This is a genomic window from Geodermatophilus sp. SYSU D00766 (assembly GCF_054049915.1).
In genome coordinates this window covers 111,233-166,676 of sequence record NZ_JBJGYI010000003.1, presented here as the reverse complement: position 1 = coordinate 166,676, position 55,444 = coordinate 111,233, and the positions used below count along the sequence as shown (strand labels likewise).

The window sequence follows — 55,444 nt, the reverse complement described above, 5'->3', positions numbered from 1 at the left end:
GTCCGGTCCGGTACACGTGCACGCTCCCGCAGGAGGGGCACTCCACGCCCAGGGCGATGTGCGTCGGGTGGTTGGTGACCGACCGGATGCGCCGGTCGGCGACCAGCTCGTCGGTCCGGGTCACGGGGCAGGTGATCAGCAACATGCGACGAGCCTGCGCCGTGGACCGTCAACCGACGAGTGGCAGGAACGACACAGTGCGCGTCTTTTCTGCCATGCTGTGCGTGTGACCGGATCCGACCGCCCGCTCGTCGTCAGCCTGCTCGCCGGGGACGGTGTCCTCGGCGCCTTCGGCCTCGGGGTCGCCGCCGAGGTGTTCGGCTACGACCAGCGCCGCTTCGGCATGCCGCTCTTCGACTTCGCGGTGGTCACCGACCGCCCCGGCGTCGTGCGCACCGACACCGGCCTCGCGCTCTACGTCGAGCACGGCCTCGAGCGGCTCGCCGTCTCCGACATCGTCCTGGTCACCGCGTGGGAGAAGCTGTCCCAGCCCGTCCCGGCGTCGGTCCTGGACGCGCTGCGCGCCGTGCACGCCCGCGGCGGCCAGATCGTCAGCCACTGCACCGGCGCCTTCGTCGTCGCGGCCGCCGGCCTGCTCGACGGGCGGCGGGCCACCACGCACTGGCGCTACGCCGGTGAGCTGGCCGCCCGGTACCCGGCCGTCGACGTCGACCCCCGGGTCCTCTACGTCGACGAGGGCACGATCATCACCGGCGCCGGGACGGCGAGCGGCGTCGACGCGCTGCTGCACCTCGTCCGCCGTGAGTGGGGCGCCGCGGCGGCCAACTCCCTGGCCCGCGAGATGGTCGTGCCGCCGCACCGCGACGGCGGGCAGGCGCAGTACATCGACGAGCCGGTCGCCCGGTGCGAGGACGACCTGCTCGGCGTCGTCCTGGACTGGGCGCGGGCGCACCTGGCCGAGGAGATCAGCGTCGAGGCGCTGGCCCGGCGTGCGCTGATGAGCCCGCGCAGCTTCGCCCGCCGGTTCAAGGCCACGACCGGGACCACGCCGCACGCCTGGCTGCTGGCCCAGCGGCTGGCCGCGGCCGAGGCGCTGCTCGAGGAGAGCGACGCCCCCGTGGAGGAGATCGCCCGGCTGGTCGGCTTCGGCACGGCGGCAGGGTTCCGCGAGCAGTTCGCCCGCCGCCGGGGCGTGTCCCCGCGGGCCTACCGGCAGACGTTCCGGGCCGCGGCCGCCGTGCCGGCGGGGGAGGGCTCTGCGGCGTAGGACCGGCCGGTCAGCCGACCGGGATCGGACGGGCGACGCCGACCAGCGAGTCCAGCCGCCCGGCGTTGCTCGGCGCGAGCGGGCTGCGCACCACCCGGGTGAGCGCGAAACCGGCGCGGGCCAGCAGCATCGCGTGGGTGCGCGGGGTGAAGTGCCAGATGTGCTCGGCCGGCTTGAGCGTCCACCAGCGGGTGCCCAGCAGCCGGGCGGGCAGCGAGGACACGTAGGGCGTGGAGAACAGCACGACGCCGTCGTCGGCCACCAGTGAGCGCGCCGTCCGCCAGAAGGCGAGCGGGTCGGGCACGTGCTCGACGGTGTCCCACGCGCACACGACGTCGAAGCCCGGGGTCAGCGGCGCGTCGGCGAGCTGGCCGCAGAAGACGTCGAGGCCGAGGGTCTCGACGGCGTGCCGGGCGCCGGTGCGGGACAGCTCGACGCCGCTGGCGTCCCAGCCGGCCGCCCGCGCGGCGTCGAGGAACAGCCCGTAGCCGGCGCCGACCTCCAGCAGCCGGCCACCGGCGGCGCGGCCGCGGACCCGGTCGAGCAGCGCCAGCCGGCCGGCGGTCCAGGTGCGCTGCAGCAGCATGGCGGGGTCGAGCCGGCGGGGCTGCTGGGCGGCGTCCCCGTACACCCCGCCCTCGAAGTAGCCGACGTCGTCGTAGAGCCGCTGCAGCGCCTCCGGGCGCAGCCGGGGGCTGACGAACACCAGCCCGCACGAGGGGCAGCGGACGACGCCGAAGGGCGCGAGGTCGTGCACCGGCCGGCCGCGCACGCCGCACAGGCAGCAGTCGACCTCCTCGGTGTCCTCGGCGGTCCACGTCACCGGCTCGGAGGTCACCGGGGCAGTCACGCCGGTCAGCCTACGGAGCGACCGGTGCTCCCCCCGGGAGCGGTGCGGCCCGCGCCGACCGGCGGGTCGCCGCCGTCACCGGGTCCCTCGGTGCCCGTCCCGCTCTCCCCGGGCGGGGTCTCGGGGTAGCGCTGGGCGATCAGCGTGGCGAGCCGGCGCCTGACCACCGGCGACACCAGCCCGTCGCCGTCGGCCGGGGTGTCGGTGTCGAGCAGCTCCCCGGGGACGACGACGTAGCGGTCGGGCGCGGCGTCGGCCCGGGCGAGGAACCCCGCGCGCACCGCGTCGGCGTCGACGCCGGCGGGGCCGGCGGTGACGGGGGAGTCGACCACGACGGTGAGGTCGGGCAGCAGGCCGCGGGTGGCCCACAGCGACGTGCGGGTGATCCGGTCGGCGTCGAGGCCCTGCCCGGCGCCGTGGAAGGCGATCGAGGTGTCGACGTAGTGGGTGCACACCACGACCTGGCGCCGCTGCAGGGCCGGGCGGATCACCGTGGCCACGTGCTCGGCGCGGTCGGCGGCGGCCAGCAGCGCGGCGGTGTAGGCGGCCACCGGGCGGCCCTCGTCGTCGGTGACCCCCTGCCCGGGGGCGGCTTCCGGTGCCGGCGGGAAGAGCAGCTGGCGCACCTGGCGCCCGAGCGCGGTGTCGCTGGGCTCGTGGGTGGTGACGACGGGGTGGCCGTGCCCGCGCAGCACGCGGGCGAGGTCGGCGGTGTAGCGGCGGGTGAGGTCGCGGTCGGCGCCCTCCACCACGACGAACAGCCCGACGCCGCTGGAGGAGGCCGAGAGGATGTCCGAGCTGCCCCACAGCAGCCGCAGCATGTCCCGCGGCCGGGTGTGCGACCGGCCGCGCGGTGCCACCTGCCGGACGGCGTAGGCGCTGACCAGCAGCGCGAGCACACCACCGATGAGCAGGGTCAGGCCGGGGCCGGTGAGGGTGAGCACCAGCTCGCCCACCCGCAGCTCGTGCGTGCCGAGCAGGCCGGCCAGGCCGGGGCCGACGGCCACGGACAGCAGCAGCACGATCCGCACCGAGGAGACGACGAAGGCGAACACCCGCCCCCGCAGCCGGTCCTCGACCTCGAAGCCGATGAGCGTGTAGCCGATGATCCAGGAGACCCCGGCGAACAGGCCGACGAGGAAGGCCGCCGCGGTGGCCAGCACGAAGTCCTGCAGGAGCGACATCGCCAGCAGCGCGACGCCGGCCAGCCCGATCGAGCGGGCGAACAGCGCCCGCCGCGGCACCGTGGGCAGGATCCGCGGGCCGGTGAGCATGCCGAGCGCCAGGCCGGTGAAGACGATGCCGAACACCACGCCGTACCCGGCCGCGCCGGCGTCGAGCGTGGCGATGTAGAGCTGGGCGACACCGATGATGAGGCCGCCGGCGCCGAACGCGCCGATGACGCCGACGTAGAGCGCGCGCATGAGCGGCTGGCCGCGCAGGAACGAGACGCCCTCGACGACGAGGGAGAACACGTTGGTCGACGCCGCGCGGTCGGTGGCCGTGGGCGGGATGAGCCGGCGGGACAGGAACACCGTGCACGCCGAGATCGCGAAACTCACGGAGTTGAACACCAGGGCGATGACGATCGCGGTGCGCGCGTCGCTGCCCTCCCCGCTGCCGGGGAACACCCGGGCCACGGTCGACAGCAGCGCGAACAGCAGCGAGGCCACCGGGACCGCGCCGTAGACGCTGAACAGCGAGATCTGGTTGGCCACCGCGAGCCGCTCCCGCGGCACGATCGCCACCCAGATCGCCTGCTTGGCGGGGTTGGTGAACAGCCCGACGGCCTCGACGAGGAACTGGGCGACGTAGAGCCAGGTCAGCTCGTAGCTGACCGCGATCGACAGGTACAGGCCACAGGCCAGCAGCTCACCGACGACGACGGTGGTGCGCCGGTCGAGCCGGTCGGCCAGCGCGCCGGCCAGCGGGCCGAGCAGCAGGTCGGGCAGCAGCCGGGTGAGGATGACGCCGGAGATCGCCACGCCCTGCACCGCGGTGGACTGGTCGCGGGTGAGCTGCTGCGCCATCGCGGTGGTGGCCAGCAGGCCCAGCCAGTCGCCGAGGCTGGAGACGGCGATCGACGCCCACAGCCGGCGGAACACCGGGATCCGCACCAGCGCGAGCAGCGCGTTGTCGGCGCGGTGCCCGCTCGGTGACGACCCCGACCGGGTCGTGCCCGGCTGCGCCGCCTGTCCGTCCCTCACTGTCCTCGCCGTCCGGTCGTCGCGGTCGTCCTGGGAAGGGTAGTGGCGCCGGGTGACGTCCGGGGGCCGCCGCACCCGGACGGAGGAGGACGGTCAGGAGCCGGGCGGGCGCCGCTGCAGCGTCAGCGGCACCGGTGCCGGGCTGGCCGGGTGCGGCGCGACGAGCCCCAGGTCGAGGCGCGCCTCGGTCAGCCGGCGCAGCTCGGCGTAGGCGGCCGGCCCGACCAGCGCGGTCAGCTCCGCGGCGTAGGTCACCACCAGCGGCTCGGGGGAGACGTGGGCGGCGGGGGACCCGGTGCACCACCAGTGCAGGTCCGCGCCGCCGGGTCCCCAGCTGCGGCGGTCGAACTCGCCGATCGTGCTCACCAGCACGGTGCTGCCGTCGGGCCGCTCGACCTCCTCCTGCTCACGGCGCACCGGCAGCTGCCAGCACACGTCGGGCTTGGTGTAGAGCGGGTGCAGCTCCTCGCGCACGGCCATCCGGTGCAGCGCGCAGCCGGTCCCGCCCGGGAACCCGGGCCGGTTGAGGAACACGCACGCGCCGTCGACCAGCCGGGTGCGCAGCGAGCGGACGCCGCCCTCGTCGTCGGCGGTGTCCTCCTCGGTCCAGGCGCCGCGCCCGAGCGGCGCGAGCTGCCAGTCCTCGTCGGTGAGGTCGGCGACGGCGGCGGTGACCCGGGCGAGGTCGTCCTCGTCGCTGAAGAACGCGCCGTGGCTGCAGCAGCCGTCGTCGGCACGGCCCGGGACGACGCCCGCGCAGCCGCGGCCGAACACGCAGGTCCAGGCCGAGGACAGCCAGGTCAGGTCGGCACGCACCCGGTGCCGCGGGTCGGCCGGGTCGGGGAACTCCACCCACTCGCGGGCGAAGTCCGGGTCGACCTCCGGCGGCACGTCCTCCACGGCGCCAGGCTAGAGAAAGGACCCCCTCCCTCTCACGCCTCGCTCCGCTCGGCGCGGGCCTCCGGAGGGGGCCGTGCACGGGTCGTGGTGCCGGCGGCCGGCGGACAGCGACGGGTGCACGCACCGCACCGGCCGGCGACCGCGTCGGCCGGCCGCCGGGCGGCCCGGCAGACTGGGCGCATGCGGCTCGGGGTGCTGGACGTCGGCTCGAACACGGTCCACCTGCTCGTGGTCGACGCCCACCGCGGTGCCGAGCCCACCGCCCAGCACGACGACCGCTGGCTGCTGCGCCTGGCCGAGCACGTCGGCGCGGACGACGTGCTGTCCAAGGAGGGCGAGAAGGCCCTGGTCAAGGCGGTGCAGAAGGCGTGCGTCCAGGCGGAGGAGGAGGGCTGCGACGAGGTTCTCGCCCTGGTCACCTCGGCCATCCGCGAGGCACGCAACGGCATGGAGGTGCTCGCCCGGGTCCGCCAGCGGACCGGCGTCGACCTGCAGGTCACCAGCGGCGAGGAGGAGGCCCGGCTGACCTTCCTCGCCGTGCGCCGCTGGTACGGCTGGAGCGCCGGCCGGCTGCTGGTCCTCGACATCGGTGGCGGCTCGCTGGAACTGGCCGCCGGCGCCGACGAGGACCCCGACGTGGCCCTGTCGCTCCCGCTGGGCGCCGGCCGGATGACCCGCCGGTTCCTGCCCGAGGCCGTGACCGGGGGCCGCCCCGACCTCGCCGCGCTCACCGCGCTGCGCGAGCACGCCGTCGACGTGCTCAGGCCGGCGGTGAAGAAGCTCCACGGTGCCGGGCCGCCGGACCTCGTCGCGGCCACCAGCAAGACCTTCCGCACGCTGGCCCGGCTCACCGGCGCCGCGCCCTACTCCGCGGGCCTGCGGGTGCCGCGCGAGCTCAGCGCCGACGGGCTCGACCAGCTCATCGGCTTCGTGTCCCGCATCGAGTCCGGCGCGCTGGCCGAACTGCGCGGCGTGTCGCCCGACCGCGCCCACCAGGTGCCCGCCGGTGCCGTGGTGGCGCAGGCCGCCGTGCAGGCTCTGGATCTACCCTCCGTCCGGATCTGCCCGTGGGCCCTGCGGGAGGGCGTCATCCTCCGCCGGCTCGACACCTTGGGAGGCGCGTGATGGCAGTGCCCCGCCGGGAGCCCGGTGCCGGGCCCGGGCCGGAGACCGGCGGGCGGCCGCTGGCCGACATCCTCCGCGAGGCCGGCATCGAGGCACCGCGCAGCGCCCGACGGCGGCGGGGTGACACCGGCGACCTCCCCATCAAGCAGCGCCAGCGCGACCCGGACACCGACGCCGACCGGCCCAACCCGGGACGGCGCGCCAGCGACACCGGGCGGGTCTCGGACACCGGGCGGGTCTCCGACACCGGCCGCGTCGCGCGCGAGACCTCCCGCCCCGCCCGCGAGACCGCACGGGACACGGGCCGTGACACGGGCCGGGACACCGGACGTGACACCGGGCGCGTGCCGCCGTCCCCGGCCGGCCGCGGCCCGCAGGGGCCCTCGACGGCGGCCATCCCGGGGATCCGCCCGTCGCGAAAGCCCGGCGTCCCCGGCGCCGACGAGCCCGCCCCCGCCACCGGGCCCATCCCGGTCACCCGTGCCCGCGAGACCCAGGTCCTCGACGAGCCCCTGGGTGCGCGCGAGGGCGCGCTGGCGTGGCTGCGCTTCGCCGGGGAGCTGGTGCTCGCCCTCGCCGCCGGCGTCGGCACCTACTTCCTGTCCACCGTGGTCTGGGAGCAGCTGCCCCAGCTGGCGGTGGTCCTCGCCCCGCTGGCCGTCGCCGGCCTGGTCGCCGGCGTCGCGGCGTGGCGACGGCGCACCGGCCACGAGTCGCCGGGCCCGCGGCTGATCGCGGTGCTGGTCTTCGCCGGGACGCTGCTCACCATCGCCCCGGCCGCCGGGCTGCTCGCCGCGACCTGAGGCGCCCGGCCTCACTCGTCGTCGGCGTCGTCCTCGGTGGCCCGGGCGAAGCGCTCGACGAGCGCGGCGCAGAACGCGTCGAGGTCGTCGGGGTTGCGGCTGGTCACCAGGGTGCCGTCGACGACGACCTCCTCGTCCACCCACGTCGCGCCGGCGTTGCGCAGGTCGGTCTGCAGCGAGGGCCACGAGGTCATCCGCCGTCCCCGGACCACGTCGGCCTCCACGAGCACCCACGGCGCGTGGCAGATCGCCGCCACCGGCTTGCCCGCCTCGAAGAACGCCGCCACGAACGCGACGGCGTCGGCGTCGGCCCGGACGAAGTCGCCGTTGATGACACCACCGGGCAGGACGAGTGCGGCGTAGCCGTCGGGGTCGGCGGCGCCGACCGTCGTGTCGACCTTCTTGCGGTCGCCCGCGTCGATGTGCTGGTAGGCGGTGATCGTGCCGCCCTCCAGCGACACGAGCTCCGGCTCGGCACCGGCCTCCTCCAGCGCCTGCCACGGCCGCTCGAGCTCCACCTGCTCGACGCCGTCGGTCGCGAGCACGGCCACCTTCATCCCGTCCAGGTCTCCAGCCATGCGGGCGCGGCTACCCGTGCCCCCGGGGCAGCACACGCCCGAGCACTACGGTCCGGACCGGGTACCTCGACAGGCGGGAGCGGGCGATGGACGGGCGACGGGGTCTGGCGGTCCTCGGCGGCGGCAAGATGGGCGAGGCGCTGTTGGCCGGGCTGGTGCGGCGGTCGGGTCCCGACGGCGTCGTCGTCTCCGAACGGCACTCGGAGCGCGGCGCCGAGCTCGCCGCGCGCTACGGCGTCGACGTCGTCGACGTCGCCGAGGCCGCCGCGCGGGCGCGGGTGCTGCTGCTCGCGGTCAAGCCGCAGGACCTGCCGGGGCTGCTGCAGCAGCTCGCGCCGTCGGTCGACCCCGGCCACCTGGTGGTGAGCATCGCCGCCGGCTTCCCGACCGCGGCGATCGAGGCGGCACTGCCGCCGGGGGTGCCGGTCGTGCGGGTCATGCCCAACACCCCGGCGCTGGTCGACCAGGGGATGAGCGTGCTGTCGGCCGGGGCGTCGGCCGGGGACGCCGAGCTCGACGAGGCCGAGGCGCTGCTGTCGACGGTGGGCCGGGTGGCGCGGGTGCCGGAGTACCAGCAGGACGCGGTGACGGCGCTGTCGGGCAGCGGCCCGGCCTACTTCTTCTACCTGGTGGAGGCGATGGTCGACGCCGGCGTGCTCCTCGGCCTGCCCCGGGCGCTGACCAGCGAGCTGGTCGTGCAGACGGCGCTGGGGGCGGCGGTGATGCTGCGCGAGTCCGGTGAGCACCCGGCCCAGCTGCGCGACGCCGTCAGCAGTCCCGGCGGGACGACGATCGCCGGCATCCGCGAGCTGGAGCGCCACTCGGTCCGCTCCGCGCTGATCGCGGCCATCGAGGCGGCGGCGCAGCGGTCGGTCGAACTCGGCCGGGCCGACGGGAGCCGGTGAACCTACCCCCGCTCAGCCCACCGAGGTTGGACGCTGCGTAGTCGTGTCGACACATCTCTCCGTCGACGCGCCGACACGGCTGTGAAGCGAGTTGCACAGGTGTAGTTCTGACGAGGACGGACCGTTCCGCATGTTCGTTTCTTCCATCGCTTCTGTCACGCGGGTCCCCCTACTCTCTGTATCAGCACGTGTGAGTCCCGTAGTCGGTGGGGAAGCCGACGCTCGACTCGTGCTAGGTCCGGAGACTTGAGATGACCATGCCCCAGCGCAGCACCGCCGCCTACGTCCGCCCGGCCGTCCCCGGCCCGCGCCCGATGGCCCGCCCGATCCCGGCCGCCGCCGTGGCCCGCCCCGTGGGCCCCCAGCACCCCGCCGCCGTGCCGGTCGGCCGCCCGGTCGTCCCCCAGCCGCGCGCCGCGGTCACCTTCCTGACCGTCGCCGAGGTCGCCAGCATGATGCGCGTCTCCAAGATGACCGTGTACCGCCTCGTCCACGCCGGCGAGCTCTCCGCCGTCCGCGTCGGCCGCTCCTTCCGCGTGCCCGAGCGCGCCGTCCAGGACTACCTGCGCGACGCCTACACCGACATCGCCTGATTGAAGGACCCGACCGCCCCCCACTGCTCGCGAGCTCGCAGCGGGACCCTGCGGTCGGGCCGTTCCATCTCGTCACCAGGCTCGCGGCGGGATCCTGCAGCGAGGCCGTTCCATCCGTCGCCATGCCGGTGCGGACCCCTCCGGGCCCGCTCGGCGCGACAACGCCCCCATCCCGCTCCGCGGGTGGGATCCGTCCGGCCCGGTTCCCGCGGCAACGCCGCCGCGGGGGCGCCGGGTAGGCTCGGGCGCCGAGCGACAACCCCGGCCCCGGCCGGAGCCGTCGCACACGAGCTGATCCACACTCGCGTGGCGTCCGGTTCCGACCCCTGCGGTCACCGGCCGACGCCCCGCGGCCACGACGTCGGGAGCAGGACATGGGTTCGGTCATCAAGAAGCGCCGCAAGCGGATGGCGAAGAAGAAGCACCGCAAGCTGCTGAAGAAGACCCGCGTGCAGCGTCGCAACAAGAAGTGAGCTGAGGCTCGTGCCGCCCGCGGTCGTCCTGGTCACCGGTGTCAGCCGGTGGCTCGGTGGTGCGCTGGCGGCCGAGCTCGCTCGCGACCCGGCCATCGACCGGGTCATCGGGGTCGACACCGTCCCCCCGTCGGCGGAGTCGCTGCGCCGCCTCGGCCGCACCGAGTTCGTGCGGGCCGACATCCGCAACCCGCTGATCGGCAAGGTCATCAGCACCGCGGCCGTCGACACGGTCGTGCACATGAACATCAGCTCCACCCCCGCCGGGTCCGGCGGGCGGGGGCCGATGAAGGAGCTCAACGTCATCGGGACGATGCAGCTCCTCGCCGCCTGCCAGCGGGCGCCGTCGGTGCGCCGGCTCGTGCTCAAGTCGACCAGCGCCGTCTACGGCGCCTCGCCGCGCGACCCGGCCGTCTTCACCGAGGCCATGCAGGCCCGCCGGGTGCCCTCGGGCGGCTTCGCCAAGGACAGCCTCGACATCGAGGGCTACGTGCGGTCCTTCTCGCGCCGCCGTCCCGACGTCGGGGTCGCCGTCCTGCGGTTCACCAACTTCATCGGCCCGGGCATCGACTCGGTGATGACCGGGTTCCTGCGCATGCCGGTGGTCCCCACGGCGCTCGGCTACGACGCGCGCGTCCAGCTGCTGCACGAGGACGACGCCCTGGGCGTGCTGACCCGCGCCACCACCGGCGGGTTCACCGGAACGGTCAACGTCGGGGGAGAGGGCACGTTGCTGCTGTCGCAGGTCATCCGCCGGCTGGGGCGGCTGCAGCTGCCGGTGCCCTCGCCGGCGCTGGGGTCGCTGGGCCGGCTCACCCGGCGCTTCGGCGGCGTCGACTACTCACCCGAGCAGATGCGCTTCCTCAACTTCGGCCGCGTCGTCGACACCACGGTGCTGCGCACCGAGTTCGGCTACACACCCCGCTACACCACCGCCGAGGCCCTGGCCGACTTCGCGCGCACCGTCCCCCCGGTGGTGCCGCCCGGTCTGGTCGCCGACGCCACCACGCGGGCCCAGCAGGTCGTCTCCCGCGCCGGCTCGGTCGCCTCCTCGGTGGGCACGACCGTGCACGGCCGGCTGCGCCCGGCGCCGGCCTCGCCGGGACTGCGGGCGGTGCGCGATGCCTGAGGCGCGCGTCATCCCGCTGCGTCCCGACGACGAGCAGCCGCACGTCCCGCCGCCGGGCGACCCGAGCTGGGACGAACAGGTCGCCGGTGGCCTGGAGTTCCTCCGCCGCCGGCTGACCGGCGAGTACGAGACCGACGAGTTCGGCTTCGACCCCGACCTCACCGACCACGTGCTGCTGCCGCTGCTGCGCCCGCTGTTCTACCGCTGGTTCCGGGTGGAGACCCACGGCGTGGAGAACGTGCCCACCACCGGCGGCGCGCTGGTCGTGGCCAACCACTCCGGCACCGTCCCGGTCGACGCGCTGATGACCACCGTGGCGCTGCACGACGACCACCCGGCGCAGCGGCGCTTCCGGCTGCTCGGTGCCGACCTCGTCTTCGAGCTGCCCGCCGTCGGCTCCCTGGCCCGCAAGTTCGGCGCCACGCTGGCCTGCACCGAGGACGCCGAGCGGCTGCTGTGCGGTGACGAGCTGGTCGGCGTCTTCCCCGAGGGGTTCAAGGGGATCGGCAAGCCGTTCCGCGAGCGGTACACCCTGCAGCGGTTCGGCCGCGGGGGTTTCGTCACGGCGGCACTGCGCACCGGCAAGCCGATCGTCCCGTGCGCCATCGTCGGCGCCGAGGAGATCTACCCGATGATCGGCAACGCGCGGACGCTGGCCCGACTGCTGGGACTGCCCTACTTCCCGGTGACGCCGACCTTCCCCGCGCTGGGCCCGCTCGGGCTGGTGCCGCTGCCGTCGAAGTGGCTCATCGCCTTCGGCACCCCCATCGAGACGGCGTCCTACGGGCCCGCGGCGGCCGAGGACCCGATGCTGGTGTTCAACCTGACCGACCAGGTCCGCGAGACCATCCAGCAGTCGATCTACCAGCTGCTGCTGCAGCGCTCCTCCGTCTTCAGCTGAGGAAGGACCCTCGTCCCCCCACGCCTCGCTCGCTCGGCGCGGGCCCCTGACGAGGGCCGTTCCAGCAGCTCACCACGGCCAGGAGTTGCGACGGCGGAGGGCGACCGCGCCGCCGACCACCCCACCGGTCAGGGCGGCCGCGGCGACCGTCGGGACGCCGATGCGCGCCGCCTTGCGGCCGGTGCGGAAGTCGCGGACGGTCCACCCGCGCGAGCGGGCGACGGCGCGCAGCTCGGTGTCGGGGTTGACGGCGATCGACGTGCCGGTGAGGGAGAGCATCGGCAGGTCGTTGGCCGAGTCGCTGTAGGCGGTGCAGCGCGACAGGTCCAGCCCCTCGCGCTCGGCCAGCGCCCGGACCGCCTCGGCCTTCGCCTCCCCGTGCATGAGCTCCCCGACCAGCCGCCCGGTGTAGCGGCCGTCGACGACCTCGGCCACGGTGCCCAGCGCCCCGGTCAGCCCCAGTCGGTGGGCGATGATCCGCGCCAGCTCCACCGGGGTCGCGGTGACCAGCCACACCCGCTGCCCGGCGTCGAGGTGCTGCTGGGCGAGGTTGCGGGTGCCCGACCAGATCCGGTCGGCCATGAGCTCGTCGTAGATCTCCTCGCCGGCCTGCGTGATCTCCTCGACCTCGCGGCCGGCGACGAAGGCCAGCGCGTTCTCGCGGATGTTGTGCATGTCGCCGGCGCTCTCGTTGCCGGCGACGCGGAACTTGGCCTGCTGCCAGGCGAACCGCGCGATGTCGCGGGAGCTCAGGTACTTGCGGGAGGCCAGGCCGCGGGCGAACCAGAACAGCGAGGCGCCCATCATCATCGTGTTGTCGACGTCGAAGAACGCGGCGGCGGTGCGGTCGGCGACGACGACCGGCACCGGCTCGACCTCGGCGGCCGCGGCCGACGCCAGACCCGCGACGTGCGCGCGGATCTCCTCCTCCGACGGCGCCCCGGCGTCCTCGCCCCGACGACGCCGGAACGGCAGTCCCGGCACGGGCACCCCCCTGGTCGCAGTGGCCCGCCGCGCGGGCGGCCCGCCCGACCCTATCCGCACCCGTGCGGGGGAGACCGCCGGTCGCGGGTGCTGCGGGCCGGCAGCCGCGGTGACAGCATCGCGGGGACCCGCCCACCTGCCAGGAGGTGCCCGTGACAGGGCCCGATCCGGACTCCGGAGCCGGGGCCGCGGCCCCGACGGGGCTCGCTGCGCTGGTGCGCGCCGCGGCCGTCGGCCGCCCCGACGCCCCGGCCGTCGTCGACGGCGGCACCCGGCTCACCTGGGCCGAGCTCGACGCCCTCGTCGACCGGACCGCGGCCGGCCTGGCCGCGCGCGGCCTCACCCGCGGGGACCGGGTGGCCGTGCAGCTGCCCAACGGCGTCGACTGGCTGCGCGCGGCGCTCGGCGCGCTGCGCGCCGGCCTGGTCGTGGTCCCCGTCAACACCGCCTACACCGACCCCGAGCTCGAGCACGTGCTGCGCGACTCCGGCGCGGCGCTGCTCGTGGCGGCCGCCGCCCGGGAGCCGCTGGCCGGGGTGCCCGTCGTGGCCGGCCCACCCGAGGCCGACGGCCCGCCACCCCCGGACGACGACGACCCCGCCGCGCCGGCCCTCCTCGCCTACACCAGCGGCACCACCGGCCGGCCCCGCGGCGCGATCCTCACCGCCGGCGCCCTGCGGGCCAACCAGCGGCAGTGCCTGGCGCTGGACCCGCCGCCGGTGCGCCCCGACGACCGCGTGCTGGTGGTCCTGCCGCTGTTCCACGTCTACGGCCTCAACGCCGGCTTCGGCCTGGTCGCGGCCACCGGGGCCTGCGCGGTGCTCGTGCCGGCCTTCGACCCGCGCGCCACGCTCGCCGTCGTGGAGCGCGAGCGGGTCACTGCCGTCCCCGGCGCGCCGCCGCTGTACCAGGCCTGGCTCGCCGTCGCCGACGCCGAGGGCGGTGACGCCGGCCTGCGCCGCGCCCTCGCCTCGGTGCGCACCGCCTCCTCCGGGGCCGCGCCGCTGCCGGAGGCGACCTGGCGGGCGGTGCGCGACCGTGCCGGCCTGCAGGTCTGGGAGGGCTACGGCCTCACCGAGGCCGGTCCCGTCGTGGCCAGCACGCTGGCCACCGGCCGGGCCAAGCCGGCGTGCATCGGCGGCCCGCTGCCCGGCGTCGAGGTGGCGCTGCGGGAGACCGGCGACGGTGGCGGCGGGGACGCCGGCGAGGGGCCGGGGGAGCTGTGGGTGCGCGGCCCCAACCTCTTCTCCGGCTTCTGGCCCGACGGCGCGGACGGGCCGGACGCCGACGGCTGGCTGGCCACCGGCGACCTCGCGTACCGCGACGCCGACGGCGACCTGCACCTGCTCGACCGCCGCAGCGACCTCGTGCTGGTCAACGGCTTCAACGTCTACCCGGCGGAGGTGGAGCGGGTCCTCGACGCCCACCCCGCCGTCGCCGAGAGCGCGGTCATCGGCGTGCCCGACCCGCGCACCGGCGCCGCCGTCGTCGCGGTCGTGGTGCCCGCCCCGGGCGCGGAGGTGGACACCGCGGAGCTGCGCACGCACGCCGCCGCGTCGCTGGCCCGCTACAAGGTGCCCTCGTCGGTGGTCGTCCGGCCGGCGCTGCCGCACTCGCTGACCGGGAAGGTGAGCCGGGCGCGGCTGCGCGAGCTCGGCCTGACCCTCGACGGGGCCGGACCGGCGGAGGTGTCCGGTGGCTGAGCCGGCGCCGCGGCTGGAGCTGCTCACCCGCGCCGGCTGCCACCTGTGCGTCGCGGCCTCCGAGACGCTGGCGCGGATCGCCGCGGAGGCCGGCGTCGCCAGCCGTGAGGTCGACGTCGACGCCGACCCGGAGCTGCAGGCCGAGTACGGCGACCGGGTGCCGGTGGTGCTGCTCGACGGCCGCGAGCACTCCTACTTCACCGTCGACGTGCCCCGCCTGCGCCGCGACCTCGGCACCGGCTGATCCACCCGGCGACCGGCTGGAACGGCCCCGCGTCAGGGGCCCGCGCCGAGCCGGCGAGGCGTGGGGGACGCGGGGTCCTCGTATGGTGTCGGACACAGCGGCGCGCATCCGCGCAGGCCCGGGCCCCGTCGGGCTGCCTGCGACTTTGTTCGCGCGTTCACAAGCGGTTACCGTGGGGGTCGCCGGGCGGCCGACCGCCCGGATCCCCGATGTCGCCCGCCCTCCTCGGCTCCCGCCGTCGCCCGGGCGCGACCGCTGTGGAGTAGGCCCGTGATGCAGTCGCGGCCCCGGATCCCGGAGGCCACCGTCGCCCGGCTGGCCGTGTACCTGCGGGTGCTCGGCGGCCTCGCCGACACCGGTCGCGGCACCGTCTCCTCCGGCGAGCTGGCCTCGGCGGCCGGCGTCAACCCGGCCGGCCTGCGCAAGGACCTCTCCCACCTCGGCCCCTGCGGCACCCGCGGCGTCGGCTACGAGGTCGCCACCCTGCGCGACCGCATCGCGACCGTGCTCGGCATGGAGACCGCCCACGCGTGCGTCCTGGTCGGTATCGGCAACCTCGGCGCGGCACTGGCCGGCTACGGCGGGTTCGGCACCCGCGGCTTCGAGTTCGTCGGCCTCTTCGACGCCTCCCCGGCCCGGGTGGGCCAGCGGATCGGCGGCCTGCCGGTGCGGCCGGAGACCGAGCTCGAGGAGGTCGTGACCGCCACCGGGGCGACGATCGGGGTCATCGCGACCCCCGCCGAGGTGGCCCAGGGCGTCGCCGACCGGCTCACCGCGGCCGGGGTGAGGAGCATCTTGAACTTCGCGCCGGTCACGCTCACCGCGCCGGCGGGGGTCGACGTCCGCCAGGTCGACCTCTCCGTCGAGCTGCAGGTCCTGGCCTTCCTCGACAAGCAGCGCGGCGCCGTCCCCGGCGCCCCGCTGGAGGCCCTCGCCCCCGCCGGGGGGATGGCATGAGCCTGCTCGCCGTCGGCATCAGCCACCGCACCGCGCCCGTCGCGCTGCTCGAGCAGTTCGCCATGACCCGCGACGACCAGGTCAAGGCGCTGCACGAGCTCGTCGGGAACGACCACGTCAGCGAGGCGCTGGTCCTGGCCACCTGCAACCGGGTCGAGGTCTTCGCCGAGGTCGACCGCTTCCACGGCGGCGTCGCCGAGGTCAGCCGCGTGCTGGCCCGCCAGTCCGGGGCCGGCGTCGAGGAGCTCACCCCCTACGTGACCGTGCACTACGAGGACCAGGCCGTCGCCCACCTGTTCACCGTGGCCGCGGGCCTGGACTCGATGGTCGTCGGCGAGACCCAGGTGCTCGGCCAGCTGCGCGCGGCCTACGCCCTCGCGCAGGAGGAGGGCACCGTCGGCCGGTCGCTGCACCCGGTCGCCCAGCACGCCCTGCGGGTGGGCAAGCGCATCCACTCCGAGACCGGCATCGACCGCGCCGGCGCCTCGCTGGTCACCGTCTCGCTCGACCACGCCGAGGACCGCGTCGGCCCGCTCGCCGGCCGCCCGGCCCTCGTCGTCGGCGCCGGCTCCATGGGCGCGCTCGCCGCCAGCACGCTGTCGCGCCGCGGCGCGCTGGTCACCGTCGCCAGCCGCTCCCCGGAGTCCGCGGCCCGCCTGGCCGCCGCCGTCGACGGCGGCACCGCCGAGATGGCCGAGCTGCGCTCGGCGATCGCCGACGCCGACGTCGTGGTCACCTGCACCGGCGCCGCCGGCCTGGTCGTGGGCACCGACGTCGTCGCCGCGGCGATGACCGGCCGCGCCGGGCGCCCGCTGGCCGTCGTCGACCTCGCGCTGCCCCGCGACGTCGACCCCGGCGTGGCGGCGCTGCCCGGCGTGCACGTCGTCGACCTCGCGCTGCTGCAGGGGGAGCGGTCGGCCACCGGGGGCACCGGGCCGGTCGCCGCCGACGACGTCGACGCCGCGCACGCGCTCATCGAGGCCGAGACCGCGCTGCTGCGCGCCGAGCGGCAGGCCGCCGCCGTCGCGCCCACCGTCTCCGCGCTGCGCAGCCAGGCCGCCGAGGTCGTCGACGCCGAGCTGCTGCGCCTGGCCGCCCGGCTGCCCGACCTCGACGCCCGCGCCCGCAACGAGATCGCCCGCACCGTGCGCCGCGTCGTCGACAAGCTGCTGCACGAGCCGACCGTGCGGGTCAAGGAGCTGGCCAGCACCCCCGGCGGCGTCGACTACGCCGACGCCCTGCGCGCGCTGTTCGGCCTGGGCCTGGACGCCGAGGTGCCCGCCGACGGCCCGCGGCTGGCCGAGGCCGTCGCCGTCGACCCCGACGAGCTGCGCCCCGGGGGTGCCCCGTGACCCCCCGGACCAGCGCGCAGACCACCGCGACGCTGCGGCTGGGCACCCGGGCCAGCCGCCTGGCCCGCACCCAGTCGCAGACCGTCGCCGACGCGCTCACCGCCGCCAGCGGCGTGCCGGTCGAGCTGGTGCACATCAGCACCGAGGGCGACCGCTCCGCCGCGGCGATCGCGCAGCTCGGCGGCACCGGCGTGTTCGTCACCGCGATCCGCCAGGCGCTGCTCGAGGGCACCGTCGACGTCGCGGTGCACAGCTACAAGGACCTGCCCACCGCGCCCGAGCCCGGCCTGGTGATCGCCGCCGTCCCGCCGCGGGAGGACCCGCGCGACGCGCTGGTCGCCCGCGACCGGCTCACCCTCGGCGAGCTGCCGCCCGGCGCCCGCGTGGGCACCGGCGCGCCGCGCCGCGTCGCGCAGCTGCGCGCCCTCGGCCTGGGCCTGGAGGTCGTGCCGATCCGCGGCAACGTCGACACCCGCATGGCGCGCGTGGTCCCCGGCGACCTCGACGCCGTCGTCCTCGCCCGCGCGGGCCTGGCCCGGCTGGGCCGGCTCGACGTGGTCACCGAGGTGCTCGACCCGCTGCAGGTGCTGCCCGCGCCCGCCCAGGGCGCGCTGGCCGTCGAGTGCCGCGCCGACGACGAGCGCACCCTGCAGCTGCTGGCCGCGCTCGACGACCCCGGCACCCGCGCCGCCGTGCTCGCCGAGCGGACCACGCTGGCCGCGCTGGAGGCCGGGTGCAGCGCCCCGGTCGCCGCGCACGCCGAGCTCGCCGAGGGCGAGGACGGCCCCGAGCTGTACCTGCGCGCCTCGGTCACCGCGCTCGACGGCAGCGACGGCGTCCGCGGCGTGGTGACCGGCCCGGTCGGCGACGCCGAACGACTCGGCCGCGAGCTCGCCGCCGACCTGCTCGACCGCGGCGCCGCCGCGCTCGTGGCGGCCGCCCGGTGACCCGCCGGGCCCCCACCCAGACCCCGCACACGCCCTCCCGAGGGCCTCGACACCCGCAAAGGACCAGGAGCTCGCGATGACGCGCTTCCGCAAGACCCCCGGCCGCGTCGTCTTCGTCGGCGCCGGCCCCGGCGACCCCGGCATGCTCACCGCCCGGGCCACGGCCGCACTGGCCGAGGCCACGGTCGTGCTCGTCGACCCGGACGTCCCCGCCGCCCTCGTCGACGCCGTCCGCGACGGCCGCCCGGAGGTCGACCCGACCCCGGTCAGCGGCGAGCCGGCCGACGTCGCCAAGGGCGCCGTCGCCGCCGCCAAGAACGGCGACGTCGTCGTCCGGCTGGTCGCCGGTGACCCCTACACCGCCGAGCACGCCGTCAAGGAGGTGCTCGCCGTCGGCCGCACCTCGGTGCCCTTCGACGTGGTCCCCGGCGTCGCGCCGTCGACCGCCGTCCCGGCGTTCGCCGGCGTCGCCCTCGGCGGCACCTCGCTGACCGCCGACCTGCGTGACGGCGACGTCGACCTGCCGGCCCTCGCCGGCGCGGCCGCGACGCTCGGTGCCCCCGTGGTGCTGCAGGCCGGCGCCGAGCAGCTCCCCGACGCCGCCGCGCGGCTGGTCGAGGGCGGGCTGTCCGGCAGCACCCCGGTCGTGGTGACCGCGGGCGGCTCGGGCACCGGGCAGAAGAGCGTCGTCGCCAAGCTGGGCGCCGTCGCCGAGAAGACCGCCGACCTCGGCGGCCTCACCGGTGCGGTCGTGGCCACCGTGGGCTCGGCCGTCGACAAGCGCGGCAAGCTCTCCTGGTGGGAGAGCCGGCCGCTGTTCGGCTGGCGGGTGCTGGTGCCCCGCACCAAGGACCAGGCCGGCGAGATGAGCGAGCGGCTGCGGGCCTACGGCGCGGTACCGGTCGAGGTGCCGACCATCGCCGTCGAGCCGCCGCGCAGCGCCGCCCAGATGGACCGCGCGATCAAGGGCCTGGTCACCGGCCGCTACGGCTGGATCGTGTTCACGTCGGCCAACGCCGTGCGCGCCGTCCGGGAGAAGTTCGCCGAGCTGGGCCTGGACGCGCGGGCCTTCGCGGGCGTCAAGGTCGCCTGCGTCGGCGAGCAGACCGCCGACGCGGTGCGCGCCTTCGGCATCGTGCCCGAGCTGGTGCCCACCGGGGCGCAGTCCAGCGAGGGCCTGCTGGCCGACTTCCCCGAGTACGACGACGTCCTCGACCCGATCAACCGGGTGCTGCTGCCGCGCGCCGACATCGCCACCGAGACCCTCGCCGCGGGCCTGGTCGAGCGCGGCTGGGAGATCGACGACGTCACCGCCTACCGCACCGTGCGGGCCGCGCCGCCGCCGGCGCCGGTGCGCGAGGCGATCAAGGGCGGCGGGTTCGACGCGGTGTGCTTCACCTCGTCGAGCACCGTCCGCAACCTGGTCGGCATCGCCGGCAAGCCGCACGCCAAGACCGTCGTCGCGGTGATCGGCCCGGCCACCGCCGCCACCGCCCAGGAGTTCGGGCTGCGGGTCGACGTGCAGCCCGAGACGGCCGCCGTCGCCCCGCTGGTCGACGCGCTGGCCGCGTTCGCCGAGGCCCGGCGCGCCGAGGCCGGGCAGTGAGCCCGGCGCAGGGCGGGTCGAGCCCGGGCTTCGCGCGCGGGCGCCGGCTGCGGTCGACGCCCGCCCTGCGCCGGCTCACCGCGCAGACGCGGGTGGCCCCGGCCGACCTCGTGCTGCCGGTGTTCGTCAAGGAGGGCATCGACGAGCCGGTGCCCATCGGCTCGATGCCCGGCGTCGTGCAGCACACGCTGGACTCGCTGCGCAAGGCCGCGCACGAGGCGGCCGAGGCCGGCATCGGCGGGCTGATCCTGTTCGGCGTCCCGGCCGAGAAGGACGAGATCGGCTCGCAGGCCGACGCCGCCGACGGGGTCGTCAACGTCGCGCTGCGCCGGCTGCGCGAGGACCTCGGCGACGAGCTGGTGCTCCTCGCCGACCTGTGCCTGTGCGAGTACACCTCGCACGGGCACTGCGGGCTGGTGACGCCGGCCGGCGTCGTCGACAACGACCCGACGCTGGACCGCTACGCCGCGGTGGCGATCGCGCAGGCCCAGGCCGGCGCCCACGTCATCGCCCCCAGCGGGATGATGGACGGGCAGGTCGCGGCGATCCGCCGGGCCCTGGACTCCAGCGCGTTCACCGAGACGCCGATCCTCGCCTACGCCGCCAAGTACGCCTCGGGCTTCTACGGCCCGTTCCGCGAGGCGGCCGAGGGCGCGCCCCAGTTCGGGGACCGCTCGACCTACCAGATGGACCCGCCCAACGCCGACGAGGCGCTGCGCGAGGTGGCCCAGGACCTCGCCGAGGGCGCCGACGCCGTCATGGTCAAGCCGGCGCTGCCCTACCTCGACGTCGTGGCGCGGGTCGCCGACGCCGTCGACGTCCCGGTCAGCGCCTACCAGGTCAGCGGCGAGTACGCGATGGTCGAGGCGGCCGCCCGCAACGGCTGGATCGACCGCGAGCGCGCCATCCTGGAGACCCTCACCGCCATCCGCCGCGCCGGCGCCGGCCAGGTGCTCACCTACTGGGCGGTCGAGGCCGCGCGCCTGCTGCGCCGGTGAGCTACGTCGAGCCCGGCGGCAGCCGGCGGCCGGTCTGGCTTGCCGCCGCCGCGCTCGCCGTCCTCGGCCTGCTCGACGGCCTGCTGCCCGGCCCGGGCCTGCCGGTGCCGGTCTGGGCGCTCACGGTGGTGGTCGTCCTCGGCGTCGCCGCCGCGCTGTGCTCGGTCGCCCGCCGCGCGTGGACGGTGCGCGTCGGGGGCCGGGGACCGGACGGCGCGCTGACCGTGGGCCGCGAGCGGGTGCCGCTGGCCGACGTCGACGCCGCCCACCTGCGCGCCGTGCGCGAGGGGACGGCGGGCGTGGACGCCGGCGCCCCGGTGCTCGGCGGCGGCTGGTCGCTGCCGCGCGGGCGCACCGGGCTGCCGCTGCGGCTGACCGACGGGCGCACCGTCCTGGTGCCGACCCGCGACCCCGCCGCGCTGACCGGGGCGCTGCTCGCCGCCGTGCCCGCCGCCGTGCCGGCGAGTGGCACGTCACAGGCCGCCGACCCCCACGCGCCCGACGGGCGGTCCCGGGACAGGGGGACACTGGGGCCGTGACCTCGCTGGACACCACCCGGTACGACTACGCGGCACCGGTCTCCGCCGGCCTGTTCGACCGCGCGAAGCGCGTCACCCCGGGCGGGGTCAACTCGCCGGTGCGCGCCTTCCGCGCCGTCGGCGGCACCCCGCGGTTCATGGCGCAGGGCTCTGGCCCGTGGCTCACCGACGCCGACGGCCGCCGCTACGTGGACCTGGTGGCCTCGTGGGGGCCGATGATCCTCGGCCACGCCCACCCGGCCGTGGTCGAGGCGGTCACCGCCGCCGCCCGCCGCGGGTTCTCCTTCGGCACCCCCACCGAGGGCGAGCTGGACCTGGCCGAGGAGATCGCCGCCCGCGTCGCCCCCGTCGAGCGGGTGCGGCTGGTGAACTCCGGCACCGAGGCGGTGCTCTCGGCGGTGCGGCTGGCCCGCGGCGCCACCGGCCGCCGGATCGTCGTCAAGTTCGCCGGGTGCTACCACGGCCACGTCGACGCGCTGCTGGCCTCCGCCGGCTCGGGCGTGGCCACCCTCGGCCTGCCCGACACCCCCGGCGTCACCACCGGCGCCGCCGCCGACACGATCGTGCTGCCGTACAACGACGTCGCCGCCGTCGAGGCCGTCTTCGCCGAGCACGGTCCGGACATCGCGGTCGTGGTCAGCGAGGCCGCCCCGGGCAACATGGGCGTCGTCCCGCCGCTGGACGGCTTCAACGCGCAGCTGCGCCGGATCACCGCCGAGCACGGCGCGCTGCTGCTGCTCGACGAGGTCATGACCGGCTTCCGGGTGTCCCGCTCGGGCTGGTACGGCCTGGACCCCGTCGACGCCGACCTGTTCACCTTCGGCAAGGTCATGGGCGGCGGGCTGCCGGCCGCGGCCTTCGGCGGGCGCGCCGACCTCATGGAGCAGCTCGCGCCCAACGGCCCCGTCTACCAGGCCGGCACGCTGGCGGGGAACCCCGTCGCCGTCGCCGCCGGGCTCACCACGCTGCGGCACTGCAGCGACGACGTCTACGCCCGCTGCGACCGGGTGGCGGTCACCCTGCGCGGCGCCACCAGCGCGGCGCTGTTCGCCGCCGGCGTGCCGCACCGGGTGCAGCAGGCCGGGTCGATGTTCTCGGTCTTCTTCGTGCCCGACGAGCGCCGGGTGCGCGACTACGACGACGCCCGCACCCAGGACACCGCTGCCCACCGCGCGTTCTTCCACGAGATGCTCGCCCGCGGCGTCTACCTGCCGCCGTCGGCGTTCGAGTCGTGGTTCGTCAACGCCGCGCTCGACGACGAGGCGCTCGAGCGGGTGCTCGACGCGCTGCCCGCCGCCGCCCGCGCGGCCGCGGCCGCCGACCGCGCCGACGCCCCGTCCGACGCCGACGCCAAGGACGCCCAGGAGCTGCAGCCCTGATGGAGACCACCGTCGTCCACCTGCTGCGCCACGGCGAGGTGCACAACCCCGACGGGGTGCTCTACGGCCGGCTGCCCGGCTACCGGCTCTCGACCGCCGGGGAGACCATGGCGCAGCGGGCCGCCGAGTGGCTCACCGGCCGCGGCGTCACCCTCCTGGTGTCCAGCCCGCTCGAGCGGGCCCGGCAGACCGCCGCGCCCGTCGCCGAGGCGCTGGACCTGCCCGTCGACGTCGACGAGCGGCTGATCGAGGCGGGCAACGCCTTCGAGGGCCTGCGGGTCGCCGGCGGGCGCGGGGTGTTCCGGTCGCCGGCGAACTGGTGGCGGCTGCGCAACCCGGTGCGGCCCTCGTGGGGCGAGCCGTACGTCGAGATCGCCGCCCGGATGCTCGCCGCCGTCGAGGCCGCCCGCGACGCCGCCCGCGGGTCGGCCGCCGTCTGCGTCAGCCACCAGCTGCCGATCTGGACCCTGCGGCTGCACCTGGAGGGCCGCCGCTACACCCACGACCCGCGCCGCCGGCAGTGCGGGCTGGCCAGCGTCACGTCGGTGACCTACGAGGGCGACAAGGTCGCGCGCATCGACTACGCCGAGCCCGCCGGCGCCACCGACCCCGACGCGGTCCCCGGGGCATGAGGCGCCTGCTGCCCGCCGCAGCTGCGGCGCTCGCCCTCCTCACCGGCTGCACGACCGGCGAGGGCCGGGCCGACGTCACCAACGGCGGCGAGTACCGCTTCGTCGCCGCGACCCCGGCCGGTGAGGTCATCCCGGCCGCCGAGCGGGCGGCGGCCCCCGACTTCGGCGGCACGCTGCTCGGCGGCGGGGACTGGACCTCCGAGGAGCTCGCCGGGCAGGTCGCCGTCCTGAACTTCTGGGGCTCGTGGTGCCCGCCCTGCCGGGTGGAGACCCCGGAGTTCCAGGAGGTCTACACCGAGGTCCGCGACGAGGGCGTGGCCTTCCTCGGGCTCAACGTCAAGGAGGCCGACGAGCAGTTCGCGCAGGCCTTCGTCGACAGCCAGGGCATCGAGTTCCCCTCGCTCTACGACCCCGCCGGCGAGGTCGCGCTCGCCTTCCGGGACTACCCCGCGACCGCGATCCCGTCCACGATCGTCCTGGACCGCGACGGCCGGGTGGCCGCCGTCTACACCGGGGCGGTCGCGCAGGACGACCTGCGCGCCGTGCTCGACGCGCTGCTCGGGGAGGGCTGAGGTGGGGCAGGAGTTCGCCGCGCTGGTCACCGACGGCCCGCTGCTGGTGGCCGCCGCCGTGGCCGCGCTGGTCGGGCTGGTCAGCTTCGCCTCGCCGTGCGTGCTCCCGCTGGTGCCCGGCTACCTGTCCTACGTCACCGGGCTGGTGGGCAGCGGCACCCGCGCCCCGTCCCCGGCCCCCGCGGGCACGGGAGCCACGGCCACCGCCGTGCGCACCGACGAGCGCTCGCCCCGCGGGCGGATGGTGCTCGGCGCGCTGCTGTTCGTCCTCGGCTTCACCGCCGTCTTCGTCGCCGTGGGCACCGCGTTCGGCGGGCTGGGCCGGCTGCTCGTGCAGTACGACGACGTCATCACCCGCGTCATGGGCGTCGTCGTCATCGTCGTCGGCCTGGCGTTCCTCGGGAAGCTGCCGTTCCTGCAGCGCACCGCGCGGCTGTCGGTGCGCCCCGCCGCGGGCCTGGCCGGCGCGCCGCTGCTCGGCGTGGTCTTCGGGCTGGGCTGGACGCCGTGCCTCGGCCCCACGCTGTCGGCGGTCTACTCGCTGGCCTACACCGAGGCGACCGCCGGCCGCGGCGCGCTGCTGTCGGTCGCCTACTGCATGGGCCTGGGCGTGCCGTTCGTGCTGGTCGCCCTCGGCGCCCGCTGGGCGGTCGGGGCGACGGCGTTCCTGCGCCGGCACGCCCGCGCCGTCACCCGCTTCGGCGGCGCGGTGCTCGTGGTCGTCGGGCTGCTGCTGGTCACCGGCGCGTGGACGGAGATGATGGGCTGGCTGCGCTCCTGGCTGGCCGTCACCGGGCTGGGGGAGTCCGCACTGTGACCGAGCTCGCGAGGTCACACGGGTGCAGAGCACGGCTGGGTGCAGCTCCGGCGAGCGCCAGCGAGGAGGGGCTGTGACCACGACCGCCCCGCCGCGGCCCGAGGCCGCGCCGACCCCGCCGACGCCTCCCGCGCGTCCCTCCGCCGCCCGCCGCCTGGGCGCCTTCGCGCTGCGCCAGTGGCGCCGGCTGACCGCCATGCGCACGGCGATCGTGCTGCTGTTCCTGCTCGCGCTCGCCGCCATCCCCGGCTCGCTGCTGCCGCAGCGGTCGCTGTCGCAGAGCGCGGTGGGGCAGTACTTCGCCGACCACCCCACGCTCGCGCCGGTGCTCGACCGGCTCTACCTCTTCGACGTCTTCAGCTCGCCGTGGTTCGCCGCGGTCTACCTGCTGCTGTTCGTCTCGCTCATCGGCTGCGTGCTGCCCCGCGCGCTCGAGCACGCCCGGGCGCTGCGCACCCCGCCGCCGCCGGCCCCGCGCCGGCTGACCCGGCTGCCCGACGCCGCGCAGCTGCCCACGCCGCTGCCGCCCGCCGCCGCGCTCGACGCCGTCGAGGAAGAGCTGCGGGTGCGCCGCTACCGCGTCGTGCGCCGCGAGCGCGAGGGGGTCGCCGAGCTGTCGGCCGAGAAGGGGCTGCTCAAGGAGACCGGCAACCTGGTGTTCCACCTGGCGCTGGTCGCCCTGCTGCTCGGGCTGGCCGGCGGCAAGCTGTGGGGCTACGAGGGCAGCATCCTGGTCACCGAGGGCCAGCGGTTCTGCAACGCGTTCCAGCAGTACGACACCTACTCCGCCGGTGCGATGGTCGACAGCGGGGACCTCTCCCCGCTGTGCGTCGGCCTCGAGGACTTCCGCGCCGAGTACGAGCAGGACCTCACCGCCGCGTCGTTCACCGCCGACGTCACCTACGGCGCCCCCGGCGAGGAGGGCCGGCCGACGACGATCGGCGTCAACGACCCGCTGCGCGTCGACGGCGACCGCGTGTACGTGACCGGCCACGGCTTCAGCCCGCGGTTCACCGTGACGCTGCCCGACGGCACCACCTTCGACGACGTCTCCGCGCCGTTCCTGCCCACCGAGCAGTCGACGATGGCCAGCGAGGGCGCGCTCAAGCTCCCCGACCTCGGCGCCGGCGCCGACGACCAGCTCGCGCTGCAGGGCTTCTTCGCGCCCACCGGCCTGGTGCAGGCCGGCGTCCTCACCTCGATCGACCCCCGCCCCCTGGCGCCGCAGGTCGCCGTCGTGGCCTTCCGCGGCTACCTCGGGCTGGACTCCGGGCTGCCGCAGTCGGTGTACTCCCTCGACGCCTCGCAGATCGAGCGCGGCCGGCTGGCCGAGGTCGGCCGGGCCAACCTGTCGGTCGGGGAGTCGATGACGCTGCCCGACGGCACGACGGTGGCCTTCACCGGCTACTCGGAGTTCGCCGCGGTGCAGGTCTCCCACGACCCCGGCCAGCTGTGGGTGCTCGGCGCCGCGGTCGCGGTGCTGGCCGGCCTGCTCGGCATGCTGCTGCTGCGCCGCGAGCGCGTCTTCGCCCGCGCCGCCGCCGGTCCCGGCGGCGGTACCGTGCTGGACGTCGGTGCGCTCACCCGCGGCAGCGGCGACGGCGCGCCGCGGTTCGCGGCCCTCACCGACGACCTGCGGGCGGTCCTCGCCGCCCGTGCCCCGACCCGCACCCCGCCGTCCGACGGGGCCGCACCGCAGACCGGAGGCGCACCCGCGTGAGTGCCGACCAGCTGTCCGCCCTGTCGGACACCCTGTTCTCGACCAGCGTCGGTCTCTACTCGCTGGCCGTCGTCGCGTTCTGCGCGCAGCTGGCCTTCGGCCGCCGTCCGGCCCGGGAGCGCGAGCTCGTCGGCGCGGCCGCGTCCGGCACGACCACGACCGGCGCCCCCGCCGGCCCGTCCCGCCCCGACGCGCCGCCCGCCGACCCGCCGGCGGTGCGCCGCTGGGGCCGGGTGGCGGTGCTGCTCACCGCCGTCGGCGCGCTCACCCACGCCGGCGTCCTCGTCGCCCGCGGGCTGGCCACCGACCGGCTGCCCTGGGGCAACATGTACGAGTTCGCCACCGCGGTGGTGCTGGTCGCCGTCGTGGCCTACCTCGTGTTCGCGGTGCGCTCGCCGGGCCTGCGGCACCTGGGCCTGTTCGTGCTGGGCCCGGTGGTGCTCAGCATGGTGGCGATCGGGCTGTTCCTCTACGTCCAGAGCGGCCCGCTGGTGGCCGCCCTGCGCTCGAGCTGGCTGGCCGTGCACGTGTCCACGGCGATCCTCGGCTTCGGCATCTTCTTCGTCAGCGGCATCGCCAGCGTCCTGTACCTGGTCCGCTCGCGGTACGAGGCCCGGGGCGGCGCCGCCGACGGCGGGGTGCTCGGCCGGCTGCCGTCGGCGGCCACGCTGGACCGGGTCGCGCACCGCACGGCGGTCTTCGGCTTCCCGATCTGGACCTTCGCCGTCATCGCCGGCGCGATCTGGGCCGAGAGCGCCTGGGGCCGCTTCTGGGGCTGGGACCCCAAGGAGACGTGGGCCTTCATCGCCTGGGTCGTCTACGCCGCCTACCTGCACGCCCGCACCACGGCCGGCTGGCGCGGCCGCCCGGCGGCGTGGGTCAACGTGGTCGGCCTCGGCGTCATGGTGTTCAACCTGCTGTACGTGAACATGGTCTCCACCGGGCTGCACAGCTACGGCGGGGTCAACTGAATCGCGTCCCACCCGCCCCTGCACGCCACTCCCGTCCCTCGCGAGGGGGAGACGTCCGCCGCACGCGGCGCCCGCGTGCTCCACTTGTCGCCATGACCGCTCGCACGGGGGGATCGCGCTCGGAGGTCCGCTGTGGGTAGGCACGCTGCGGCCGACGACGCCGGCACCGACCCCATCGTCGCCGCGGCGCTCGCCCGCCACGGGACGGCACCCGGCACCCGGCACGCCTCCGCCAGCGACGTCGCCACCGACGGCGGCGGCGACGAGGGCACCGAGAGCGGCCTGGGCTGGCCGGGGGACACCACCACCGGCGGTGGGCTGGGCTGGCCCGGCTCGCTCGACGAGGCCCGCGAGACCGCCCGCATGGACGCCGTGCCGTCGGTGCCCGGAGCGCCCCACGGCACGGCCGCCGTCGGCGACGCCGTCGAGGACGCCGCGCCCGGTGAGGACCCCGGGCAGCGCACCCGGCGCGGCTGGCGGCGGATGTTCGGCGGCACCGCCGCCTGACACCTGCACCACGCCAGACCCGGGCACTTCCGCGGAAGTGCACGGGAGGCGGGCGAGCCGGAGCCGTGCACTTCCGCGGAAGTGCACGGGAGGCGCGGGCGGGGACTAGGCGGGGGAACCGTCGTCGCGGCGGACGCGGCGGCCGAGCTCGCGGAGGAACTCCGGGTCGTCGTCGGGGGCGACCGGGCGGGGATCGCGCGAGGCGCGGGGACGACGCTCGGGCGGCGGCCGGCGCAGGTCACCACCGGCGGCGGCGGTCGCCCGCACGACGAGCAGGACCACGACCACGGCGATCCCCAGCAGCACGACGAACGCCACGGCGCCCACCCCCCTCGACTCGGGCCTCTCCGCCACTGTACGACCGCTGGGATACTGGAGGGGTGGCGCGCGATGCGCCGCGCGGGGACCCCCGCCGAGTCTGGATGGAGCCCGTCATCGACGCCGTCGACCGCCAGCTGATCGACCTGCTGCGCGCCAACGGCCGGGCCAGCTACGCCGAGCTCGCCCGCCAGGTCGGCCTCTCGGCGCCGGCCGTGCACGAGCGGGTCGGCAAGCTCGAGGCGGCCGGCACCATCACCGGGTACCGCGCCGTCGTCGACCCGGTCGCCCTCGGGCTCGACGTCACCGCGCTCGTCGGCGTCATCGAGAGCGACTCGGTCGACGACACCGGCGTCGAGGCGGCGCTGCGGGCGATGCCCGAGGTCGAGGACTGCTGGCGCGTGGCCGGCAGCGAGGCCTTCGTGCTCAAGGTGCGGGTGACCGACATCCCGGCACTGGAGTCGGCCATCAACGCGTTGAACCGGATCGAGGGCGTCGCCCGGACCCGCACCACCGTGGTGCTGTCGACGAAGTGGGAGGGCCGTCATGGCTGAGCAGGAGCGCACCCCGGTCACCCCGGTGGGCCCGGACGGGCGGCCGGCGGTGCGGCCGAAGGTGCTGCCCTGGCTGCTCGTGCACACCATCGGCCGGCTGGCCGTCTTCGCGCTGCTGACCGTCGTCCTGTGGATGGTCGGCCTCGACTTCTGGTCGGGGGCGCTCTTCGGCCTGGTCCTGTCGATGCCGGTGTCCTACGTCCTGCTGCGCCGCTCCCGCGAGCAGCTCAGCACCGCGCTGGTGGTGCGGTCGGAGGAGAAGCGCCGGGCCAAGGAGCAGTTCCGCGCCCGGCTCTCCGGCGACGCCGCCGCCTGAGCCCGCCCCGCGGTCAGGCCGCGTGCACCAGCAGGGCCACGATGCGGCGGCCGGCCGGGCCGTCGACGACCACGTAGGTGGTCTCCACCCGGCCGATCACGCTCCCGTCGGCCCGCACCCGGGCGAAGGCGGCGCGGTGCAACGCGCACGTCCGGTTCACCACGGTCGTGACGGCGGAGAGCTCCTCACTGCGGTCGTAGCCGGCCGCCCGCAGCCCCTCGACCTGCCGGGCGACGGCGGCCAGCACGCGCTCCTCGTCGGGCAGGACCACGCTCCCCGCGTCGCTGCTGAGCACCAGCGGCACGCCGTAGTGGGCGAGCAGCCGGGACACGTCGTCGGTGTCCCCGCGCCCCAGCGCGGCGAAGTCGGCCAGGTAGACCGCGAACCAGCTCCCGAACCCGGGCTCGCCCATGCCGCGAGTGTGGCGGCGGGGACGGTCAGCCCGACAGGGCGAGCCCGGCGGCCAGCAGCACACCGGTGACCAGAGTGAGCAGCCCGGTGGCCTGCAGCGCGGCGATCAGCGCCGGCCCGCGGCCGCCGGAGAGCACCATCCGCGACGGCGGCACCGCCAGCGGCGCGGCGGCCAGCGCGAGCAGCGCCCAGGGCCGCTCCACCCCGATGGCGACGACGACGGCGAACGCGCCGGCCAGCAGCCCGACGTAGAGCAGCCGGGTCCGCGTGTCCCCGAGCAGCACCGCCAGCGTCCGCTTGCCGACGACGGCGTCCCCGGCGACGTCGCGCAGGTTGTTGACCACCAGCAGCGCCACCGACAGCAGCCCGACCGGCACCGCGGCGGCGACGGCGAGCCCCTCGACCCGGCCGGTCTGCGCGAACGTCGTCCCGGCGACGGCGACCAGGCCGAAGAACACGAAGACGAACACCTCGCCCAGCGCCCGGTACCCGTAGGGCAGCGGCCCGCCGGTGTAGGTCCACGCCGCGGCGATGCACACCGCGCCGACGGCGACCAGCCACCAGCTCGACAGCGCCGCGAGCGCCAGCCCCGCCACGCCCGCGACGGCGAAGGCGAGCAGCGCGGCGACGAGCACCTGCCGGGCCGGCGCCGCGCCCGAGCCGACCAGCCGCATCGGCCCCACCCGGTCGGCGTCGGTGCCGCGCTTCCCGTCGGAGTAGTCGTTGGCGTAGTTGACGGCCACCTGCAGGGCGAGCGCGACCAGCAGGGCCAGCAGAGCGGGGACCGGCCGGAACCCGTCGAGAGCGGCGGCCGCGCCGGTGCCCACGAGCACCGGTGCGAGCGCGGCGGGCAGCGTGCGGGGCCGGGCACCGGCCACCCACTGCGCGGCGGTGGCCACTAGCGGTCCCCGCCGCCGAGCCGGGCCGCGACCCGGCGGCGGTCGGGCTTGCCGGTGTGCAGGGTGGGCACGGCGTCGACCAGGTGCAGCTCGCGCGGGGCGGCGGGGCCGCCCAGCCGCTCGGTGACCCAGGGCCGGAGCGCGGCGAGGTCGGGCGCGGCGCCGGGCGCGGGCACGACGGCGGCCACCACCCGCTGCCCCCACTCCGCGTCGGGCCGGCCGAAGACGACGGCGTCGGCGACCTCGGGGTGCGCGCGCAGCACGCCCTCGACCGCCTGCGGCGCGACGTTCACCCCACCGGTCACCACGACGTCGTCGAGCCGGCCGGTGACGGTCAGCCGCCCGTCGGGCCCGGTCGTCCCGGCGTCGCGGGTGCGGAACTCCCCGCCGGCGAAGGCCGCCGCCGTCGCCTGCGGGTCGCGGCGGTAGCCGAGCGCCAGCACGGGGCCGGCGATCGCGATCCCGTCGTCGTCGACGCGGACCCGGACGCCGTCGAGGGGGAGGCCGTCGTAGACGCAGCCGCCGGAGGTCTCGGTCATCCCGTAGGTGGTGACCACGGCGACCCCGGCGGCCCGGGCGCGCGCCAGCAGGTCCGGGTCGGTGGCCGCGCCGCCGACGAGGACGGCGTCGAAGGCGCGCAGCGCGCCGGGTTCGGCGTCCAGGTACCGGCGCAGCTGGGTGGGGACCAGCGCGGTGCAGCGGCGGCCGGCGGGCAGCCGCGCGACCGCGCCGGCCAGGGGCTCGCCGGGGCCGAGGACGACCGGGACGGTGCCGCCGACCACCGAGCGGACCAGCACCTGCAGCCCGGCGACCGCGGAGACCGGCAGCGCCAGCAGCCAGGTGCCGGGCCCGCCGAGGCGGTCGAGGGTCGCGGTCGCCGAGGCCGTGAGCGCCGCGGCCGGCAGCAGCACGCCGCGCCCGCCGCCGGTGGACCCCGACGTGACGACGACGACGTCGGCGCCGTCCTCCAGGGGCTCCTCCGGCGCGAGGACCGCGCGGGCGGCAGCGGCGGCGGGGCCGGCCGGCAGGACGGCGAGCGGTGCGCTGCCGGCCAGGGCCGCGCGGACGGCGGGCAGCACGGTGCGCAGCACGTCGTCGGGCCCGTCGGGCGCGGGGAGGACGGTCAGCTGCCGGGGCACGTCGAACCAGGGTACGAGGCGCGCGATCTACGCTGGCGGGCGTGATCACCCCCGCCGGTCTCCCCGAGGGGATCGACCGGCCGGCGGTGTGGTCGGTGCCCATGCGCACCCGCTTCCGCGGCATCGACGTCCGCGACGGCGTCCTGGTGCACGGCCCGGCCGGCTGGGGGGAGTTCTCCCCGTTCTGGGACTACGGCGTCCTGGAGAGCCGTCGGTGGTGGGCCGCCGCGGCCGAGGCCGCGCTGACCGGCTGGCCGGCGCCGGTGCGCGACGCCGTGCCGGTCAACGTCACCGTGCCCGCGGTCGACGCCGGGCGCGCGCACGCGATCGTCACCGCCTCGGGCTGCCGGACGGCGAAGGTGAAGGTGGCCGAGCCCGGGCAGACCGCGGCCGACGACCTCGCGCGGGTCGAGGCCGTCCGCGACGCGCTCGGCCCCGGCGGCGCGGTCCGCGTCGACGCCAACGCCGCCTGGGACGTGGACACCGCGGTGGCGCGCATCCGCCACCTGGACCGGGTGGGCCTGGAGTACGTCGAGCAGCCGTGCGCGACCGTCGAGGAGCTGGCCGCGCTCCGCCGGCGCACCGACGTCCGGATCGCCGGCGACGAGGTCCTCCGCCGCGCCGACGACCCGCTCGCGGTCGACCTGCGCGAGGCCTGCGACGTCGTCGTCCTCAAGGTGCAGCCGCTCGGCGGGGTGCGGGCGGCGCTGCGCGTCGCCGAGGCGCACGGCCTGCCGTGCGTCGTCTCCTCGGCGCTGGAGTCCTCGGTGGGCCTCGCCGCCGGCGTCGCGCTGGCCGCGGCACTGCCGGAGCTGCCCTTCGCCTGCGGCCTGGCCACCGGGGCCCTCCTCGGCGGCGACGTGACGAGCGAGCCGCTGCGGCCGGTCGACGGCGTCCTGCCGGTGCGCCCGGTGACCCCCGACCGGCTGGCCGACGTGGCGGCGTCCCCGGAGGTGACCGGGCGCTGGGCCGACCGGCTGGCCGCGGTGCTGGCCGCGTGAACCCCTCCACCGCGCTGGCCCGCGTGCTGGTCGACGAGCTCCTCCGCGGCGGGGTCCGCGACGCCGTCGTCGCGCCCGGCTCGCGCTCGGCGCCGGTCGCCCTGGCGTTCGCCGCGGCCGAGCGCGCCGGCGCCCTGCGGCTGCACGTGCGCATCGACGAGCGGACGGCGTCCTTCCTCGCCCTGGGCCTCGCCCGCGCCTCCGGCCGGCCGGTGCCGGTGCTCACCACCTCCGGGACGGCGACCGCGCACCTGCACGCCGCGGTGCTCGAGGCCGACGTCAGCGGCGTCCCGCTGCTCGCGCTCACCGCCGACCGCCCGCCGGAGCTGCGGTCCACCGGCGCCAACCAGACGATCGAGCAGCCCGGCCTCTACGGCGGCGCGGTGCGCTGGGCCGCCGACGTCGGCGTGCCCGAGGCCGGCCGCGAGGCCGCGCAGAACCGGTACTGGCGCTCGGTGGTGTCCCGGGCGCTGCTCGCGGCCACCGGCACCCTGTCCGGGGACCCCGGACCGGTCCAGCTGAACCTGCCCTTCCGCGACCCGCTGCTGCCCGAGGAGGAGCCCGGTCCGCTGACCGGCCCGTGGGCCGGTCGCGCCGACGGCGCCCCGTGGACCGCCGGTGTCCCCGCGCCCGCCGCGCCCGGTCCGATCGGCGACGGCCCGCGCACCCTCGTGGTCGCCGGCGACGGGCCCGGTGCCGCGGGCCGCGCGTGGGCGGCCGGCGCCGCTGCCGCCGGCTGGCCGGTGGTCGCCGAGCCCAGCGGCGGGGCGTGGACCGGCGACGCCGTCCGCGGCGGGGCGCTGCTGCTCGGCGTGCCCTCCTGGCTCGACGCGCACCGTCCCGACCGGGTCGTGGTGGTCGGCCGGCCCACGCTGTCGCGGCCGGTGTCGGCGCTGCTGGCCGACCCGCGGGTACGGGTGGAGACGGTGACGGCGACCCCGCGGTGGCCCGACGCCGGCCGGTCGAGCGCGCTGGTCGGCCGCGCCGCCCCGCCCGCGGGCCCACCGTCGGACCCCGGCTGGGCCGCGGCCTGGACCGGGGCCGCCGCCCGGGTCGGCGCCGCCGTCGACGCGCTGCTCGACGCCGCGCCGGCCCCCACCGCTGCCCGGCTGGCCCGCGACGTCGTCGCCGCGCTGCCGGCCGGGGCGCTGCTGGTGCTGGGCTCCTCGACGCCGGTGCGCGACGTCGACCGGCTCGCCGTCCCGCGCGGCGACGTCACGGTGCTGGCCAACCGGGGCGTGGCCGGCATCGACGGCACGGTCTCCACCGCGGTCGGGGCGGCGCTGGCCTCCGGCGGCCCCGCGGTGGCCCTGCTGGGCGACCTGACCTTCCTGCACGACCTGCAGGGGCTGCTGACCGGCGAGGGCGAGCCGCGCCCGGACCTGACCCTCGTCGTGCCGGACAACGACGGCGGCGGGATCTTCGCCCAGCTCGAGCCCGGCCGGCCGGCGTACGCGCGCGACTACCGGCGGGTGTTCGGGACGCCGCACGGGCGCGACCTGGCAGCGGTCGCGCAGGCGCTGGGCTGGGCCACCACGCGGGTCACCGCGCCCGGCGAGCTGCCCGACGCCCTGGCGCCGGGCGGGCCGGGAGTGGTCGTCGTCGGCACCGACCAGCGCGCCGAGGCCGACCTCGCCGTCGCCCTCCGCGAGGCCGCGGCCCGCGCTCTCGGCTGAGCCCTCCGGCGCCCGCCCGGGCCGCCCGTCGTCGGCCGGCGCCGGTGTGGTCCTGCTCGCACTGCCCGCCCGGCGGCGTCCGGCGGCGCACCGCGGCGCCTCGCCGCTGACCTGGGCATCCGGGGTGCACCCGGGGGTGGGCAGGGCGCCTCAGATACCCCGCGCGTCCCACCGCTAACGGAATGTGACCGGCGACACAACGACAGTTGCCATGACGATATGTAACGTTTTGGCTGCGCTCGGCCAATCGGAGCGCGGCGCCGGTCCGCCAAACCCTGCCCACCGGTCGCCCACACCAACACCCAGGGCAGGGGTGGGGGAACCACTTCCGGCGCGCGACGGCCTACGGGGGCCTGTCCTGACGCGCGCCTCGGGGTGAAGCCGCGACACCGCGGCCGGGCACCGATCGCCCGAACCCGACAGCTCACCTCGCCGGCGGTGATCGGGAGATCATCACCATGCCCAAGCACCGCGCACCCCGCTACGTCCGCACCAAGAAGGTCATCGCCCGGGCCCCTGTCGTCGCCGGCGCCACCGCCGTCGGCCTCGGCGTCCTGAGCGCCCCCGCCTCCGCCTCCGCCTCCGAGACGCACGACTGGTCCGGTGTGGCCGAGTGCGAGTCCAGCGGCAACTGGAGCATCAACACCGGCAACGGCTACTACGGCGGCCTGCAGTTCAGCCAGTCCACCTGGGCCGGCTTCGGCGGCACCGAGCTCGCCGCGCGCGCCGACCTCGCCACCCCCGCCGAGCAGGTCCAGATCGCCGAGCGCGTCCTGGCCGGCCAGGGCATCGGCGCCTGGCCGCACTGCGGCGCGTTCCTGGCCGACGGCACCACCGCGGCCGCCGCCGAGGCGCCCGCCCCGGCCGCCACGGCCCCCGCCGAGGTCCCCGCTGCGGCTCCCGCCGAGCAGCCCGCCCCGGCCGACGACGCCACCGAGGACTACACGGTCCGCTGGGGCGACACCGTCAAGAAGATCGCCGACGCCCACCAGCAGAGCTGGCGCGAGCTGTACCAGCGCAACGTCGACGTCATCGGCGGCGACCCGAACCGGATCTACCCGGGCCAGGTGCTCGCCGTCAGCGGTGCGGCCCCCGCCGCCGAGGCCCCCGCGGCCGCCGCTCCGGCCCCGGCCGCCACCGCCGGCGAGTCCGCCCCGGCCGCCGAGGTCGCGCCGATCGCCGCGGCCGCGCCGCAGGTCGCGAACGCCATCGCCACCATCACCAACACCGCCGGCGCCGTGAAGCCGGTCGCCCAGGCCGCCGCCGACGTCGTCGTCAGCAACGTGCCGGGCGCCGCCGACATCACCATCGGCGGCACGCGGGGCAGCGCCGTCGACCCGAACGGGCACCCCTCGGGCCTGGCGCTGGACTACATGGTCATGTCCGACGCCGCCCTCGGCGACGCGATCGCCCAGTACCACATCGACCACTGGGACGAGCTCGGCGTGGAGTACGTGATCTGGCAGCAGCGGATCCTGACCTCGCCCGATGGCGCGTGGAAGGCGATGGAGGACCGCGGCAGCGTGACCGCGAACCACTTCGACCACGTGCACGTGAACTACGCGGGCTGACCTCCCGCCACCCCCGACGAGGGCCCCGGCCGCTGCCCAGCGGCCGGGGCTCTCGTCGTCCCGGTCAGCGGCCGAGGGCGGCCCAGTACGCCAGGTACGACCGGTGCAGCCAGCCGTCGACCCAGGCGCGGTCGGGCCGGGCGGGTACCGCCGGACTGTCGCGCAGTGCGGCCAGCCGCGCCTCGGCGTCGTCGACGGCCGCGACCACCTCGGCCAGCGGCACCTCGCCCCGGCGGACCCGGCGCAGGTACGCGCGGTCGGGCTCGGGCACCGGCAGCGTGATCCGGCCGGTGGTCAGCAGCTCCACGCCCTGCAGGCCCAGCCGCAGCGCGTGCATCGCGTACTTCACGTCGAAGCCGTGCGCGGCGACGAGCTCGGGCCGGTTCGGATGCGCGCCGGCCTGCCCGGTCATCGCCGCCCGCTGGCCCCGCAGGTAACCGAGGAACCGGTCGGCGGCCACGCGGGAGACGAACCGGTCGGCGTGCGCCACCAGCTCCGCGCCCGCGGCGTCGCGGACCACGACCTCCTCGTCGGGGACGAACAGCAGCAGCAGGACCGTCGGGTTGCCGCCCAGGGCCAGCCGGGCCCACTTGCGGGCCGAGTAGACGACGACGTCGACGTCGCCGGCGCCCGACCGGTTGGCCAGCCCGCCGGGCCGGTCCCACGCGGTGTGCCGGTGGTACTGCTCGAAGGGCACGGTCTCGGTCGTCGCCAGGCCTGCGGGCACCCGGGCGGTGCCGGTGACGTACTCCGGCGGCTCCAGGCAGACGCCCATCTCGTCGCGGTCGTCCTGGCCGGCCACGGACGTGCCGTGCACGCCCGACCCGACCTGAGCGCGCAGGACCGTGCCCCGCTCGGCGATCTCCCTGGCGACGGCCGAGGCGTGCGGGTGGTCGAAGGGCGGGGGGAGCGAGCGGTCGCCGGGGACCAGGGGGACGGCGGGCACCGGCACACCCAACCAGCCCGGAGCCGGCCCGCCGACCGGTTTCACCCGGGCCGTCGCCAGACCAGCGCGTAGCGCCAGAGAACCAGCCGACGCACCCGGACACCGGGCAGGACCGCGGCCGCCCGTCGTCGGACCTCGTGCAGCGTCAGCTCCGGGTCGCGCACCGGCATGCCCGGCGTCCCCGGGTCCCGCCGGCCCCGGAGCAGCCGGACCAGCCCGATCCCGCGGGCGAGCACGGCGGCGAGCACCTCGACCGGCAGCTCGCGCGGCAGGTCGGGACGGGCCAGGGCCACGGCGGCCAGCACGCCACCGGGCCGCACCGCCGCCGACAGCACCCGCAGCGCCGGCTCCAGGGGCCCGTGGTGCAGCGCCGACACGCTGACGACGGCGTCGTAGCCGCCCGACGGCAGATCCAGGTCGAGCACGTCGGCCTCCACAACCCGGACGTTCCCCGGCACCCGCGCGCGGGCCTTAGCCACCATCTGCGGCGAGCGGTCGACGGCGTCCACGGAGTCCGCCCGCCCCGCCAGGACGGCGGCCAGCCCGCCGGCACCGCACCCCACCTCGAGCACCCGGAGGCAGGGGTCGGGGAGCTCGCGCAGCAGCAGGGGCCAGTAGTGGGCGTTGTGATCCCAGGACGGGACCGCCCGCATCAGTCCTCCAGGGCGGCCTGGAAGGCGGCGAACTTCGACTGCGTCTCGGCCAGCTCGGCCGCGGGGTCGGAGCCCGCGACGATGCCGCAGCCGGCGAACAGCCGGGCGGTGCACGGGTCGTCCTCGACGAGCTGGGCGCACCGCAGCGCCAGGCCGAACTCGCCGTCGCCGCGGGCGTCGAGCCAGCCGACCGGCCCGGCGTAGCGGCCGCGGTCCATGCCCTCGAGCTCGGCGATCACCGCGGTGGCCACGTCGGGCGGCGTGCCGCCCACCGCGGCGGTCGGGTGCACGGCGTCGACCAGCTCGAGCAGCCCGGCCCGGCCGCCCGGCCCCGAGCGGCGCTGGGTGCCGGTGACGTCGGTGGCCAGGTGCCGCACGTTCGGCAGGGTCAGCAGCGCCGGCTCCTCGGGGACCGCCAGCGCTGTGCAGTACGGGTCGAGCGCCCGCACCAGCGAGTCGACGGCGAGGGCGTGCTCGGCGCGGTCCTTCTCGCTCGCCAGCAGGGCCGCCGCGAGCCGCTCGTCGTCGGCACCCGCGCCCCGGGGGGCGGTGCCGGCGAGCACCCGGGCCGACAGCCGGCGGCCGGTGCGGCGCAGCAGCAGCTCCGGGGTGGCGCCGAGCAGCCCGTCGACCGCGAAGGTCCAGCAGTCGGGGAAGCGCGCGGCCAGCCGGTCGAGCAGCCGGCGGGCGTCGAGCGGCACGTCGGCGGTGACCAGCAGGTCGCGCGCGAGGACGACCTTGGCCAGGTCGCCGTCGCCGATGCGCCGGACCGCCGCGGCCACCGCGCCGCACCACGACGCGGGGTCCAGCGCGCCGTCGGCGTAGCGCAGCCGGGTGGGAGCGGGCGGCAGCGCGGCGGGGTCGCCGGCCAGCACGTCGCGGGGATCGACGTCGCCGGCGGTGGTGAGCCAGGCGGTGCCGTCCCGACGGCCGACGACGACCTCGGGGACGACGAACACCGACGTCTCGCGGGCCGGGTCGAACGCGACGCTGGCGAACACGACCGGCCCCGAGCCGGGGACGCCGACCGCGTCGTCGACGGGGAGGGCGGCGCTGCGGTCGGCCCACCAGGCGGCGGCCTCGGCCAGCGCCCCGGGGCCGCTCACCTCCAGCCGGTCGGCCTCGCCCCAGCCGACCAGCCCCTCGCCGCGGCGCACCCACGACAGGGCGCCGTCAGGGGGCAGCAGGCGCAGCAGGTCGGGGGAGTCGGGCAGCTCCACGGTGACGACCGCGGGCGCGGCGGCGTCCGGGGAGGTCACCGCCGCGGCTGTCACGCTCCCCAGCGTAGGCAGCCCGGTAGCGTCGGCGCCGTGGCGGACCGGCGAGACAGCGCACACCCCGCCGGGCACCGGGCCGGACTGGACAAGCAGCCGCACGAGGTCGCGGCGATGTTCGACGGCGTCGCGCGCCGGTACGACCTCACCAACACCGTGCTCTCCGGCGGCCGCGACGCCGCCTGGCGGCGGGCCACCCGCGAGGCGCTGGGGGCCCGGCCGGGCGACGTCGTCGTCGACGTCGCGGCGGGCACCGCGGTGTCCACCGTCGAGCTGGCCGCCGGCGGCGTGCACGCGATCGCCTGCGACTTCTCCCAGGGCATGCTCCGCGCCGGCGCCGCCCGGCCGGTGCCGAAGATCGCCGGCGACGCGATGGCGCTGCCGCTGGCCGACGCCAGCGTCGACGGGCTGGTGATCTCCTTCGGGCTGCGCAACGTGGCCGACCCCGACGCCGCGCTGCGCGAGTTCGCCCGGGTGGTCCGCCCGGGCGGCCGGCTCGTCGTCTGCGAGTTCTCCAGCCCCACCTGGCGGCCGTTCCGCACCGTCTACACCGAGTACCTGATGCGCGCGCTGCCGCGGATCGCGCGCGCGGTGAGCTCCAACCCCGACGCCTACGTGTACCTCGCCGAGTCGATCCGCGCCTGGCCCGACCAGCCGGCGCTGGCTGCGCGGATCCAGGCCGCCGGGTGGGCCGACGTCGAGTGGCGCGACCTGACCGGCGGGATCGTCGCGCTGCACCGCGCACGGCGCCCGTAGCACCCCTCGACGGCGGTAGCGTGACCCATGACGACACCGATGCCCGAGCCGCCCGGCCCCTCGCCGTCGCCGGTCGACCCGATCTCCCCGCCGTCGCCGGCCCCGCTGCCGCAGCCGAGCCCCACCGACCCGACCGCGCCGCCGCCGACCGGCCCGCAGCCGGTCTGACCCGGTCCGCGCGGTGGACGGGCCGCCGTTCACCGACCGGCGCGACGCCGGCCGGCAGCTCGCCGCGCGCCTGACCGACCCCGGCCGCGACCCCGCCGTGCCGCTCGGGCCCGACGCGCTGGTCCTGGGCCTGCCCCGGGGCGGGGTGGTCGTCGCCGCCGAGGTCGCCGCCGGGCTCGGTGCGGAGCTCGACGTCGTCGCCGTCCGCAAGCTCGGGGTGCCCGGCCGCCCGGAGCTGGCCATGGGTGCGGTCGCCGCGGTGGGGGATGCGGTGCAGAGCGTCGGCGTCGAGGCGGTCCTCGCCCGGGTCGACGTCGACGGCGACGCCGCCGCCGAGGTCCGCCGCGCCGAGCTCGCCGAGCTGGCGCGCCGCCGGGAGGCCTACCGCGCCGACCGCCCGCCCCCGGCCCTCGCCGGCCGCACCGTGGTCCTCGTCGACGACGGCCTGGCCACCGGCGCCACCATGCGCGCGGCGCTGGCCGCCGTCCGCAGCGCCGGGCCGGCCGCCGTCGTCGTCGCGGTGCCCGTCGGCCCGCCCGCGCTGTGCGCCGAGCTGGCGGCCGGCACCGGTGCCGACGAGGTCGTCTGCCTGGTCACGCCGCAGCCGTTCGGCGCGGTGGGCCGCTGGTACGCCGACTTCGGCCAGACAACCGACGAGGAGGTGCGGGCGGCCCTGGGCCCGGCATAGGAAGCGGTGCGCACGTTCCCCGGCCCCGGACGTGCGGATAGCTTCCGGTGCCTGGGGTCGACGCCGGCCGCAGCGGGAGCACCGAGGGGGCCAGCGCGTGACGAGTCCGACCGCCGGGGGCAGCGCCGACGTCGTCGTGGTGGGTGCCGGGCCCGCGGGGTCGGCCGCCGCCTGGACGCTGGCCACCGCCGGGCTCGACGTCGTCGTGCTGGAGAAGGCCCGCTTCCCGCGGGAGAAGGTCTGCGGCGACGGGCTCACGCCGCGCGCGGTCAAGGCGCTCGACGACATGGGCGTGGACACCTCGCCGGCGGGCGGCTGGGTCCGGCACCGGGGCCTGCGCGTGTTCGGCGGCGGTCAGGTGGTCGAGGTCGACTGGCCGCGGCTGTCCTCCTGGCCCGACTTCGGCCTCATCCGGGCGCGCCGGGACCTCGACCCGGTGCTGGCCGAGCACGCCGTCGCCGCCGGTGCCCGCCTCGAGCAGGAGGTCACCGTCACCGACCCGCTGCTCGACGACGCCGGCCGCGTCGCGGGCGTGCACGCCCAGGCCGACCCCGGCCGCGAGCCGGTCACCTGGCGCGCGCCGCTGGTGGTCTCCGCCGAGGGCCTGTCCGGCCGGCTGGCCAAGGCGATCGGGCTGACCCGCCGCGAGGACCGCCCGCTCGGCGTCGCCGTGCGCCGCTACGTCGAGACCCCGCGCGGTGAGGACCCCTACCTCGACATCTCCTTCGACCTGTCCGCCGAGGGCCCCACCGCCGACTCGATGCCCGGCTACGGGTGGTCCTTCGGCATGGGCGACGGCACCGCCAACGTCGGCTTCGGCCTGCTCGACACCCGACGCGGCGGGGAGACCGCCCCCCGCACCGTGCTGCGCCGCTGGCTGGCCACGCTGCCGCCGGAGTGGCAGCTGGGGGAGGAGCACGCGGTCACCCCGCTGCGCGGCGCCGGCCTGCCGATGGCGCTCAACCGCGGACCGGCCTACACCCGCGGGCTGCTGCTGGCCGGCGACACCGCCGGGGTGGTCAACCCGTTCAACGGCGAGGGCATCAGCTACGCGCTCGAGACCGGCCGGATGGCCGCCGAGACCGCGGTCGAGGCGCTGGCCGCCCCCGAGGGGCCGGCCCGCGAGGCGGTGCTGCGCCGCTACCCGCGCCGGCTGCAGGAGGTCTACGGCCGCCACCACCGCCTCGGCACGGCCTTCCTCGCGCTGCTCGACCGCCCGGGCCTCGTCCGCTTCGCCACCGCGCACGGCCTCAAGCGCCCGGCGATGGTCAACGCGGCGCTGCGGCTCATGGGCAACCTCTCCGACGGCCGCGACGGCGACCGCTTCGACCGCACGATCGCGCTGCTGACCCGCCTGACGCCCGCCGTCTGACCGCGCGGCGGGCCGGTCCGTGACCGGACCGTGACCGCCGGAAGTGAACTCACTCACCCCCCGTGCTTCCGATCCCGAGTCCCGCGGCATAGGCTCGTGGCACCGCGTTTGTGAACTTTTTCACAAGCGCACGAGCACGTGAGGGGAGGCGCCGGTGCTCTCGACCTATGTCCCGATCGTGGGCCTGTTCGCGCTGGCTGCGGCCTTCGCGCTGTTCTCGGTGGCGGTCGCGCCGTTCGTCGGCCCGCGCCGCTACAACCGGGCCAAGCTCGAGGCCTACGAGTGCGGCATCGAGCCGGTCGACCAGCCGCTGCACGGCGGCCGGTTCCCGGTGAAGTACTACCTGACGGCGATGCTCTTCATCGTCTTCGACATCGAGATCGTCTTCCTCTACCCGTGGGCCGTCGCCAACGACGCGCTCGGCGTCTTCGGCCTGGTCGAGATGATCGTGTTCATCGGCACCGTCTTCCTCGCCTACGCCTACGTCTGGCGGCGCGGCGGCCTCGAGTGGGACTGACGAGCACCACCCCCACGCAGACGACAGCGGGAACGACGACGACGGCAGGGAGCTGACATGGGTCTCGAGGAGAAGCTGCCCAGCGGCTTCCTGCTGACCTCGGTCGAGAAGCTGGTCAACTGGACGCGGAAGTCCTCGCTGTGGCCGGCCACCTTCGGCCTGGCCTGCTGCGCCATCGAGATGATGGCCACCGGCGCCGGCCGCTACGACCTCGCCCGCTTCGGCATGGAGGTCTTCCGCGCCTCCCCGCGCCAGGCCGACCTGATGATCGTCGCCGGGCGGGTGAGCCAGAAGATGGCGCCGGTCCTGCGGCAGATCTACGACCAGATGCCCGAGCCGCGGTGGGTGCTCGCCATGGGCGTGTGCGCCAGCTCCGGCGGGATGTTCAACAACTACGCGGTGGTGCAGGGCGTCGACCACGTCGTCCCCGTGGACATGTACCTGCCCGGCTGCCCGCCGCGGCCGGAGATGCTGATGGACGCGATCCTCAAGCTGCACCACAAGATCCAGCACGAGCCGCTCGGGGAGCGGCGCGCCCGCCAGCTCGAGCGCGACCGCGCCGAGGGCCGCGCCCGCGACCTGCTGGTCGAGATGCCCTCCACCGTGCGGGTGGACAAGGAGGCGCGGCGCGCCTACGAGGAGGCGGCGGCCGCCGGCCGCACCGGCCAGTTCCTCATCGAGCGGCGCGGCGGGCACGTGATCGAGCCGGAGAAGACCCGGTGACCGGCCCCGGTGACCGCTCCGGCCGCGACGAGGCGGCCGAGGGCGCGTACGCGGCGAGCGGCGGCTTCCGCAAGGGCGCGTTCGGCGTCTCCGGCAGCGGCGACACCTCCGGCTTCGGCGGGCTGGTGCGGGTCGAGCCGGGGGGCGCGGTGGCGCTGCACTCCACCGAGCGCCCCTACGGCGGCTGGTTCGACGAGGTGACCGACGCGCTCACCGAGGCGGTCGGCGAGGCCACCTACGCCGCCGCGGTGCGGCGGGTGCTGGTCGACCGCGGCGAGATCACCTACTTCGTCGCCCGCGAGCACCTGCTCACCCTCGTGCGGGCGCTGCGCGACGACGACGCGCTGCGCTTCGAGCTGTGCAGCAGCGTCTCCGGCGTCGACTACCTCGACAGCGGCGGCCCGGCCGCCGGTCCCGGCCGGCCGCGGCTGCACGTCGTCTACCACCTGACCTCGATGACCTTCCGGCGGCGGATCCGCCTGGAGGTCGCCGTGACGGCCGAGGACCCGCACGTGCCGTCGGTGGCGCCGGTCTACCCGACGGCGGACTGGCACGAGCGGGAGACCTACGACATGTTCGGCGTCGTCTTCGACGGGCACCCGGCGCTGACCCGGATCCTCATGCCCGACGACTGGGACGGCCACCCCCAGCGCAAGGACTACCCGCTCGGCGGCGTGCCCGTGGAGTACCACGGCGCCGCGATCCCGCCGCCCGACACCCGACGGGCCTACCGATGAGCACCACGTACGACCCCTACGCGGGGTCCCGCCAGACCACCGAGGGCCGCGTCTACACCGTCACCGGTGGGGACTGGGACCAGACGCTCGGCGTCGACCTCTCCGGCGAGGAGCGGCTCGTCGTCAACATGGGGCCCCAGCACCCCTCGACGCACGGCGTCCTCCGCCTGGTCCTCGACCTGGAGGGCGAGACGGTGACCAAGGCGCGGGTGGTCATCGGCTACCTCCACACCGGCATCGAGAAGAACGTCGAGTACCGCAACTGGGTGCAGGGCACGACGTTCGTGACGCGGATGGACTACCTGTCCCCGCTGTACAACGAGGCCGGCTACTGCATGGCCGTCGAGAAGCTCCTCGGCATCGAGGTGCCACAGCGGGCCCAGACCATCCGCGTGCTGGTCATGGAGATCAACCGGATCGCCTCCCACCTGGTGGGCCTGGCCACCGGCGGGATGGAGCTCGGCGCGCTCACCGGCATGACCAACGGCTTCCGCGAGCGCGAGCTGTGCCTCGACCTGCTCGAGGAGATCACCGGGCTGCGGATGAACCACGCCTACATCCGGCCCGGCGGGGTGGCGCAGGACCTGCCGCCCGGCGTCGAGGGGTCGATCCGCGAGTGGCTCGCCGTCATGCCCGAGCGGCTGGCCGGCTACCACAAGCTGCTCACCGGCCAGCCGATCTGGCAGCGGCGGCTCAAGGACGTCGGCTACCTCGACGTGACCGGGTGCGTGGCCCTCGGCGTCACCGGCCCCGTGCTGCGCGCCGCGGGACTGCCGTGGGACCTGCGCAAGGTCGAGCCCTACCTCGGCTACGAGACCTACGACTTCGAGGTGCCCACCGCCGACACCTCCGACGCGTGGGGCCGCTACCTGGTGCGCATGGCCGAGATGTTCGAGTCGCTCAAGATCGTCGAGCAGGCGCTCGACCGGCTCGAGCCCGGCCCGGTCATGGTCGAGGACCGCAAGATCGCCTGGCCGGCGCAGCTGTCGATCGGTGCCGACGGGATGGGCAACTCCCTCGAGCACGTCCGGCACATCATGGGCACCTCGATGGAGGCCCTGATCCACCACTTCAAGCTGGTCACCGAGGGCTTCCGGGTGCCGGCCGGGCAGGTGTACGTGCCGGTCGAGTCACCGCGCGGGGAGCTCGGCTACCACGTGGTCAGCGACGGCAGCACCCGGCCGTGGCGCGTCCACGTGCGCGACCCCAGCTTCGTCAACCTGCAGGCCACGGCGGCCATGAGCGAGGGCGGCATGATCGCCGACGTCATCGCCGCCATCGCCTCGATCGACCCGGTGATGGGGGGTGTCGACCGGTGAGTTCCCTGCCCGGATCGGCGGAGGGTGCGGCGACGACGGGGCTGGTCGACAGCCCCGTCGAGCCGGCCCCGGCCGACCTGCCGCCGCTGCCCGAGCAGGCCCGGCTCGAGGCGCGGGAGATCATGGCCCGCTACCCGCAGCCGCGCTCGGCGCTGTTGCCGATGCTGCACCTGGTGCAGAGCTACCAGGGGTACGTCAGCCCCGAGGGCATCGCGCTGTGCGCCGAGGAGCTCGGGCTGACCCGCGCGGAGGTCGGCGCGGTCGCGACCTTCTACACGATGTACAAGCGCCGCCCGACCGGCCGGCACGTCGTCAGTGTCTGCACCAACACGCTGTGCGCCGTCCTCGGCGGGCAGCGGATCATGGACGCGCTCTCCGCCGACCTCGGCGTCCACCACGACGAGACCGCGGCCGACGGCTCGGTCACCCTCGAGCACGCCGAGTGCCTGGCCGCCTGCGACTACGCGCCGGTGGTCACCGTCGACTACGAGTTCTACGACCAGCAGGACGTCGAGAGCGCCCGCGCGCTGGTCGCCGCGCTGCGCCGGGGCGAGAAGCCGCACCCCACCCGCGGCGCCCCGCTCACCGACTTCCGCGGCGTCTCCCGGCAGCTCGCGGGCCTGTCCCAGCACGCCGACGCCGGGGCCGCGCGCGCCGCCGTCGACGCCGAGGGGCAGTGGGGCCCGACGCTGGCCGGCGTCCGGCTGGCCGCCGAGCGCGGCGAGGCCGCCCCGCCGATGGACGGCCCCGAGCCGCAGCCCGCCGACGCCGGCGCACCCGCCGCCACTGTCGCGCCGGACGGCGACTCCGGGCAGACGCCGGAGAAGGAGGCCGCGGACGCCCGCGTCGCCGCGGCCGACACCCCCGCCGAGCGGGCCGGCGCCGCCGAGACCCACCCCGACCGCGGGACCGAGTACGGCCGGGCGACCCCCGGCGGCTCCCGTCCCACCCCCGACACCCCCGCGGGCACCGAGCCGGGCACCTCCGGCCAGGGCCCGACCTCCTCGGGGTCGCCCAGCCCGAATCCACCCGGCACCCGGGAGGCCTGACCCGTGCCCCTCACCCCCGTCCTCACCTCGCGCTGGGGCGCCGACCAGCCGTGGCGGCTGGCCACCTACGAGTCCCTCGACGGCTACGCCGCGCTGCGCACCGCCCTGACCATGCAGCCCGACGAGCTGGTCTCGCTGGTCAAGGAGTCGGGCCTGCGCGGCCGCGGCGGCGCCGGGTTCCCCACCGGCATGAAGTGGAGCTTCATCCCGCAGCCCAAGCCGGGGGAGACGCCCACCGGCCCGGCCGCGATGCCCAAGTACCTCGTGGTCAACGCCGACGAGGGGGAGCCGGGCACCTGCAAGGACCTCCCGCTGATGATGACCGACCCGCACTCGCTGATCGAGGGCGTGATCATCTCCGCGTACGCGATCCGCTGCCGGTTCGCCGTCATCTACGTCCGCGGCGAGGCGGTGCACGCCCACCGCCGGCTGGTGTCGGCCGTCGAGGAGGCCTACGCGGCCGGGTACCTCGGCACCGACGTCCTCGGCTCGGGCTGGGACCTCGAGCTGGTCGTGCACGCCGGCGCCGGGGCCTACATCTGCGGCGAGGAGACGGCACTGCTCGACTCGCTCGAGGGCTACCGCGGCCAGCCGCGGCTCAAGCCGCCGTTCCCGGCCGTCGCCGGGCTCTACGGCGCCCCGACCGTCATCAACAACGTCGAGACGCTGGCCACCGTGCCGTTCGTCGTCCGCGGCGGCGCCGAGTGGTTCAAGCAGTTCGGGCCGGAGAAGTCACCGGGCCCCAAGATCTACTCGCTCTCCGGCCGGGTGGTGCGCCCGGGCCAGTACGAGGCCCCCATGGGCACCACCATGCGCGAGCTGCTGGAGATGGCCGGCGGCGTGCGCCCGGGTCACGAGCTCAAGTTCTGGACGCCGGGCGGCTCCTCGACGCCGTACTTCACCGCCGAGCACCTCGACGTGCCGCTCGACTTCGACTCCGTGGCCGCGGCCGGCTCCATGCTCGGCACCACCGCGCTCATGGTGTTCGACGAGACCGACTCGATCGTCGAGGCCACGCTGCGGTTCACCGAGTTCTACGCCCACGAGAGCTGCGGCAAGTGCACCCCGTGCCGCGAGGGCACCTACTGGCTGGTGCAGGTGCTGCAGCGGCTGGTCGACGGCCGGGGCACCGCCGCCGACCTCGACCTGCTCACCGACACCTGCGACAACATCCTCGGCCGGTCGTTCTGCGCGCTCGGCGACGGCGCGACCAGCTGCATCACCAGCTCGCTCAAGTACTTCCGCGACGACTACGTCGCCCTGCTGCCGCCCGAGGAGCGCGCCCGGCTGGGCCGCTCCCTGCGCCTCGAGCCCGTCGGAGTCGCCTCGTGACGTTGACCCCGGTCAGCCCGGAGCCCGCGGCGGCGGTGCCGCCGGGCGCCCCCGGACCGCACACCCCGCCCGACGCCGTCCACTGCACCATCGACGGCTTCGACGTCGCCGTGCCGAAGGGGACGCTGATCATCCGGGCCGCCGAGATGATCGGCGTGCAGATCCCGCGGTTCTGCGACCACCCGCTGCTCGAGCCCGTCGGCGCCTGCCGGCAGTGCCTGGTCGAGGTGGAGGGCCAGCGCAAGCCGGTGGCCTCCTGCACCATGCCGGTCACCGAGGGCATGGCGGTGAAGACGCAGCTGACCAGCGCGGTCGCCGACAAGGCGCAGCAGGGCACGATGGAGCTGCTGCTGATCAACCACCCGCTGGACTGCCCGGTCTGCGACAAGGGCGGCGAGTGCCCGCTGCAGAACCAGGCGATGAGCAACGGCCGCGCCGAGTCCCGCTTCGTCGACGTCAAGCGGACCTACCCCAAGCCGCTGCCGATCAGCACCGAGATCCTGCTCGACCGGGAGCGCTGCGTGCTCTGCGCCCGGTGCACCCGCTTCTCCCAGCAGGTGGCCGGCGACCCGTTCATCGAGCTGTTCGAGCGGGGCGCGCTCGAGCAGGTCGCCGTCGCCGAGGACGAGCCGTTCTCCTCCTACTTCTCCGGCAACACCACGCAGATCTGCCCGGTGGGCGCGCTCACCAGCGCGCAGTACCGGTTCCGCTCGCGGCCCTTCGACCTGCGCAGCGAGCCCTCGGTGTGCGAGCACTGCGCCTCGGGCTGCTCGATGCGCACCGACTACCGGCGCGGCAAGGTCATGCGCCGGCTGGCGGGGGAGGACCCCGCGGTCAACGAGGAGTGGACCTGCGACAAGGGCCGCTTCGCCTTCCGCTACGCCGCCACCAACGACCGGCTGACCACGCCGCTGGTCCGGCGCGACGGGGTGCTCGAGCCGGCGTCGTGGCCGGAGGCGTGGGAGGCCGCCGCCGAGGGGCTGCGCGCCGCGCGCGCCGCCGGCGGGGTCGGCGTCCTGCCCGGGGGCCGGCTCACCGTCGAGGACGCCTACGCCTACGCGAAGTTCGCCCGGGTGGCGCTGCGCACCCACGACGTCGACGCCCGGGCCCGCGCGCACTCCGCCGAGGAGCAGGCCTTCCTCGCCGCGCACGTCGCCGGCACCGGCCCCGGCTCCGGCGCGGTCACCTACGACGACCTCGCCGCCGCCCCCGCCGTGCTGCTGGCCGGGTTCGAGCCGGAGGAGGAGTCGCCGATCGTCTTCCTCCGCCTGCGCAAGGCCGTGCGCAAGGGCACGCTGCGCGTGTTCGACCTCGCGCCGTTCGCCACCCGCGCGGCGCACAAGCTCCAGGCCACCGTGCTGGTCACCCGACCCGGCGACGAGGCCCGCGCGCTGGCCGCGCTGGCCGAGGGCAGCTGGGGCGGCCCGGCGGTCGAGGCGCTGCGGCAGCCCGGCGCGGTGGTCCTGGTCGGCGAGCGCCTGGCCGAGGTGCCCGGAGCGTTCAGCGCGGCGGTCGCCCTGGCCCGCGCCGCCGGCGCCCGCGTGGCGTGGGTGCCGCGACGGGCCGGCGAGCGGGGCGCGGTGGAGGCCGGCGCGCTGCCCGGGCTGCTGCCCGGCGGCCGGCCGGTCGACGACCCCGTCGCCCGCGCCGAGGTGGCCACCGTCTGGGGCGTCGACCCCGTCGACCTGCCGGCCACGCCGGGGCGGGACACCACCGGCATCCTCACCGCGGTCCGCGACGGACGGCTGGCCGGCCTGGTGGTCGGCGGCGTCGACCCCGCCGACCTGCCCGACCCCGCGCTGGCCGGGGCCGCGCTGGCCGCGGCGGCGTTCGTCGTCAGCCTCGAGCAGCGGCCCAGCGCCGTCACCGAGCACGCCGACGTCGTCCTGCCGGTCGCCGCCGCTCCGGAGAAGGCGGGCAGCTACCTCGACTGGGAGGGCCGGGTCCGCCCGTTCGACGCCACGCTGCACGGCACCGGGCAGCTGCCCGACGGCCGCGTCCTGCACGGCCTGGCCGAGTACCTCGACGTCGACCTGCGGCTGCCCGAGCCCGGGGCCGCCCGCGCCGAGCTCGCCGCCCTCGGGCTCGCCGGCGCCCGCGCCGACGGCGCCGACCTCGACGTGCCCCCGGCCGTCGTCCCCGAGCCCGGCGACGGCGAGGCGCTGCTGGCCTCCTGGCGGCAGCTGCTCGACGTCGGCACCCTGCAGCGTGACGAGCCCGAGCTCGCCGGCACCGCCCGCCCGCCGGTGGCCCGGCTGTCCCCCGACGCCGCGGCGCGCCTCGGCCTGGCCGAGGGCGACCCGCTCACCGTCACCGGCCCCACCGGGTCGGTGACCCTGCCGGTGTGCCTCACCCCGATGCCCGACGACGTCGTGTGGCTGCCGATGCGCTCCCCGGGCAGCGAGGTCCGCACCGGCCTCGGCACCGGTCCCGGCGGCGTCGTCCGGCTCAGCGGTCCCCGCCACGGCGCCGTCGCCTCCGGCGCGGGAGGGATCGCCTGATGCTGCTCGCCGCACCCGACCAGCCGACGCTCGAGGACTTCGGGCACGACGTCTGGTGGATCGTCCTCGTCAAGATCGTCGGCGTCTTCGTCGTGCTCGTGTTGATGACGCTGTTCGCGATCGTCTTCGAGCGCAAGGTCGTCGCCCGCATGCAGCAGCGCTCGGGCCCCAACCGGGTGGGCCCGCGCGGGTCGCTGCAGAGCCTCGCCGACGGGCTGAAGCTGGCGTTCAAGGAAGACATCATGCCGGCGCTCGCGGACAAGCCGGTCTACTTCCTGGCCCCGGTCATCTCCGCCGTCCCGGCGTTCCTGGCCTTCTCCGTCATCCCGCTGGGCCCGACGGTGAGCATCTTCGGCGAGCGCACCCCGCTGCAGCTCACCGACGCCCCCATCGGCGTGCTCGTCGTGCTGGCCTGCTCGGCGATGGGCGTCTACGGCATCGTGCTGGCCGGCTGGGCGTCGGGCTCGACCTACCCGCTGCTGGGCGGGCTGCGCAGCGCCGCGCAGATGGTCAGCTACGAGATCGCGATGGGCCTGTCGATCGTCGCGGTGTTCCTCTACGCCGGGACGATGTCGACCTCGGAGATCGTCGCCGCCCAGGCCGACGGCCCGCAGCTGTCCTTCTTCGGTCTGGAGTTCACCGGCCCGGGCTGGTTCTCGATCCTGCTGCCGGTCAGCTTCGTCATCTACGCGATCGCCGTCGTCGGGGAGACCAACCGGGCGCCCTTCGACCTCCCCGAGGCCGAGAGCGAGCTGGTCGGCGGCTTCCACACCGAGTACACGTCGCTGAAGTTCGCGCTGTTCTTCCTCGCCGAGTACATCAACATGGTCACCGTCTCCGCGCTGGCCGCGACGCTGTTCCTCGGCGGCTGGCGGGCCCCGTGGCCGCTGTCGATCTGGGACGGCGCCAACTCCGGCTGGTGGCCGCTGCTGTGGTTCGTCCTCAAGGTGGTCGCGGCGCTGTTCGTGTTCATCTGGCTGCGCGGCACGCTGCCCCGGCTGCGCTACGACCAGTTCATGCGCTTCGGCTGGAAGGTCCTCGTGCCGACGGCGCTGGTCTGGATCCTCGCCGTCGCCACGATGCGCACCGTCTCCCGCGAGACCGACCTGTCCACCGGCCAGGTCGCGGTCTTCGTCGGCGTGCCGATCGCGCTGCTGGTCCTGCTCGGCCTGTCGCTGGCCAGCCGGGCGAGCAACCGCGACACCCGGCTCATGGCCGCCGAGGCGGCCGCCGGCGAGGTGCACGCCGTCGACCCCGATCCCGACCCCGAGGTGCTGCCCCCGGCCGGACCGCGGCGCCGCCCGGCGCAGCGCACCGGTCCCGCCCGCGCCGAGGGCGGTTTCCCGGTGCCGCCGATGGACCTCACCGTGCCCCCCTCGCCGCGGCTGCGCCGTGCCGAGCGGGTCGCCGAGCCGGTGGGCGCGGGCCGCCCCGAGGGCGGCGTGGTGAGCACCGGACGCCGTGGCGCCGGCAGCTCGACGGGCAGCACCGCCACCAGCGCACAGGAGGACTCCGATGTCTGAGCGGACCCCCGCGGGGGCCACCCCGGCCCGGCGCGGCGGCGGTGAGGTCGAGCGGGCCGGCCGCGACGCCGGCACGCCCGCGCCCCGCCGCAGCCTGCTGCCGGCGCCCGGTCAGGGCTTCGGCGTCACCTTCGGCCAGATGTTCAAGAAGGTGACCACCGAGCAGTACCCGGAGACCCCCAAGGTCACCAAGCCGCGCTACCACGGCCGGCACGTGCTCAACCGGCACCCCGACGGGCTGGAGAAGTGCGTCGGCTGCGAGCTGTGCGCCTGGGCCTGCCCGGCCGACGCGATCTACGTCGAGGGCGGGGACAACACCGAGGACGCCCGCTACTCGCCCGGTGAGCGCTACGGCGCCGTCTACCAGATCAACTACCTGCGCTGCATCTTCTGCGGGCTGTGCATCGAGGCGTGCCCGACCCGCTCGCTGACGATGAGCAACGACTTCGAGCTGGCCGACGACGACCGGCGCGACCTGATCTACACCAAGGAGCAGCTCATGGCGCCGCTCCTGCCCGGCATGGAGGCCCCGCCGCACCCGATGCGGCTGGGCGACGACGAGAAGGCGTACTACGTCCGCGAGCCCCAGCAGGGTTCCCCCGCGGAGCCGGTCACGGTGGAGCGGGCATGACCGACGTCGCCATCGGCACCGGCGAGGCCGTCGTCTTCTGGATCCTGGGGCCGGTCGCGCTCGCCGGCGCGCTCGGGATGGTGTTCAGCCGCAACGCCGTGCACTCGGCGCTGTGGCTGGTCACCACCATGCTGTCGCTGGGCGTCTTCTACGTCGTCCAGTCGGCGCCGTTCCTCGGCGCGGTGCAGATCATCGTCTACACCGGCGCGATCATGATCCTGTTCCTGTTCGTGCTGATGCTGGTCGGCCGGGACTCCTCCGACTCGGTCGTGGAGACGCTGCGCGGGCAGCGGGTCGCGGCGACCGTGCTCGGCGTCGGCTTCGCCGGCCTGGTCGGGGCCGGCATTGCCCGTGCCACCCAGGAGACCGGGGTCGAGGGCCTCGGCGACGCGGGCGGCACCGGCAACATCGAGACGATCGCCGAGGTGCTGTTCACCCGGTACCTGCTGGCCTTCGAGGTGACCAGCGCGCTGCTGATCACCGCCGCCGTGGGCGCGATGGTGCTGGCCCACGTCGAGCGCGAGCCCGGCAGCCGGCAGACGCAGAAGGAGCTCTCGCGGGCCCGGTTCCTCACCGACCGGCCGCAGACCCTGCCCGGCCCCGGCGTCTTCGCGCGGGCCAACTCCGTGGCCACCGGCGCGCTGCTGCCCGACGGCCGCACCGCCGAGGACAGCCTGGCCACCGGCATCGAGCCCCGGGAGGTCGAGCAGATGCCCCGTCCCACCGGCCGCGCCCAGCTGGGCAGCCCCGACGCCGCCCTCGGCACGACGGACGACCCGCGATGACCGTCACGCACTACCTGGTGCTCGCGGCGATCCTGTTCACCATCGGGGCGGTCGGCGTGCTGGTGCGGCGCAACGCGATCGTCGTGTTCATGTGCATCGAGCTGATGCTCAACTCGGTGAACCTGACCCTGGTCACCTTCGCCCGGGCCACCGGCACCATCGACGGCCAGATCATGGCGTTCTTCGTCATGGTCGTCGCCGCGGCCGAGGTCGTCGTCGGCCTGGCCATCATCATGTCGATCTACCGGACCCGCCGGTCGGCGTCGGTCGACGACGCCAACCTGCTCAAGTACTGACGGGAGCCGGCACACCTGATGGACACCGTCGCGGCCGAGGGCCTGCTGTCCGCATCCTGGCTGGTGATCGCCCTGCCGCTGCTCGGCGCGGCGGTGCTGCTGCTGGGCGGCCGGCGCACCGACGCCTGGGGCCACCTGCTGGGGACGGCGACCGTCGTCGCCGCGTTCGTCCTCGCCCTGCTGTGCACCGTGCAACTGGCCGGCGTCGAGGGGCACGCGGTCGATGTCGAGCTGTTCACCTTCGTCGCCACCGGGTCGCTCGACGTCGGCGCCGGGCTGCTCCTCGACCCGCTGTCGGCGACCTTCATGCTCCTGATCACCGGCGTGGGCGGGCTCATCCACGTCTACTCGATCGGCTACATGGCGCACGACCCGCGGCGGCGCCGGTTCTTCGCCTACCTCAACCTGTTCGTCGCGGCGATGCTGCTGCTCGTCCTCGGCGACAACTACGTGGCCCTCTACGTCGGCTGGGAGGGCGTGGGCCTGGCCTCCTACCTGCTCATCGCCTTCTGGCACGAGCGCCCGGCGGCGGCGACCGCCGCGAAGAAGGCGTTCGTCATGAACCGCGTCGGCGACGTCGGCCTGGCCCTGGCGATCTTCGTCATGTTCGCCCAGCTCGGCACCGTCTCCTACGAGGGCGTCTTCGGCGGGGTGGGGGCACTGGCCGGCGGCACGCTGACGGCGCTGGGCCTGCTCCTGCTGCTCGGCGCGTGCGGCAAGTCCGGCCAGTTCCCCCTGCAGGCGTGGCTGCCCGACGCCATGGAGGGCCCGACGCCGGTCTCGGCGCTCATCCACGCCGCGACGATGGTGACCGCCGGCGTGTACCTCATCGCCCGCTCCGCGCCGATCTACGACCTCACGCCCACCGCCCGCGGCGTCGTGCTGGCCGTCGGCGCGATCACGCTGCTCTACGGCGCGATCGTGGGCTGCGCGTACGACGACATCAAGAAGGTGCTCGCGTACTCCACGGTCAGCCAGATCGGCTACATGTTCCTGGCCGTGGGGCTCGGCCCGGTCGGCTACGCCGCGGCGATCGCCCACCTGCTCACGCACGGCTTCTTCAAGGCCGGGCTGTTCCTCGGCGCCGGGTCGGTCATGCACGCGATGGGCGACGAGGTCGACATGCGCCGCTTCGGCGGGCTGGCCCGCAAGCTGCCGGTCACCTTCGTGACCTTCGGCCTGGGCTACCTCGCGCTCATCGGGTTCCCGTTCCTGTCCGGCTACTGGACGAAGGACGCGATCATCGAGGCCGCGCTCGACCGCGGCGACTGGGCGGGCTGGCTGCTCGGCGGCGTGGCCGTCCTCGGCGCCGGGCTGACCGCCTTCTACATGACCCGCCTGATGCTCATGACCTTCTTCGGCCGGCCGCGGTGGACCGAGGGTCAGCACCCGCACGAGTCGCCGCCGGTCATGACCGCGCCGATGGTGGTGCTGGCCGTCGGCTCGGTGGCCGCCGGGTTCCTGCTGGTGCAGGTCTTCCCGCTCGACACCTGGCTGGAGCCGGTGTTCGGCGTCCCCGAGGAGGCCGAGCACGTGGTCGCCCCGGCCGTCGTCGGGCTCGTCGTCACCGCCGTCATGGCCCTCGGGGTGCTGGCCGCGTGGCTGTTCGTGGGCCGCCGCGAGGTGCCCGTGGTCGCGCCGGCCCGGGTCTCGCCGGTGGTCCGCGCGGCGCGGCGGGCGCTCTACGCCGACACGGTCAACGAGTCGCTGTTCATGCGGCCGGGCCAGTGGCTGACCCGCGCGCTGGTGTGGGTGGACAACCGCGGCGTCGACGGCGCCGTCAACGGCCTGGCCGCCACGCTCGGCGGGTCCTCGTCGCGGCTGGGCCGGACGCAGACCGGCTTCGTGCGCTCCTACGCGCTCGGGATGCTCGGCGGCGCGGTCGTGGTGGCCGGGGCGCTGCTGGCGGTGACGGCGGGATGACCGGACGGGCCCGGCTGCGGACGACGGAGAACGGAGGGGCGACGGCGTGAGCGACTCCCTGCTGCTCGTGGCGATGGTCGTGGTGCCCGCGGTGGGCGCGGCGGTCGTCGCCGGGCTGCCCCGCGAGCGCACCCCGCTGGCCCGGCAGGTCGCCCTCGGCGTCAGCCTCGTCGTGCTGGTGCTCGCGGTGCTGGCCACCGTCGCCTTCGACCCCGACGGCGACCGGTTCCAGCTGACCAGCTCCGTGCCGTGGATCCCCGGCTTCGGGGTCGACTTCGCCCTCGGCGTCGACGGCATCGCGCTGGTGATGCTGCTGCTGGTCGGCGTCCTGGTGCCGGTGGTCGTGCTCGCCTCGTGGGACGACACCCCGCCGGCGCGGCGGTCGATGCGGACGTTCTTCGCCTGGCTGCTGCTGCTCGAGGCGTGCATGGTCGGCGTCTTCGCCGCCACCGACGTCTTCCTGTTCTACGTCTTCTTCGAGGCGATGCTGGTCCCGATGTACTTCATCGTGGGCAGCTTCGGCGGCCCGCGCCGGCAGTACGCCGCGGTGAAGTTCTTCCTCTACAGCCTGGTCGGCGGCCTGGTGATGCTCGCCGCCGTCATCGGGCTGTACGTGGTCAGCGCGTCGGCGGGGGAGGGCACGTTCGCCTTCGAGTCGCTGCGGCAGCTGGAGATCGACCCCGACGTGCAGCGCCTGCTGTTCCTCGGCTTCTTCGTCGCCTTCGCCATCAAGGCGCCGCTGGTGC

The 55,444-nt window shown here is 76.1% G+C and carries 58 protein-coding genes and 1 riboswitch (2 of these 59 cut by a window edge); of the genes, 45 read left to right on the top strand and 13 right to left on the bottom strand.

Annotation, left to right across the window (positions count from 1 at the left end; genetic code table 11):
* Positions 1-145, bottom strand: partial view of a hypothetical protein gene (locus ACI8AD_RS04380; RefSeq protein WP_456869312.1) — the 5' portion only. 62 nt of this gene lie to the left of the window's left edge; the window shows 145 of its 207 coding nt (coding positions 1-145); the start codon lies at positions 143-145; the stop codon falls past the left edge of the window.
* 81 nt (positions 146-226) lie between these two features.
* Between ACI8AD_RS04380 and ACI8AD_RS04375 the strand changes: the two genes are divergently transcribed.
* Positions 227-1,228 (top strand): helix-turn-helix domain-containing protein, encoded by a 1,002-nt coding sequence (locus tag ACI8AD_RS04375; protein ID WP_456869311.1) that lies wholly within the window; start codon positions 227-229, stop codon positions 1,226-1,228.
* 10 nt (positions 1,229-1,238) lie between these two features.
* On the opposite strand, the gene ACI8AD_RS04370 is transcribed toward ACI8AD_RS04375, so the two are convergent.
* The 3 genes from ACI8AD_RS04370 to ACI8AD_RS04360 all read right to left on the bottom strand — a co-directional run bounded on the left by ACI8AD_RS04370 (position 1,239) and on the right by ACI8AD_RS04360 (position 5,185).
* Positions 1,239-2,078: a class I SAM-dependent methyltransferase gene (locus tag ACI8AD_RS04370; RefSeq protein WP_456869310.1), complete on the bottom strand. Its 840-nt coding sequence runs from the start codon at positions 2,076-2,078 to the stop codon at positions 1,239-1,241.
* A 5-nt stretch (positions 2,079-2,083) separates the two neighbouring features.
* Positions 2,084-4,285, bottom strand: coding sequence for a bifunctional MFS transporter/dTMP kinase (locus ACI8AD_RS04365; RefSeq protein WP_456869309.1), 2,202 nt, complete (start codon positions 4,283-4,285; stop codon positions 2,084-2,086).
* 93 nt (positions 4,286-4,378) lie between these two features.
* A complete protein-coding gene (locus ACI8AD_RS04360) occupies positions 4,379-5,185 on the bottom strand; it encodes a hypothetical protein (RefSeq protein WP_456869308.1) in 807 nt (268 codons plus the stop codon).
* A gap of 180 nt (positions 5,186-5,365) precedes the next feature.
* Here ACI8AD_RS04360 and ACI8AD_RS04355 point away from each other — a divergent pair, with 180 nt between their 5' ends.
* Together ACI8AD_RS04355 and ACI8AD_RS04350 are read left to right on the top strand one after the other, a co-directional pair.
* Positions 5,366-6,310 carry a Ppx/GppA phosphatase family protein gene (locus ACI8AD_RS04355; protein WP_456869307.1) on the top strand — a complete coding sequence of 315 codons (945 nt, stop codon included), beginning with the start codon at positions 5,366-5,368 and terminating at the stop codon, positions 6,308-6,310.
* Positions 6,310-7,113 carry a hypothetical protein gene (locus ACI8AD_RS04350; protein ID WP_456869306.1) on the top strand — a complete coding sequence of 268 codons (804 nt, stop codon included), beginning with the start codon at positions 6,310-6,312 and terminating at the stop codon, positions 7,111-7,113. Before ACI8AD_RS04355 ends, ACI8AD_RS04350 begins: the two co-directional genes overlap by 1 nt.
* A gap of 11 nt (positions 7,114-7,124) precedes the next feature.
* Here the strand turns inward: ACI8AD_RS04350 and ACI8AD_RS04345 are convergent, their stop codons facing one another.
* The gene (locus ACI8AD_RS04345) at positions 7,125-7,691 is read right to left on the bottom strand and encodes a type 1 glutamine amidotransferase domain-containing protein (protein ID WP_456869305.1); all 567 of its coding nucleotides are present in this window, start codon (positions 7,689-7,691) and stop codon (positions 7,125-7,127) included.
* An 86-nt stretch (positions 7,692-7,777) separates the two neighbouring features.
* On the opposite strand from ACI8AD_RS04345, the gene proC reads away from it, so the two are divergent.
* The 5 genes from proC (at position 7,778) to ACI8AD_RS04320 (ending at position 11,692) form a co-directional block, all read left to right on the top strand.
* The gene (proC, locus tag ACI8AD_RS04340; protein WP_456869304.1) at positions 7,778-8,596 is read left to right on the top strand and encodes a pyrroline-5-carboxylate reductase; all 819 of its coding nucleotides are present in this window, start codon (positions 7,778-7,780) and stop codon (positions 8,594-8,596) included.
* 251 nt (positions 8,597-8,847) lie between these two features.
* On the top strand, positions 8,848-9,189 hold the full coding sequence (locus ACI8AD_RS04335) for a helix-turn-helix domain-containing protein (protein ID WP_245816896.1): 342 nt from the start codon (positions 8,848-8,850) through the stop codon (positions 9,187-9,189).
* A gap of 374 nt (positions 9,190-9,563) precedes the next feature.
* Positions 9,564-9,662: a 30S ribosomal protein bS22 gene (locus ACI8AD_RS04330; RefSeq protein WP_012854759.1), complete on the top strand. Its 99-nt coding sequence runs from the start codon at positions 9,564-9,566 to the stop codon at positions 9,660-9,662.
* 10 nt (positions 9,663-9,672) lie between these two features.
* On the top strand, positions 9,673-10,791 hold the full coding sequence (locus ACI8AD_RS04325) for an NAD-dependent epimerase/dehydratase family protein (protein WP_456869303.1): 1,119 nt from the start codon (positions 9,673-9,675) through the stop codon (positions 10,789-10,791).
* Positions 10,784-11,692 carry a lysophospholipid acyltransferase family protein gene (locus ACI8AD_RS04320; protein ID WP_456869302.1) on the top strand — a complete coding sequence of 303 codons (909 nt, stop codon included), beginning with the start codon at positions 10,784-10,786 and terminating at the stop codon, positions 11,690-11,692. The genes ACI8AD_RS04325 and ACI8AD_RS04320 overlap by 8 nt, the downstream gene beginning before the upstream one ends.
* 69 nt (positions 11,693-11,761) lie before the next feature.
* On the opposite strand, the gene ACI8AD_RS04315 is transcribed toward ACI8AD_RS04320, so the two are convergent.
* Positions 11,762-12,676, bottom strand: coding sequence for an HAD family hydrolase (locus ACI8AD_RS04315; protein WP_456869301.1), 915 nt, complete (start codon positions 12,674-12,676; stop codon positions 11,762-11,764).
* 152 nt (positions 12,677-12,828) lie between these two features.
* Here ACI8AD_RS04315 and ACI8AD_RS04310 point away from each other — a divergent pair, with 152 nt between their 5' ends.
* The 15 genes from ACI8AD_RS04310 (at position 12,829) to ACI8AD_RS04240 (ending at position 27,620) form a co-directional block, all read left to right on the top strand.
* Positions 12,829-14,379 (top strand): class I adenylate-forming enzyme family protein, encoded by a 1,551-nt coding sequence (locus ACI8AD_RS04310; RefSeq protein WP_456869300.1) that lies wholly within the window; start codon positions 12,829-12,831, stop codon positions 14,377-14,379.
* A complete protein-coding gene (locus tag ACI8AD_RS04305) occupies positions 14,372-14,623 on the top strand; it encodes a glutaredoxin family protein (RefSeq protein WP_456869299.1) in 252 nt (83 codons plus the stop codon). The genes ACI8AD_RS04310 and ACI8AD_RS04305 overlap by 8 nt, the downstream gene beginning before the upstream one ends.
* A 273-nt stretch (positions 14,624-14,896) precedes the next feature.
* Complete coding sequence (locus ACI8AD_RS04300) at positions 14,897-15,580, top strand: redox-sensing transcriptional repressor Rex (protein WP_456869298.1); 684 nt, start codon at positions 14,897-14,899, stop codon at positions 15,578-15,580.
* On the top strand, positions 15,577-16,932 hold the full coding sequence (locus ACI8AD_RS04295) for a glutamyl-tRNA reductase (protein ID WP_456869297.1): 1,356 nt from the start codon (positions 15,577-15,579) through the stop codon (positions 16,930-16,932). The genes ACI8AD_RS04300 and ACI8AD_RS04295 overlap by 4 nt, the downstream gene beginning before the upstream one ends.
* Positions 16,929-17,879 (top strand): hydroxymethylbilane synthase, encoded by a 951-nt coding sequence (gene hemC / locus ACI8AD_RS04290; RefSeq protein ID WP_456869296.1) that lies wholly within the window; start codon positions 16,929-16,931, stop codon positions 17,877-17,879. Before ACI8AD_RS04295 ends, hemC begins: the two co-directional genes overlap by 4 nt.
* 76 nt (positions 17,880-17,955) lie before the next feature.
* Positions 17,956-19,485, top strand: coding sequence for a uroporphyrinogen-III synthase (locus ACI8AD_RS04285; RefSeq protein ID WP_456869295.1), 1,530 nt, complete (start codon positions 17,956-17,958; stop codon positions 19,483-19,485).
* Positions 19,482-20,483, top strand: a complete 1,002-nt coding sequence (gene hemB, locus ACI8AD_RS04280; protein WP_456869294.1) for a porphobilinogen synthase — start codon at positions 19,482-19,484, stop codon at positions 20,481-20,483. Before ACI8AD_RS04285 ends, hemB begins: the two co-directional genes overlap by 4 nt.
* On the top strand, positions 20,480-21,022 hold the full coding sequence (locus ACI8AD_RS04275) for a hypothetical protein (RefSeq protein WP_456869293.1): 543 nt from the start codon (positions 20,480-20,482) through the stop codon (positions 21,020-21,022). Before hemB ends, ACI8AD_RS04275 begins: the two co-directional genes overlap by 4 nt.
* Positions 21,019-22,401 (top strand): glutamate-1-semialdehyde 2,1-aminomutase, encoded by a 1,383-nt coding sequence (hemL, locus tag ACI8AD_RS04270; RefSeq protein WP_456869292.1) that lies wholly within the window; start codon positions 21,019-21,021, stop codon positions 22,399-22,401. The genes ACI8AD_RS04275 and hemL overlap by 4 nt, the downstream gene beginning before the upstream one ends.
* Complete coding sequence (locus tag ACI8AD_RS04265; RefSeq protein WP_456869291.1) at positions 22,401-23,033, top strand: histidine phosphatase family protein; 633 nt, start codon at positions 22,401-22,403, stop codon at positions 23,031-23,033. Before hemL ends, ACI8AD_RS04265 begins: the two co-directional genes overlap by 1 nt.
* Positions 23,030-23,605: a TlpA family protein disulfide reductase gene (locus ACI8AD_RS04260; protein WP_456869290.1), complete on the top strand. Its 576-nt coding sequence runs from the start codon at positions 23,030-23,032 to the stop codon at positions 23,603-23,605. The genes ACI8AD_RS04265 and ACI8AD_RS04260 overlap by 4 nt, the downstream gene beginning before the upstream one ends.
* Position 23,606: 1 nt before the next feature.
* The gene (locus tag ACI8AD_RS04255) at positions 23,607-24,422 is read left to right on the top strand and encodes a cytochrome c biogenesis CcdA family protein (protein ID WP_456869289.1); all 816 of its coding nucleotides are present in this window, start codon (positions 23,607-23,609) and stop codon (positions 24,420-24,422) included.
* A gap of 73 nt (positions 24,423-24,495) precedes the next feature.
* A complete protein-coding gene (gene resB / locus ACI8AD_RS04250; RefSeq protein WP_456869288.1) occupies positions 24,496-26,142 on the top strand; it encodes a cytochrome c biogenesis protein ResB in 1,647 nt (548 codons plus the stop codon).
* Entirely contained in the window at positions 26,139-27,113 is a 975-nt protein-coding gene (gene ccsB / locus ACI8AD_RS04245) for a c-type cytochrome biogenesis protein CcsB (protein WP_456869287.1), read from the top strand. The genes resB and ccsB overlap by 4 nt, the downstream gene beginning before the upstream one ends.
* Positions 27,114-27,245: 132 nt before the next feature.
* Complete coding sequence (locus tag ACI8AD_RS04240) at positions 27,246-27,620, top strand: hypothetical protein (RefSeq protein WP_456869286.1); 375 nt, start codon at positions 27,246-27,248, stop codon at positions 27,618-27,620.
* Positions 27,621-27,725: 105 nt separating this feature from the next.
* On the opposite strand, the gene ACI8AD_RS04235 is transcribed toward ACI8AD_RS04240, so the two are convergent.
* Complete coding sequence (locus tag ACI8AD_RS04235) at positions 27,726-27,938, bottom strand: hypothetical protein (RefSeq protein ID WP_456869285.1); 213 nt, start codon at positions 27,936-27,938, stop codon at positions 27,726-27,728.
* Between the two features lie 104 nt (positions 27,939-28,042).
* Here ACI8AD_RS04235 and ACI8AD_RS04230 point away from each other — a divergent pair, with 104 nt between their 5' ends.
* Positions 28,043-28,492 carry an Lrp/AsnC family transcriptional regulator gene (locus tag ACI8AD_RS04230; RefSeq protein WP_456869284.1) on the top strand — a complete coding sequence of 150 codons (450 nt, stop codon included), beginning with the start codon at positions 28,043-28,045 and terminating at the stop codon, positions 28,490-28,492.
* The gene (locus ACI8AD_RS04225; protein ID WP_456869283.1) at positions 28,485-28,808 is read left to right on the top strand and encodes a DUF4229 domain-containing protein; all 324 of its coding nucleotides are present in this window, start codon (positions 28,485-28,487) and stop codon (positions 28,806-28,808) included. The genes ACI8AD_RS04230 and ACI8AD_RS04225 overlap by 8 nt, the downstream gene beginning before the upstream one ends.
* Before the next feature lie 13 nt (positions 28,809-28,821).
* On the opposite strand, the gene ACI8AD_RS04220 is transcribed toward ACI8AD_RS04225, so the two are convergent.
* The 3 genes from ACI8AD_RS04220 to menE are packed head-to-tail and all read right to left on the bottom strand — an operon-like array spanning position 28,822 to position 31,257.
* Complete coding sequence (locus ACI8AD_RS04220; protein ID WP_456869282.1) at positions 28,822-29,220, bottom strand: DUF6841 family protein; 399 nt, start codon at positions 29,218-29,220, stop codon at positions 28,822-28,824.
* Between the two features lie 25 nt (positions 29,221-29,245).
* The gene (locus ACI8AD_RS04215) at positions 29,246-30,118 is read right to left on the bottom strand and encodes a 1,4-dihydroxy-2-naphthoate polyprenyltransferase (RefSeq protein WP_456869281.1); all 873 of its coding nucleotides are present in this window, start codon (positions 30,116-30,118) and stop codon (positions 29,246-29,248) included.
* Positions 30,118-31,257 (bottom strand): o-succinylbenzoate--CoA ligase, encoded by a 1,140-nt coding sequence (gene menE, locus ACI8AD_RS04210; protein WP_456869280.1) that lies wholly within the window; start codon positions 31,255-31,257, stop codon positions 30,118-30,120. Before menE ends, ACI8AD_RS04215 begins: the two co-directional genes overlap by 1 nt.
* A gap of 41 nt (positions 31,258-31,298) precedes the next feature.
* Here menE and ACI8AD_RS04205 point away from each other — a divergent pair, with 41 nt between their 5' ends.
* The 3 genes from ACI8AD_RS04205 to ACI8AD_RS04195 all read left to right on the top strand — a co-directional run bounded on the left by ACI8AD_RS04205 (position 31,299) and on the right by ACI8AD_RS04195 (position 35,505).
* The gene (locus ACI8AD_RS04205; protein ID WP_456869279.1) at positions 31,299-32,258 is read left to right on the top strand and encodes an o-succinylbenzoate synthase; all 960 of its coding nucleotides are present in this window, start codon (positions 31,299-31,301) and stop codon (positions 32,256-32,258) included.
* On the top strand, positions 32,255-33,934 hold the full coding sequence (gene menD, locus ACI8AD_RS04200; protein ID WP_456869278.1) for a 2-succinyl-5-enolpyruvyl-6-hydroxy-3-cyclohexene-1-carboxylic-acid synthase: 1,680 nt from the start codon (positions 32,255-32,257) through the stop codon (positions 33,932-33,934). Before ACI8AD_RS04205 ends, menD begins: the two co-directional genes overlap by 4 nt.
* A 283-nt stretch (positions 33,935-34,217) precedes the next feature.
* A riboswitch (cyclic di-AMP (ydaO/yuaA leader) is annotated at positions 34,218-34,388 on the top strand.
* 4 nt (positions 34,389-34,392) lie between these two features.
* Complete coding sequence (locus ACI8AD_RS04195; protein ID WP_456869277.1) at positions 34,393-35,505, top strand: transglycosylase family protein; 1,113 nt, start codon at positions 34,393-34,395, stop codon at positions 35,503-35,505.
* 64 nt (positions 35,506-35,569) lie between these two features.
* On the opposite strand, the gene ACI8AD_RS04190 is transcribed toward ACI8AD_RS04195, so the two are convergent.
* From ACI8AD_RS04190 to ACI8AD_RS04180, 3 genes are read right to left on the bottom strand one after another with little or no spacing between them, the layout of a single operon-like run.
* Complete coding sequence (locus tag ACI8AD_RS04190; protein WP_456869276.1) at positions 35,570-36,451, bottom strand: nucleotidyltransferase domain-containing protein; 882 nt, start codon at positions 36,449-36,451, stop codon at positions 35,570-35,572.
* 41 nt (positions 36,452-36,492) lie between these two features.
* Positions 36,493-37,104 (bottom strand): class I SAM-dependent methyltransferase, encoded by a 612-nt coding sequence (locus tag ACI8AD_RS04185; protein ID WP_456869275.1) that lies wholly within the window; start codon positions 37,102-37,104, stop codon positions 36,493-36,495.
* Positions 37,104-38,378: an isochorismate synthase gene (locus ACI8AD_RS04180; protein ID WP_456869274.1), complete on the bottom strand. Its 1,275-nt coding sequence runs from the start codon at positions 38,376-38,378 to the stop codon at positions 37,104-37,106. Before ACI8AD_RS04180 ends, ACI8AD_RS04185 begins: the two co-directional genes overlap by 1 nt.
* Before the next feature lie 36 nt (positions 38,379-38,414).
* Between ACI8AD_RS04180 and ACI8AD_RS04175 the strand changes: the two genes are divergently transcribed.
* The 17 genes from ACI8AD_RS04175 to ACI8AD_RS04095 all read left to right on the top strand — a co-directional run.
* Positions 38,415-39,134: a demethylmenaquinone methyltransferase gene (locus ACI8AD_RS04175; protein ID WP_456869273.1), complete on the top strand. Its 720-nt coding sequence runs from the start codon at positions 38,415-38,417 to the stop codon at positions 39,132-39,134.
* A 27-nt stretch (positions 39,135-39,161) separates the two neighbouring features.
* Positions 39,162-39,302 (top strand): hypothetical protein, encoded by a 141-nt coding sequence (locus ACI8AD_RS04170; RefSeq protein ID WP_456869272.1) that lies wholly within the window; start codon positions 39,162-39,164, stop codon positions 39,300-39,302.
* A gap of 13 nt (positions 39,303-39,315) precedes the next feature.
* Positions 39,316-39,990, top strand: coding sequence for a phosphoribosyltransferase (locus tag ACI8AD_RS04165; protein ID WP_456869271.1), 675 nt, complete (start codon positions 39,316-39,318; stop codon positions 39,988-39,990).
* A 97-nt stretch (positions 39,991-40,087) separates the two neighbouring features.
* Positions 40,088-41,362 (top strand): geranylgeranyl reductase family protein, encoded by a 1,275-nt coding sequence (locus ACI8AD_RS04160; RefSeq protein WP_456869270.1) that lies wholly within the window; start codon positions 40,088-40,090, stop codon positions 41,360-41,362.
* Between the two features lie 154 nt (positions 41,363-41,516).
* A complete protein-coding gene (locus ACI8AD_RS04155; protein ID WP_456869269.1) occupies positions 41,517-41,879 on the top strand; it encodes an NADH-quinone oxidoreductase subunit A in 363 nt (120 codons plus the stop codon).
* A gap of 57 nt (positions 41,880-41,936) precedes the next feature.
* Complete coding sequence (locus ACI8AD_RS04150) at positions 41,937-42,602, top strand: NuoB/complex I 20 kDa subunit family protein (protein WP_089402066.1); 666 nt, start codon at positions 41,937-41,939, stop codon at positions 42,600-42,602.
* Positions 42,599-43,339 carry an NADH-quinone oxidoreductase subunit C gene (locus tag ACI8AD_RS04145; protein WP_456869268.1) on the top strand — a complete coding sequence of 247 codons (741 nt, stop codon included), beginning with the start codon at positions 42,599-42,601 and terminating at the stop codon, positions 43,337-43,339. Before ACI8AD_RS04150 ends, ACI8AD_RS04145 begins: the two co-directional genes overlap by 4 nt.
* Positions 43,336-44,658: an NADH-quinone oxidoreductase subunit D gene (locus ACI8AD_RS04140; protein WP_456869267.1), complete on the top strand. Its 1,323-nt coding sequence runs from the start codon at positions 43,336-43,338 to the stop codon at positions 44,656-44,658. Before ACI8AD_RS04145 ends, ACI8AD_RS04140 begins: the two co-directional genes overlap by 4 nt.
* Positions 44,655-45,707, top strand: a complete 1,053-nt coding sequence (nuoE, locus tag ACI8AD_RS04135; protein ID WP_456869266.1) for an NADH-quinone oxidoreductase subunit NuoE — start codon at positions 44,655-44,657, stop codon at positions 45,705-45,707. The genes ACI8AD_RS04140 and nuoE overlap by 4 nt, the downstream gene beginning before the upstream one ends.
* Before the next feature lie 3 nt (positions 45,708-45,710).
* The gene (nuoF, locus tag ACI8AD_RS04130; RefSeq protein ID WP_456869265.1) at positions 45,711-47,039 is read left to right on the top strand and encodes an NADH-quinone oxidoreductase subunit NuoF; all 1,329 of its coding nucleotides are present in this window, start codon (positions 45,711-45,713) and stop codon (positions 47,037-47,039) included.
* Positions 47,036-49,540 (top strand): NADH-quinone oxidoreductase subunit G, encoded by a 2,505-nt coding sequence (locus ACI8AD_RS04125; RefSeq protein ID WP_456869264.1) that lies wholly within the window; start codon positions 47,036-47,038, stop codon positions 49,538-49,540. The genes nuoF and ACI8AD_RS04125 overlap by 4 nt, the downstream gene beginning before the upstream one ends.
* Positions 49,540-51,063 (top strand): NADH-quinone oxidoreductase subunit NuoH, encoded by a 1,524-nt coding sequence (nuoH, locus tag ACI8AD_RS04120; RefSeq protein WP_456869263.1) that lies wholly within the window; start codon positions 49,540-49,542, stop codon positions 51,061-51,063. The genes ACI8AD_RS04125 and nuoH overlap by 1 nt, the downstream gene beginning before the upstream one ends.
* Positions 51,056-51,694 (top strand): NADH-quinone oxidoreductase subunit NuoI, encoded by a 639-nt coding sequence (gene nuoI / locus ACI8AD_RS04115; RefSeq protein WP_456869262.1) that lies wholly within the window; start codon positions 51,056-51,058, stop codon positions 51,692-51,694. Before nuoH ends, nuoI begins: the two co-directional genes overlap by 8 nt.
* The gene (locus ACI8AD_RS04110; protein WP_456869261.1) at positions 51,691-52,479 is read left to right on the top strand and encodes an NADH-quinone oxidoreductase subunit J; all 789 of its coding nucleotides are present in this window, start codon (positions 51,691-51,693) and stop codon (positions 52,477-52,479) included. Before nuoI ends, ACI8AD_RS04110 begins: the two co-directional genes overlap by 4 nt.
* Positions 52,476-52,775, top strand: coding sequence for an NADH-quinone oxidoreductase subunit NuoK (nuoK, locus tag ACI8AD_RS04105; protein ID WP_456869260.1), 300 nt, complete (start codon positions 52,476-52,478; stop codon positions 52,773-52,775). Before ACI8AD_RS04110 ends, nuoK begins: the two co-directional genes overlap by 4 nt.
* Positions 52,776-52,793: 18 nt before the next feature.
* Complete coding sequence (gene nuoL / locus ACI8AD_RS04100; protein WP_456869259.1) at positions 52,794-54,698, top strand: NADH-quinone oxidoreductase subunit L; 1,905 nt, start codon at positions 52,794-52,796, stop codon at positions 54,696-54,698.
* 46 nt (positions 54,699-54,744) lie between these two features.
* Positions 54,745-55,444, top strand: partial view of an NADH-quinone oxidoreductase subunit M gene (locus ACI8AD_RS04095; RefSeq protein ID WP_456869258.1) — the beginning only. The gene runs 1,007 nt beyond the window's last position; 700 of the gene's 1,707 nt are visible here — the first part of the coding sequence; its start codon is at positions 54,745-54,747; the stop codon falls past the right edge of the window.

Excerpts from the sequence above, each read along its gene's own strand:
- ACI8AD_RS04355 (WP_456869307.1), top strand. The coding sequence starts at position 5,366 with ATGCGGCTCGGGGTGCTGGACGTCGGCTCGAACACGGTCCACCTGCTC.
- ACI8AD_RS04350 (WP_456869306.1), top strand. The coding sequence starts at position 6,310 with ATGGCAGTGCCCCGCCGGGAGCCCGGTGCCGGGCCCGGGCCGGAGACC.
- ACI8AD_RS04345 (WP_456869305.1), bottom strand. The coding sequence starts at position 7,691 with ATGGCTGGAGACCTGGACGGGATGAAGGTGGCCGTGCTCGCGACCGAC.
- proC (WP_456869304.1), top strand. The coding sequence starts at position 7,778 with ATGGACGGGCGACGGGGTCTGGCGGTCCTCGGCGGCGGCAAGATGGGC.
- ACI8AD_RS04335 (WP_245816896.1), top strand. The coding sequence starts at position 8,848 with ATGACCATGCCCCAGCGCAGCACCGCCGCCTACGTCCGCCCGGCCGTC.
- ACI8AD_RS04330 (WP_012854759.1), top strand. The coding sequence starts at position 9,564 with ATGGGTTCGGTCATCAAGAAGCGCCGCAAGCGGATGGCGAAGAAGAAG.
- ACI8AD_RS04320 (WP_456869302.1), top strand. The coding sequence starts at position 10,784 with ATGCCTGAGGCGCGCGTCATCCCGCTGCGTCCCGACGACGAGCAGCCG.
- ACI8AD_RS04300 (WP_456869298.1), top strand. The coding sequence starts at position 14,897 with ATGCAGTCGCGGCCCCGGATCCCGGAGGCCACCGTCGCCCGGCTGGCC.
- ACI8AD_RS04295 (WP_456869297.1), top strand. The coding sequence starts at position 15,577 with ATGAGCCTGCTCGCCGTCGGCATCAGCCACCGCACCGCGCCCGTCGCG.
- ACI8AD_RS04285 (WP_456869295.1), top strand. The coding sequence starts at position 17,956 with ATGACGCGCTTCCGCAAGACCCCCGGCCGCGTCGTCTTCGTCGGCGCC.
- ACI8AD_RS04265 (WP_456869291.1), top strand. The coding sequence starts at position 22,401 with ATGGAGACCACCGTCGTCCACCTGCTGCGCCACGGCGAGGTGCACAAC.
- ACI8AD_RS04260 (WP_456869290.1), top strand. The coding sequence starts at position 23,030 with ATGAGGCGCCTGCTGCCCGCCGCAGCTGCGGCGCTCGCCCTCCTCACC.
- ACI8AD_RS04230 (WP_456869284.1), top strand. The coding sequence starts at position 28,043 with ATGGAGCCCGTCATCGACGCCGTCGACCGCCAGCTGATCGACCTGCTG.
- ACI8AD_RS04225 (WP_456869283.1), top strand. The coding sequence starts at position 28,485 with ATGGCTGAGCAGGAGCGCACCCCGGTCACCCCGGTGGGCCCGGACGGG.
- ACI8AD_RS04220 (WP_456869282.1), bottom strand. The coding sequence starts at position 29,220 with ATGGGCGAGCCCGGGTTCGGGAGCTGGTTCGCGGTCTACCTGGCCGAC.
- ACI8AD_RS04195 (WP_456869277.1), top strand. The coding sequence starts at position 34,393 with ATGCCCAAGCACCGCGCACCCCGCTACGTCCGCACCAAGAAGGTCATC.
- ACI8AD_RS04185 (WP_456869275.1), bottom strand. The coding sequence starts at position 37,104 with ATGCGGGCGGTCCCGTCCTGGGATCACAACGCCCACTACTGGCCCCTG.
- ACI8AD_RS04170 (WP_456869272.1), top strand. The coding sequence starts at position 39,162 with ATGACGACACCGATGCCCGAGCCGCCCGGCCCCTCGCCGTCGCCGGTC.
- ACI8AD_RS04150 (WP_089402066.1), top strand. The coding sequence starts at position 41,937 with ATGGGTCTCGAGGAGAAGCTGCCCAGCGGCTTCCTGCTGACCTCGGTC.
- ACI8AD_RS04140 (WP_456869267.1), top strand. The coding sequence starts at position 43,336 with ATGAGCACCACGTACGACCCCTACGCGGGGTCCCGCCAGACCACCGAG.
- nuoH (WP_456869263.1), top strand. The coding sequence starts at position 49,540 with ATGCTGCTCGCCGCACCCGACCAGCCGACGCTCGAGGACTTCGGGCAC.
- nuoI (WP_456869262.1), top strand. The coding sequence starts at position 51,056 with ATGTCTGAGCGGACCCCCGCGGGGGCCACCCCGGCCCGGCGCGGCGGC.
- ACI8AD_RS04110 (WP_456869261.1), top strand. The coding sequence starts at position 51,691 with ATGACCGACGTCGCCATCGGCACCGGCGAGGCCGTCGTCTTCTGGATC.
- nuoK (WP_456869260.1), top strand. The coding sequence starts at position 52,476 with ATGACCGTCACGCACTACCTGGTGCTCGCGGCGATCCTGTTCACCATC.
- nuoL (WP_456869259.1), top strand. The coding sequence starts at position 52,794 with ATGGACACCGTCGCGGCCGAGGGCCTGCTGTCCGCATCCTGGCTGGTG.